Origin of the sequence: Janthinobacterium sp. SUN026, from assembly GCF_030397625.1 — a bacterium.
GTDB lineage: Bacteria > Pseudomonadota > Gammaproteobacteria > Burkholderiales > Burkholderiaceae_D > Janthinobacterium > Janthinobacterium kumbetense.
The window spans coordinates 1,925,786-1,982,450 of sequence record NZ_JAPQNU010000001.1; the positions used below are offsets into that span (position 1 = coordinate 1,925,786).

Genomic DNA, 56,665 nt, shown 5'->3' on the forward strand with positions numbered 1-56,665 from the left:
CGTTGGTACAGGGTGGGCAAGGTAATCCAGGTGAGCATGTCGTCGAAGGCGCCGCCGGGCAGCGCGGCATTGTCGGTGGCGGGGCGGGCGATGAAACTGCGGCTGGCGCGGTCGTTGGCGGCTTCGTCGACATTGCCGCGTGCCGTATTGATCTGCGTCACGCCGCTGGCGGCCGTGCCGTAGTGATTCTTGCCTTGCGAGAACAGCACGACGGGCAGGCATTCGACGCTGACGTCGCACAGTGCCTGGCCCGCGACGAAGGCGAATTCGCCGCGCGCGTCGCGCTCGAGCACGACCCGGTTGGCGACGGCGGAAAACGAGACGATGGGCGCGCGCGCCATTTCCGGCGTGACGCTGTAGCGCAGCAGCTTGCCCCAGGCGTCGCTGCCCGCCACGCCCAGCGCCACCCACGGCAGGAAGCCGCTGCAGGCGGCATCGTCGGCGCAGTCGGCGGCACGTTCGCGCCCGTCGAGGGCGGAGGCGGCCGGACGGGGCAGGCGGCCATTGACCGCCGCAAAGCCCAGCAAGGCTTCGCGCGCCTGCGCCAGGGTGTCCAGCGTGCGCTGCTGGCGTTCGGCCTCGCCCGTCTTGCGGCCAAAGGCGCTGATCAGGAGGCTGGCCGCGCCCAGGCCCAGCACGGCCACCAGCAGCAACAGGGCGGCGCCCCGCTGGCGACGAGGTTGCCAACGAGCTTGCCGATGAGGTTGACAATGAGCTTGCCGTAGCGTCATGGCGGTGTCTCCTGCACTTCGGTGACCGTGCCGCTGGCCGGGTCGTAGCGCTGGCCAGGTTTCAGCAGCACCGCCTGGCCATTCGACAGGCGCAGGGTCAGGGTGCCGGGCTTGTCGCGGGCAAGGCGGTTGTGCGGCTCGTTCTGCGCTTCCTGGTTCAGCCAGACGGTGGAGCGGCCGCTGCTGCGCTGCACCACGCCATTCAATTCCACGGGCGGCGCAGGCGGCGGCGGTGGCGGTGGCGTGGGGGCAGCCAGGGCGGGATCGGGTGGCGGCGGCCCGTAGCGCTGCGCATCGAGCTGGGCGCGCTGCTGGGGCGACAGGAACAAACGTCCCAGCTGCTGTGCCTGCGCCGTGAGTGCGGCGCCGGCCAGCAGCGCGCACAGGATGCGGGCGGACTTCATGGCCGCCCCTGCACGGGCACGCTGTTGACGGTCAGCCACAGCAGTTCGCATTCGGCGCCCAGGGTCGGCACCGCCTCGCCGCCGGCCGCGCCGTGGCGCTTGAGCGTGCAATCCTGCACTGCGAAATAGCCGGCCTGGCGCAAATCGTCAAACAGGTTCAGCAAGTCCATCTCGTGCAGCAAATCCATCTGCAGGCGCATGCGGCTGCCGCGCAGGTGATATTGCCCCATCACCATGGGCAATGGCACGGGCAGCGCTTGCTGCGGGCTGATGTCATAGCTGATCGGCAGCAATTTGCGCTGTTCCTGGCTGCGGCGGATGGCGTCGATCCAGGCCAGGCGGTTTTCTTCGCCGATCAGGCCGCGCTGGCGCAGGGCCAAAAATTGCGGTTCGTAGGCGCGGATTTCCTGCTTTTCCGCTTCCGCGTGGTTGAACAGGGTGGCCGCCGCCGCGCGCGTGTGCTGGGCCAGGTACAACTGTTGCGCTTCGCGCATGCGATAGGCGGCGGTTAGGCTCAGCAGCAGCAGGCTGGCCAGCAAGGTCAGCGCAAAGCACAGCAGGGCGGCGCGCACCAGGTGCAGTTCGCCAAGCCAGGCGGGCAGGGTGCGCATGGGCGTGCCTGCCCGCTGCATGCCGGGCAGGGGCGGCTGCTTCACGGGGCCGCTCATGGCTGCCACTCCAGCAAGAGGGTAAAGCGGGCCTGGCTGTCCTGCGCCGGCGCGGCGCTCTTGCCGGACAGGGCCGCGCTGGGACGCAGGTCGAGCGGCGTTTCCTCGATCGTCACCTGCATGCGCGGCTGGCGCGCCAGCGTTTGCGCGAAGGCCGTGATGGCGGCCAGGGCGGCGCGGTAGTCATTGTTCGGCATGGCCACGTCCGCTTCCAGGCGCAGCGCCTGCGGCGGCGCGACAGGGATGCCGGCCAGGGCGCTGCGGGGCGGCGCAGTCTGCGGCGGCGGCTGGCCGGCGGCCGCGCGCGCGGGCGCCTGGCCCGCGTGCCAGTGCAGCTGGCCCAGCGCGACCTGCGGCGCCTGGTCCAGCGCGGCGCTCAGCATGCCCAGCAGGCGACCCGGCTCCGGCGCCTGGCTGGCGATCATCTGGCCCAGGGTGACGGCCACTTTCATGTTCTGCGTCTTGGCCGGCGCCGGCGGCTGGGTCGACATGACGCTGCGGTAGCGTTCCTGGTAGGACGCCGTTTCCTGCGCCAGCCGCTGCGTGCTGGCCCCGTCGGCGATGCCGCCAAGCAAATTGATCACGCACCACAGGGCGGCCGACGCACCGATCAGGGCGCTGGCGCCGTACAGCGTCTTGCGCGCGCGCTGGAAGTGGTAATAGCGGGCCAGCGCGCCGGGCGGATAGTGGCTGGACGGCGGATGCTTGCCCAGCAAGGTCAGCAGCAATTCGTCGGCCAGCGCCGGCGTCTGGCGCAAGCCCACCCGTTCGCCGGCCAGCTGCAGGTCGATGAAGTGGTAAGCCACTTCGACGCCGTTGTCGCACAGCAGCTCGAGCTTGGCGATCTGCGCGGCCGGCGCCAGGATGACGGTATTCAGGACGTCGCCGCGCGCCAGCATGCGCGTACTGGTGAGAAATTGCCGTGTCTTTTCCGTTTCCAGCGCGATATTCACGGCCACGCCGTCGAGCGCGATGGTCGCCGTCTGGCGCGAAAAGCGCAGCTGCCCCTTTTCATAGTAACTTTGCCGCAAGCCGCCCGATTGCTGCGTCACCAGCAGCAAGTGTTCATGCGCGATCGACAGCTTTTTGACCAGCGCGATACTGAGCAGGCTGGTCGAATAGATGCCGGCCACGGGCACGCGCAAGTGTTCGAGCGCCTCCGTCCACGGTTGCAGCAAGGTGGGATTGGTGAGGGCGAAAAACAGTACCTGGTCGTCGTGGCGGCCCGTGCTTTCGCGCCCCAGCAGGGTGCTGCCCCGGTAGGGCGTGTCGCGGTGTAATTGCTGCTTGCGCCGCTCCAGCAGGGCGCGGCCCGCCTTGCCGCGCACGTGGGGCACGAGCTGATGCTGGAAATCTTCCTCGATCAAGTCCGTCAGCAGGTAGGCGGGCACGTCGAGCCTGCGCTCCTGCGGGTCTTCCAGCCACGCGGCGAAGCCGTCCAGCCCGGCCGCGCTGGCGGGGAAGGCCTGGCCGGGGCCCAGCACGCCGTGGTTCCAGTCGTAGGCGCACAGGGCGTCGCTGGTGAGGTAGAGTAATTGTTTGCGGAACACGGCGGCCTCAGGTTTTGATGGTGCTGATGGTGTCGTAGATCGGCCCCAGCACCGACAGCATGATCCAGCCCAGCAGCAAGCCCAGGATGACCGTCATGGCCGGTTCGATCATGGCTTGCACTTTCTCAATCAACTCCTTCACTTCGCGGTTGTAAAAGTAACTGACATTGCGCAAGGCCGTGTCCAGCGAACCCGTGGACTCGCCCACCTTCAGCATGCGGATCACCAGCGGCGGGAAGATGCCCGTGTGCTGGAAGGCGGCGGTGACGCCGTAACCTTCGCTGATCAGCTGCGCGGCGCGGCGCAGGCCGGCCGCCACCACCTGGTTGCCGGCGATGCCTTCGGACAGGCGGATGCATTCGAGGATGGTGATGCCGGAGGCATACATCAGGGCAAAAAACGTGGCGAAGCGGGCCAGGATGATCTTGTGCAGCACGGGACCGACCAGCCACAACCGCAGTTTCAAGCCATCCCAGGCGTAGCGGGCCGCCCCGCTGCGGCGGATGAGCGCGCGCAGCCCGAAAAACAGCAGCACGGGCAGGGCCAGCAGCAGATACCAGTAATCGATGAAGACATTCGACACGGCAATGAGCACGCGCGTGTGCAGCGGCAGCTCGCCGCCCATGTTGCGGATGAACGCCGTCAGCTGGGGCACCAGGTAAATCATCAGGAAAAACGTCACGGCCGCCACGACGATGGCGACGACGACGGGGTACATGACGATCTTGCGCGTCTGCGAAGCCAGCTCATCTTGCCATTTCAGGCTTTCCGACAGGTTCTTGAAGACGTCGGCGATCCGGCCGCTCTGTTCTCCCGCCAGTATCAGGCTGGTGAACGTGGCGTCGAAGATGTCGCCATGCTGGGCCAGCGCGCCCGAGAGGGGCAGGCCGCCCTCGATGCTTTCGATCAGATCCGTGACGACTTCGCGCAGGCGCGGGTGGTCCGTGCTTTCGCGCAAGTCGTTCAAGCCTTCCAGGATGGGCACGCCCGCGCCCGTCAACTGTTCCATGTGGAAACAGAAATTGATCAGGTCGCGGCGGTGGATGATGCGCTTGCCCAGCAGTACCAGGTACTGGCCCGTGATCTTGCAGTCGATCAAGTCGAGCTGCATGCGGTGCAGGCGCGCTTCCAGGTCCGGCACGTTGGCCGCCTCCATGCTGCCGGGAATCAGGGCGCCGGCCGCATCCATTGCGCGGTAGACATATTGCGCCATCAGGCCAGCCTTTCCGTCAGGTCGACCACGCGGCCCACTTCTTCCAGGGTGGTGACGCCTTCCAGCACGCGGCGCATGCCGTCGTCGACGATGCCCTTGAAGCCGGCCGCGCGCGCCGCGGCCTTGAGCTCGCGCAAACTGGCGCGGCGGGCCGTCAATTCATCGAGTTCGGCCGTCATCTTGAGGATTTCCATGATGGCCAGGCGGCCCTTGTAGCCCTGGTGCGCGCAGCGTTCGCAGCCGGCGGCGCGGCAGATGCTGACGGCGGGCGCTTCGGACGCAAGGCCCAGCAGGCGGCGCTCGATGGCATCGGCGATGACGGTTTCCTTGCAATGCGGACACAAACGGCGCACCAGGCGCTGCGCCACGATGCCGATGATGTTGCCGGCCATGATGTCGGGCAAGATGCCGATGTCGAGCAGGCGCGCCACGGACCCGATGGCCGAGCTCGTATGCAGGGTGGAATACACCTGGTGGCCCGTCATGGCGGCGGCAAACGCCATTTCCGCCGTTTCGCGGTCGCGGATCTCGCCCACGAGGATGATGTCGGGGTCTTGCCGCATCATCGAGCGGATGCCGTCGGCAAAGCCCAGCTTGACGGATTCGTTGACGGAGGTCTGGCGTATCATGCTCATCGGATACTCGACCGGGTCCTCCAGTGTCATGATGTTGACGCTTTCCGTATTGATATGGTTGAGTATCGAATACAGGGTGGTGGTCTTGCCGCTGCCCGTCGGGCCCGTCACGAGGATCACGCCGTCGGGGCGCGCGATCATGAGTTTCAACAAGTTCAATTCCGCCTCGGCCAGGCCCAGGGCGTCCAGCGGCACGATGCCCTTTTGCCGGTCCAGCACGCGCAGCACGACGTTTTCGCCATGCGTGGTGGGCTGCGCCGACGCGCGGAAGTCGATTTGCCGCCCGGAAAACTTGATGCTGATGCGCCCATCCTGCGGCGCGCGCGCCTCGGCGATATTCATGTTCGACATCACCTTCAGGCGCACGGCCATGGCCGGCCAGTACGATTTGTGCAGGCTGCGGATTTGCCGCAGGATGCCGTCGATGCGGTAGCGGATGCGCAGGAACGACTGTTCCGGCTCGAAATGGATGTCCGAGGCGCCGTTCTGCACGGCGTCGGCCAGCAGCGCATCGATCAGGCGCACCATGGGCTGGCTGTATTCGTCCGACGGCGAGGCCATGCTTTGATAGCTGACTTCGCCCGTCTCGATTTCGTGCAGGATGCCGTCGATCGACAGTTCGAAGCCATAGTACTGGTCGATGGCGCGCGAAATGTCCGATTCGTTGACGAGCACGGTGGAAATCGTGATGCCCTTGACCAGCATGGCGCTGATTTGATCGAGCGCAACGATGTTGCTCGTGTCGGCCATGGCCAGGATCAGGTTATCCGCCTGCCGCTCGTAGACGATGGGAAAGACGCGGTAGCGCTTGGCCACGTCCTTCGGTATCAGCTTTAATGCGATGGCGTCGACCACCAGGCTGGACAGGTCCGCGCTGACCTGTTTCAGGTTTTCGCTGAGCGCTTCGCGCACGGTGGCTTCCGTGACAAAACCCAGGGTGATCAGCAGCTTGCCCAGCGGTTCGCTGCTGCGCCGCTGCTCGATCAGGGCGATGCGCAGCTGGTCTTCGCTGATCACGCCTTTCTGGATCAGCAGCTTGCCGAGGGGAAGTTTTGCCTGTTCTGCCATGTGATGCTTATTCCTGACGGGGGGTGATGACGGCCGGCTCGGCCGGGGCCGCAGGGGCCGCCAGTTCGCGCAAGCGCGTTTGCACGACGGCCTGGTCGAAGGCGGCGGGCGTCGTTTGCGCCAGGGTCAAGGCGCGCTGGTAATACGTGGCGGCCAGCCGGGGCTGGTTCAGCCGGTCCAGGCCCACGGCCAGGTTGAAGGCATAGTCGGGGTTGCCGGGCGCGGCGCCGTAGGCGCGGAAAAATTGCTGCTGCGCTTCGTTCCAGCGGCGCTGCTTGGCGTACACATTGCCCAGTGCAAACAGTACGGGGGCGCTGTCGGGGTTGCGCGCCAGGATGGCTTTCAATTTTGCCTCGCTCTGCGCCACGTCGCCCTGGCGCAGCCCGATCAGGCCGGCCAGCGCCTCGCCATCGTCGGGATTGATTTCCAGCAAACGCACGTACAGGGCCGCCGCCTGCGCACCCTGGTTTTCGCGCAGGGCCACGGCCGCCAGGCCCAGCAGCGCGTCGCGGTTGGTGGCATCCTGCCGCAGCACCGTTTCATATTGCTGACGAGCAAGACCCAACTGGCCCCCGTTGAAGGCTTGATAGGCTTGCTGCACGTCGGGGTTGATTTGCGGCGCGGCCACGCTGCGCTGCACCTGGATCTGGCTGTTGTCGGGCGCGGCCACCGGTGGCAGGCTGGGCGCTGCGGGCGGCGCCATGTGCGCCAGCTGCGCCGCTACGGCGGCCTGGGCCGCCGCCTGTATCATCGCTTGCTGGTCCTGTGCTGACTCTGGCTGGCGCGCGTCGCGCGGGTTGTCGGGCGGCAGCGCCGCGGGCGTCATGGCGTCCGGCGGCGCGGCACCCGTCGCCGGCACCACCACGACGGGGCCTGCAACGCCGGCCGTGCCTGGGGCATCCGTCAGCGGCATGGGCACGCCGGGCAAGTTGGCGCCCGCGCCGGGGCTGGTGCTGGCGCGCCAGTACCAGTACGCCATGGAACCGACCACCAGCAGCAGGATCGCCAGCAGCACGGCCAGGCGCACGGTGACCGGGTCGACGCTGATGGGGCCCGTGGGGCCTTTCGGCGGCGGATTGCTGCGGCTGGCGCGTGGCCGGGCGGGCGGCGCTTCCGGACGGGCGCGCGGCGGCTCGGGGGGCGGGCCTGACTGCGCGCCTTGCTGCGACCCTGGCTGTGGCTCCGGCTGGGCGCCGCTGGACGCGGGCTGCGGCGCAGGCGCGTCCGCCAGCGGTTCCAGGCGCAAGGTGCTTGCCGGCTGCACGGGCGCTGGCGTTGGTGCGGGACGGGGCGGCAGGGCGTCGGCCGGCGCCAGTTCCAGCACCTGGTCGTAGGCTTCGGACGGCTTTTCCAGTTCTTCGTCGGAAAGGCTGTTCTGCTTGGCGCGCTCGGCTTTCTTGAGCGCCTGCATCAGCAAGCTCATGGGAAGTCTCCCTGCAAGCGCGCCTGCGGCCGGACGGGCGCCGCTGGCGGGCCATCCGTGTAGGGCTGGGTGTTGAGCGGCGCCTGGCCGGGCAGCAGGTAGCGGTAATCGCGGTAATCGCCCTCGACGCTGGCATCCTTGACGACGACGGGGCGCATGAAGATAACCAGCTCCGTCTTGCTGCTTGCCTCATTGCGGTAGGTAAACAGATTGCCCACCAAGGGCAGGCTGGACAGGCCCGGCACGCCATCCTTGGCATTGTCGATGGAGTCTTGCATCAGGCCGCCCATCACGGCGATCTGGCCATTGCCCACTTTCATGATCGATTCCAGCTCGCGCGCCTGGATCACGGGCACGCGGCTTTGCACGTTGGCCGTGGCCAGGGCCGGATTCGGGTCTTGCACGTAGCCGACGATGCGCGTGATGGTGGGGCGCACGTTGAGGGTCACTTCATCGCTGTCGGAAATCTGCGGCGTGACGCTCATGACGAAGCCGACGGGCACCGTTTCCAGCTTCGATTCATAGGTGGCCGGCGTGGTGATGGTGCCCGTCGAGCTGATCACGGCGGGCGTCACCTTGATGGTAAAGAAGACATTGTTGTCGACCACCTTCAGCATGGCCGTCTGGTTGTTCAGCACGCTGATCTTCGGACTGGACAGCACTTTCACCTTGCCGAACGATTCGAGCAGCTGGATGGTGGTGGAAAAGCTGTCCTTCAGATAATTGAGCAGGAAGATGCCGGGCGTGGCGTTCGGCGTGACGCCGCTGGACAGGCCCGCCGTGCCCACTTGGCCCTGGCGCAATTGCAGGCTGCCCGTCAGGCGCGACCAGTTGATGCCTTGCTGGTATTCATTGCTCAGGCGCACTTCGATGATGGTCGCCTCGATCAGCACTTGCCGCTTGGCACTGTGCAATACCGCGTCGAGGAATTCGGCGATCTTTTCATGCTGGCGCCCCGTGGCGCGCACGGCGATCAGGCCGCCCTCGACGTTGACGACGACGGACGAGGGGCTGCCCTTGTTGGCCAGTTTGAGCAGCGGCATGCCGTTCGCGTCCAGCGGCTGGCCGGGAGCCGCGTTCTGGCCGGGCGCCTGCTGTCCCGGCGCATTCTGGCTCCCGTTCGGGTTGCCATACTGCATCGGCGGCTGGGCGCCGTACTGGCCCGCCGCACCGGCGGCAGGGTAGGTGCCGGCCTGGTTCTGCTGCTGGCCTTGCTGTCCCTGCTGGCCTGGCATGCTCGTCAATTGCTGGTTCAGCTGCGCCAGCGGGTCCACCTGCACGTCGTTGAGCGTGGTCTCGCGCAGCAGGTCGCGGATATTCTTTTCCAGGCTGTACCAGAAATTATTTTCCGAACGATTCACGACGAGGGTGGTCGAATTGTTATTGCCGTTGCCGCCGCTGCCTTGCGTGCTGCCCACGGGGTTGCTGGCGTTGTTCGACCCGCCGCCCGCCGTGGAGATTTGCGTGGCGATATTCACGCTGCTGTTGGTGCTGCGCGCCATGTTGACGTAATCGACCTTGTAAGTGCGCCAGACGGGTGCGTCGGGCAGCACCGTCAGGTTCTTGCCATCGATTTCGTAGCGCATATCGACTTGCTTGCCGATACGCGCCAGCAATTGCGGCAGGGTCTGGTTCAGCGCATTCAGGGTGACGCTGCCTTCGATCTGCGGGTGGATGTCGATATTCATGCCCGCGTCGCGCGCCAGCGCAAACAGCAGCGATTGCACGGGCACCTTGTGTACGGTGACGCTGTAGGTTTCCACCTTGGGCGCGGGCAGGGGCGCGGCCAGCGCGCTGCTTTGCTGCACCGGTTCGGGAATGACGCCGGCGGCGACGGGCGCGGCATTGAGGTGGGCCGGCGACAGCGGCGTTTGATGCGTGGCGCAGCCGGCCAGCATGGTGCTGCAGGCGAGGGCGACCCATGAGGTCAGCACAGGAATAGGGTGTTGAGTCATGAAAAGTTCGCCCTTGAAGTCGTGTTGTGCTTTTGTAATTTTACCCAGCATGATCGCTTAAAAGCAATCGGCTGTGCAGGCTTGGGAGGCAATATGCTGAAATAAAGTCAGGGGGCGCCACGCCCCGGTTTTTCCGGTGTCAGGGCTTTTATTTCTGTGCGGATACTGTCTATGTCGCTCAGCAATATTTTCTGCGGCGACGCCGGGGCCAGCCTGGCCCACAAGGCTTCGGCGCTGGCTTGGTCGGCAAAGCTGCCATAGACGATGAGCAGGCGCGCGGTGGAGGTCGCGGGCGGCGTATTTGCGGGCGCGGACGTGGTTGCGGGCATGGCGCCAGGCAGGCGAAACACGTGGAGGTCGTGCAGGCCGGTGGCTTGCTGCGCCTGCCGCAGGAAGGTTTCCGCCGCAACTGTCTCGGTGGCGGGCAGGCTGGCGATGTGCAGCACCAGTTGCCGCGGCCCTTGTCGCGCCAGCCAGTCGCGCGATTCGGCCAGCTTGCTGTCGAGCAGCGTCGACGGGGCGGGCTGCGGTGCGCGCACAAGCGCTGCCTTGAGCGTGCCTGAGGCCGCGTCGGCGGGCGCGGCGGAGCGTGCCTGGGATGCCTGGCTTGCCGGCGTCGCCATGCTGGCTGTCGCCGCTGTCCGATCCTCGCTGCCTGCCTGCCATTGCCACAGCAGAGCAAAGGCCAGCAACAGCATCAGCGCGCTCAAGGCGCCTGCCAGCAGCTTGCCCGCATGCCAGGGCGGGCGGTAAAAGGGGCTGTCCGCGATGGCCAGGCGCACGTGGCGCGCGCTGATTTCCTGCGCATCGTCCGCAAACGCGGCCAGCAAGGCTTTGTCGGCCAGGATATTGATCCTGCGCACGATGCCCTGCGCCGCGCGCGCCAGCCGGCGCTGTGCGGCCGGCGTGAAAACGAGCGGCGCCTGGCGGCCGGCGGCGGCCAGGCGGCATGCCAGATAGTCGTCCAGCAAGGCTGGCGGCAGGCGCGGCACGCTGAAACTGTGGGTGATGCGTTCCTTCAACTGGCGGAACTGGGGCAAGTCCAGGGTGTGCTGCAATTCCGGCTGGCCAAACAGAACGATCTGCAGCAGCTTGTGGCTGGCCGTTTCCAGGTTCGTCAGCAGGCGCAGCGCTTCCAAGGTGGCGCCCGGCATCGCTTGCGCTTCTTCGGCCAGCAACACCACCTGGCGTCCCGCCGCATGCCTGGCGATCAGCTCGCCGTGCAGGGCGCGCAGCACGGCATCGGCGCGGCAGCCATCCAGTTCCAGGCCCAGTTCGACGGCGATGGCGTGCAAGACTTCGTCCGGTTCCAGGCGGGGATTGAGCAGGTACAGCACGTCGACCCGGGGCGGCAGGCGCTCGGCCAGCATGCGGCACAGCATGGTCTTGCCGCTGCCCACTTCGCCCGTCAGCTTGATGATGCCTTCGCCTTGCGTGACGGCATACAGCAGCGCAGCGAGCAGCTCGCCCCGCGTATTGCCCGTATAAAAGAAGGCCGGGTCCGGCGTGATGCCGAACGGCGCCGTGCGCAAGCCGAAATGGCGCAGATACATGCCGTGCGGCGAGGGCGCATACGGCCGTCCGGGCGGCGTGGCAGGCGGGACGTGCGTGTCGGCGTTCATGTCGCGATGCAATTGAGGAAAGCCTGTTCCAGGCTGGCGTCTTGCGCGCCGCCGTGACGCGCGCGGCATTCGGCGGGCGTGCCCGTAAACACGATGCGGCCCCCATGCAGGATGGCCATGCGGTCGCACAATTCTTCCACGTCGGCCAGCGCATGCGAGGTGAGCAGGGCGCCGCGGCCTTGCGCGCGCGCTTGCCGCAAGACTTGCTTGAATTGCGCGCGCGCCTTCGGGTCGAGTCCGCTCATCGGTTCATCGAGCACCAGGTGCGGCTTGCCTGATAGCAAGCATGCGGCCAGCCCCAGTTTCTGCATCATGCCTTTCGAATACTCGCGCGCGGGGCGCAGCAGGGCGTCCGGCGCCAGGTCCAGCGCGTCCAGGGTTTGCTGCAGCGCTTGCGCATCGGGGCGCACCTTGTGCAGGCGCGCCAGGTAGCGCAGGAAGTCGCCGCCCGTCAGGTAATACGGCGCCTGGAAGCGTTCCGGCAGAAACGACAGGGGCTGGCGCGCCGCGCCATGCCGGTACGGCTGGCCGAAGATGGCGATCTCGCCCCGCTCGGGCGTACAGAAGTCCAGCAGGCATTTCAGCAGGGAAGTCTTGCCCGCGCCATTCACTCCAACCAGGCCGAACAGTTCTCCCGCGCGCACCTGCAGGTCGACGCCGCGCAGCACGGCGCTGCCCGCCAGCTGCAGATGCACGTTGTGGAACTCGATGGCGCAAGCGTTCATAGTGGCAATGGTCGGCAGGCAAGACGGGGTACGAGCGCCATTATTGCCATGGGTGCCGGCGGGCGGCAAGTGTTTACTTGCTGAGTGTTGAAATGCGCAAAAATCAAATGATGGAATGTATTTTCTTTAAGAAACAACAGGTTCTGGAATAAAATACCCCCGCGCGCCGCTGGCGTGCATCGTCTGATGAATCTGTCGAGGAGCAAGCATGGCAAGGCCAGAGAAAGTCCGGCTCGGTGAAATTTTGGTGCAGCAGAAATTGCTGACGGAAGAACAGTTGGGCCAGGCCTTGACGGAACAGAAACGTTCGGGACGCAAGCTGGGCCGCGTTTTTGTCGAGCACGGCTTCGTCACGGAAGAGCAGATTTCGGGCGCCCTGGCGCGCCAGCTCGACATTCCCTACATCAACCTGAAGTTTTTCAACATCAACCCCGAACTGGTGCGGCTGCTGCCGGAAACCCAGGCGCGGCGCTTCCGCGCGCTGGTGCTGGAAGACCGCCGCGAGGGCTTGCTGGTCGGCATGTCCGATCCCACGGACCTGTTTGCGTACGATGAAATCTCGCGCCTGGTCAAGCGCCATATCGAGCTGGCCGTCGTCAACGAGACGGAAGTGCTGGCCGCCATCGACCGCATCTACCGCCGCACGGAAGACATTTCCACCCTGACGCGCGAGCTGGAGCAGGACCTGGGCGACGTTTCCGTCGACTTCGGCGCGCTGGCCGCCAATCCGGGCCTGGAAGAGGCGCCCATCGTCAAGCTGCTGCAATCCGTGTTCGAGGATGCCACCCAGGTGCGCGCCTCGGACATCCACATCGAGCCGCAGGAAGGCCGGCTGCAGATCCGCTTCCGCATCGACGGCGTGCTGCACCTGCAGACGGAAGCGGACAGCAAGATCGCCAGTTCGCTGGCGCTGCGCCTGAAACTGATGTCGGACCTCGATATTTCCGAGAAACGCTTGCCGCAGGATGGACGCTTCGCCATCCGCGTGAAAAACCAGCGCATCGACGTGCGTATTTCCACCATGCCGACGCAATACGGCGAATCGGTGGTGATGCGGCTCCTGAACCAGGGCGGCACGACCTTGCGCCTGGACGCCATCGGCATGCCGCCTGCGCTGGTGGCGCAATTTCGCGCCATCGTCAGCCGCCCGAACGGCCTCGTGCTGGTGACGGGGCCGACCGGCAGCGGCAAGACGACGACCTTGTACTGCGCCTTGTCCGAACTCAACTCCGTGGAAAAAAAGCTCATCACGGTGGAAGACCCCGTCGAGTACCGCTTGCCGGGCATTAACCAGGTGCAAGTAAACGACAAGATCGAGCTGAATTTCGCCAGGGTGCTGCGCTCGGCCCTGCGGCAAGATCCCGACATCGTGCTGGTGGGCGAGATGCGCGACCAGGAAACGGCGCAAATCGGCTTGCGCGCCGCCATGACGGGTCACTTGGTGCTGTCGACCCTGCATACGAACGACGCCATCAGCACGCCGCTGCGCCTGATGGACATGGGCGTGCCCCGCTACATGGTGGGCAGCTCGCTGCAAGCCGTGCTGGCGCAGCGCCTGGTGCGCGTGATCTGCGAAAGCTGCAGCACGCCATACGCGCCCACGCCGAACGAATACGAATGGCTGCGCCTGGAACTGGGCGAGCTGGTCGAACGCAACCAGTATTTCCACGGCAAGGGCTGTTCGCATTGCAACGGCATGGGTTACCGGGGCCGCACGGGCGTGTACGAATTGCTGGAAATCACGCGCGCCGTGGCCGATGCCGCCAACCATGCCGATCCTTCCCACTTCATGAAGGTGGCGACGGCGCAGATGGCGGGCGAAACCCTGCGCCGCCACGCCGTGCAGCTGGTGGTCCAGGGCCGCACGACGGTGATGGAAGCGATGCGCATCAGCAACCAGAGCGAGGATTGAGGTGCCGTTTTTCTCCTACAAGGCGCGCAGCGCCAGCGGCGAACTGTTGACCGGCGTCATGGAAGGCGCCGACAGCGGCGCCGTGGCCGACCAATTGATGGCGGGCGGCAGCACGCCCGTCGACATCAGCGCCACGAAACAGACGGTGACGAAGGCGGGCGCCAACCAACTGGGCTGGTGGGACAAGCTGACCGAGAAAAAGGTCACGCCCATGGACGTGCAATTGTTCAGCCGCCAACTGTACACGCTACTCAAGGCGGGCGTGCCCATCATGCGCGGCCTGGCCGGCTTGCAGGAGTCGGCCATCAGCCCCGCATTCGGGCGCATCATCAAGGATGTGCGCGAATCGCTGGACGCGGGCCGCGAACTGTCGGCCGCCATGGCGCGCCATCCCGCCATCTTCACGCCGTTCTACCTGTCGATGGTGCGCGTGGGCGAAATGACGGGGCGCCTCGATGAAGTGTTCCTGCGCCTGTTCGACCACCTGGAATTCGACCGCGACATGCGCGCGCGCGTGAAAACGGCGACGCGCTACCCGACCTTCGTCGTCTTCGCCATGCTGGCCGCCATGATCGTGGTCAACATCTTCGTCATTCCCCAGTTCGAGAAGGTGTTCGCCAGCTTCCATGCAGAACTGCCCCTGATGACGCGCATCCTGATCGGTATCTCGCGCTTTACGGTGACGTACTGGCCCATCCTGCTGATGCTGGGCGTGGGCGGCTTTTTCGGCTGGCGCGCCTGGCTGCGCACGAAAGAGGGTTTATATAAGTGGGACCGCGCCAAGCTGCGCCTGCCGATCGCCGGCAAGATCATCCTGAAGGGCACGATGGCCCGCTTCGCGCGTAGCTTCGCCCTGTCGAGTACGAGCGGCGTGCCCATCGTGCAGGCGCTGACGGTGGTGTCGCAAACGGTCGACAACACGTATCTGAGCGCGCGCGTGGAACAGATGCGCGACGGCGTCGAGCGGGGCGAGAGCATCTTGCGCACCTCGGTGGCGGCCGGCGTGTTCACGCCCGTGGTGCTGCAGATGATCGCCGTGGGCGAGGAATCCGGTTCGCTCGACGACCTGATGGACGAGATCGCGGACATGTACGAGCGCGAAGTCGATTACGAGCTGAAAACCCTGTCGGCGCAGATCGAGCCGATTTTGATCGTCTTCCTCGGCGCCATGGTGCTGGTGCTGGCGCTGGGCATCTTCCTGCCGATCTGGGACCTGGGCCGGGCGGCCCTGCACTGATGGCAAAACCGTTCCGCCAGCGCGGTTTCACCCTGTTCGAGCTGGCGGTGGTGGCGGGCGTGTTCGCCATCCTGACGGCCGTGTTCCTGAACCGGGTCAGCTATTACCAGCAGCAGGCGCAGCAGGTGGCCGTGGCGCAGATGCTGGGCGTGCTGCGCACCAGCTTGCGGGTGCAGGTGCTGCACCTGTACCTGGCGGATCGGCGCGACCAGTTGCCGGCGCTGGCGCGGCAAAACCCGTTCGACTGGCTGATGGATAAGCCGGCCAACTACCTGGGCGAGTTCGCGCAGCCGGAGCTTGAAAAATTGCCAGCGGGGAATTGGCTGTACGATAAAAAAGAACAAAAAATCATCTATTTGTTTAGTAATGGCAATATTTTTCCCAGTAAAAGGGTTGATTTAGTGAAATTTAAGGTAACCTTGCCACGTGCGGATGCCGATCTTGACAAGCTCGCCCAGGAACCCGATATCGTGGTGTGGCAATCGCCGGACCCGGCGGCAAACTGACGCGCTTCCTGGTCCGGTGCAGCGACGGTGTCATGGCGTTGGTTTTGAAGTTTTTTTATTTGATTTTGGAGAAAGCAAGAATGAACAAGTCTTTACGTAGTATGAAAAGCGGCGCCCAGGCAGGTTTTACCCTGATCGAATTGATCGTCGTCATCGTGATCCTCGGCATCCTGGCCGCCACGGCGATTCCTAAATTCATCGACATGTCGACCGAGGCGCGCGTGGCCAAGATGCAGGCGGCGGCGGGTGCCTTGAAGTCTGGTTCGGCCCTGTTCCACGCACAATGGTTGGTCAAGGGTTCGCCTGCGGACAGCGTTGCCATCACCATGGAAGGCACGGACGTCAAGGGCGTCAGCGGCTATCCGTCTATCGCTTCGCCTGGCATCGCCGCGGCGGCAGGTGGTCTGCTTGACTACGATACCACCACCACTGCTGCAACGGCGACCGTGTTGACTGTATTGCCTGACAGTAAACATCCAAATTGCAAGGTGACCTATACGGCTGCCGTGGCTGTCGCAGGCACCACACCGATCCAGCCGCCGGTGGTTGACGCGACGGCCCTGAACACGCCAGCCAACTGCAGTTAATACAGGCGTGCAGATGCCGTGCCGGCAAACCGGCACGGCCGCGCCATGTTTCCGCCCGCCCAACGCCAGGCTATGCCGGTTGGGCTTTTTTACGGGTATCTCCATTGTCCTTGCCATCGATCATCTTGCCGCAACGTCTGGCGCTACCGCGGGCTAGGCTGCAGTGCCGCCCACGCGGCTTCACCTTGATCGAGCTGGTGGCCGTGCTGGTGCTGGCGGGTTTGCTGGCGACCTTTGCCGTCAACCGGTTTTTCCAGCGCGACACTTTTGACGCGCGCGGTTTTGCCGACCAGGTGACGAATATCGTGCGCTACGGGCAAAAACTTGCGGTGGCGCAAAACCGTGCCGTGTTTGTGCGCATCGATGCCAACAGCGTGGCCCTGTGCTTCGATGCCGTTTGCAGCGCTGACCAGAAAGTGGTGCCGCCCGCGGGCAAGAACAGCGGCAGCAAGGAGACGCAGCAGTATTGCCTGGGGAGTAATTGGCTGTGCGAAGGCCGTCCGTCCGGCGTCAAGCTGTCCACCGATGTGACAGGTGAGCCCAGCTTTTATTTCGACGCGCTGGGCAAACCATATGCGCAGAACGATGTGTTCCCGGCGCCATCGGCTTTCCCGGCGCGGCTGAACATCAGCATCCTGGGTGACGGCACGGAGCGCGTCGTCACGGTCGAGGGGGAGACGGGCTATGTCCATTAGCCAGCGGCGCCAGCGTGAACGCGGCGTGACCCTGATCGAACTGGTGCTGTTCATCGTCATCGTCGGCCTGGCCTCGGCCGCCATCCTGGGCGTGATGAGCCTGACGACGCAACACAGCGCCGATCCGCAGCTGCGCAAGCAGGCGCTGGCGATTGCCGAAGGCATGCTGGAAGAAATCCAGCTGGCGCGGTTTACCTATTGCGATCCGCAAGACCCGGCCGCGGAAACGGCGACCAGCCCGGCCGGCTGCGCCATCCCGGAAGGGCCGGGGGAAGAGGCGAACGGCGCGGGGAGGCCGTTCGACAACGTCAACGATTACGTGAGCGCGTATGGCACGGCCAAGGAGTACACGACGGATGCCCAGGGTAATGCCTGGGCTGCCAGCCCCACCCAGAATTACACTGCCTTGGTGACGATCACCGAGCAAGCACTGAACAACCTGCCTGCGACGGAAAGCCTGCATATCCAGGTGGTCGTGCCGTATGCCGACCAGCAGATCGTGCTCGACGGCTATCGCGTGCGCTATGCGCCGAATAGTATCCCATGAGTATCCCATGAGAAATTTCTATAACGCCAGGCGCCGCCCGCGCGGCTTTACCCTCGTCGAGATGGTCATCGTGATCGTCATCACGGGCATCATCGGCGCCATGGTCGCCGTCTTCATCCGCGTGCCCGTGCAAGGCTATATCGACACCACCGCGCGCGCGGCGCTGGCCGACACGGCCGATACGGCGGCGCGCCGCCTGACGCGCGACGTGCGCCTGGCCCTGCCCAACAGCGTGCGCGTGGGCGGCAATGGCCTGTACCTGGAATTGCTGCTGACCAAGACGGGCGGGCGCTACCTGAGCGACAGCGACCCGGCCGGTCTGGGCAATGTGCTGAGCTTCGAGACCCCTCCCGCCCCCGGCGTTCCGGCGAGCTTCACCGTCGTCGGCGCCATGCCCGCCGATGCGCTGGGCACGCGCCAGGCGATCAGCGTGGGCGATCAGATCGTCGTCTACAACCTGGGCGGGGACGACGCGCCGAACAATGCGTATGCCTGCAGCGCGGCAAATGGCTGCAACCGTGCGCCCGTGACGGCAGTGTCCGGCACTGTCGTCACCTTGGGCAGCTATCCCTTCACGACGGCGCCCGCGCCGCTGCCATCGCCATCGAACCGTTTCCAGGTGGTATCGACGCCCGTTACCTATGCGTGCGATCTGGCGACCGGCACCCTGACCCGTTACGCGGGCTATGTCATCCAGGCTACCCAGCCGGTTGTGGAAAACACGGCGCCGCTGGAGGCGAAGAAGGGAGCACTGCTGGCGCGCCAGGTGACGGCTTGCCGTTTCAGCTATGGCATTTTGGCCAACGTGCAGCGGGGTCTGGTGAATATCGACCTGAGCCTGGGGGCGGCGAACAGCAATACGGGCGTGCTGCGCCTGGTGCAACAGGTACAGGCGAGGAATACGCCATGAGGCGCTTGCTACGCTATCGCGCCGGCCGCATGCGCGGTTTCAGCCTCGTCACGGCCATTTTCCTGCTGGTGGTGCTGGCCGCGCTGGCGGCCGTGATGGTGAATATCTCCACTTTCCAGCAGACGGAATCGGCCATGGACGTGCAGGGCGTGCGCGCCGAACAGGCCGCGCGCGCCGGTCTCGAATGGGGGCTGCAGCAGCAGATCAGCGCCGGCCTGACCGCCGGCGCGGCGTGCATCGGTCCGGCCGATTTCAACTTGCCGGCGGGCACGACGCTGTCGTCGTTCAGCGTCAGCGTGCAATGCAGCACGGCCAAGGGGCCCGGCACCTTGACCAGCTGGACCATTACGGCCACGGCGTGCAACCAGCCGGCTGCGGTCAAGCCGTTCTGTCCTAACGCGGGCAATAACGCCGATTACGTCCAGCGCCGCCTGCAAGCCGTGCTGTCGCAGTAAGGTCAACTGTATGAAAAAAAGATCGCTAATTTATTGTTTTTACACAATAAAGTTGGCTTCATGAATTAAAATTGGCTGGATGCATTAACTGCGCGACAAGATCGGGCAGGCACTTACACTGGATAGGTCGCATGGGTTTATTCGCAAGAGCAAGGAAGTATGAGGGTTGGCTGGCCACGGCGTTTGGCCGGGAAGGCGTCAGCGCTGTCGTTGTCGAACGTCCCGCCGACGGCATGCCGCGCGTGCTGGGCGCCAGTTACCAGGCGGCCGCGCGGCCGGCGCCGGCGGAGGTGCTGGAAAAACTGGGCAAGGACATGCAGGCGGCAGCGCGCCACTGCACCACCGTGCTGGCCGGCGGCGAGTACCAGTTGCTGTCGCTGGAAGCGCCTGCCGTGCCGCGCGAGGAACTGAAGACGGCCGTGGGCTGGCGCCTGAAGGACATGCTGGACTTTCCCCTGGCCGAAGCCACCATCGACGTGTTCGACATCCCCGGCGATCCGAACGGTACCCAGCGGGGCAGCAGCGTGTTTGCCGTCGCCGCGCGCAACAGCGCCGTGTCGCGGCGCCAGGCGCTGTACGCCGAATGCAAGATCGGCCTGTCCGTGATCGATATCCCCGAGATGGCGCAGCGCAATATCGCCACCTTGCTGGAAACGCCGGGACGCGGCATCGCCGTGCTGTATTTCGATGGCGACGGCGGCTTGCTGACCATGAGTTTCAATGGCGAGCTGTACCAGGCGCGCCGCATCGACGTGACCCTGACGCAATTGCAGTCGCCCGGCGCCAGCCAGTATTACGACCGCGTCACCCTGGAACTGCAGCGCTCGTTCGACCACTTCGACCGCCAGTTTCATTTCATTTCGCTGGCCCGCTTGATGCTGATGACGGGCGCGGCCGACGGCTTGCACGCCTATCTGGCCGACAACCTCTACATGCCGGTCGAGCAGCTGGACCTGGCCACGGTGCTGGACTTGTCGCAGGCCGCCGAATTGCGCGACCCCGCCATGCAGGCGCGCTACTTCCTGGCCATCGGCGCCGGCTTGCGCGAGGTTGGTCCGCATTCGGGCAAGCACGAAGGGAAGGGCGCATGAGCCAGCAGATCAATCTGTTCAATCCCCAGTTTGAACTGCAAAAACACCATATGTCGGCGCGCACGGCCGGCTTCGGCCTGGGCGGCCTGGCGCTGGCCCTGCTGGCCGTGGGCGTGTTGGCCCAGCAAGCCTTGAGCGGCCTGGAACGGCGCGAAGCGGGCGTCAAGGCGGCGCTGGCGCAAGGCGAGGCGAAGCGCGACCAGGCTTTGCGCGATTTTCCTCCACGCAAGAAAGATCCGGCCCTGGCGCAGGAACTGGCGGCCGTCGAGGCGCAACGTCAGCTGCTGCAGGATGCGTCGAACGTGCTGGAAAGCGGCAAGCTGGGCAATACCCTCGGCTATGCCGGCTATTTCCGCGCGCTGGCGCAGGCCAGGGTCGAGGGCGTATGGCTGACGGGCGTGGATATCGCCGGCGCCGGCAATGACTTCGGCTTGCAGGGCCGCGCCTTGCACGCGTCGCTGCTGCCCGCGTACATCACGCGCCTGGGCCAGCAGGAGGTGCTGAGAGGCAAGACCTTCGCCAGCCTCGACATTAGCCAGTCCGGGCAGCCGGCCGTGGCCGAGGGCAAGGCGCCTGGCCTGCCGTATGTCGCGTTCAGCCTGCAGTCGGCCGACCGCGCCGCCGGCCCGGCCGGGCCTGCCACGCCGCCGAAACCTGTTACGGAAGGAACACGCTGATGCTGCCCTTGCTGAAGAAATGGGCCGCCGCCTTCGACGCCCTCAGCCTGCGCGAGCGGCTGATGGTGTTCGGCGCCGGTGCGGCCGCCGTCCTGTTCGTGTTTTATTTCATGAGCTTCAATCCCCTGTTGGCGAAACGCGCCGCGCTGGAGGCGAGCATTGCGCAAAAACAAAGCCTCCTGAGCGCCACCGACAAGGAAATCGCGCTGACCATGCTGGCCCATGCCACCGATCCCGACCAGGAAGCGCGCACGCGCCTGGCGGCCTTGCAGGCGGAAACGGCGTCCCTGGCGCAGGCGCTGCGCGAGAAGCAGCATGGCCTGGTGGCGCCGGAGCGCATGGTCACCTTGCTCGAACACTTGCTGCGCCGGCACGCCGGACTGCGCGTGGTGTCGCTGAAAACCCTGCCCGCCAGCGCCGTGGGCGCGCGCCAGGCCGACAGCGCGAACGGCGATGCGGCGGCCAGGGCGCCAGCCCCGGCCCCCTTGCTGCACCAGCATGGCGTGGAAGTGGTGCTGCAAGGCAGTTATGCCGACATGGTGCAATACATGCAGGCGCTGCAAGCGATGCCGACGCGCGTCTTCTGGGGCGCCGCCCACCTCGACGCCGCCAGTTACCCGGGCGCCACCCTGACCCTGACCTTACATACCCTCAGCATGGACGATACATGGATCGCACTCTGACCCTGGGTTCCGCGCTGCTGGCGCCCTTCCTGATCCTGAGCCTGGCATCGCCGGGTGCGCAGGCGCAGGCGCTCGACGACCCGACGCGCCCGCCCGCGGCCCTGTGGGCGCCCGCCGACGCCGCGCCCGTCGTTGCGGCCCGGCCGCAGCTGCAATCGGTGCTCGTTTCCACCCAGCCGGGCGGACGCCGCCTGGCCGTCATCGATGGCCAGACGGTCAAGGTGGGCGGCAAGGTGGGCGACGCCGTGGTGGTGGAAATCCGCGACACGGCCGTATTGTTGCGGCGTGGCAAATCACTGGAAACCTTCAAGCTGTATCCCAGCAGCAAGACCGACAATAAGACCGATCGCAAGACCGACCGCAAGCAGGAGTAGAAGAAGTGGCCAAGCAACTCAATCAACACAAGGCGAGCATGTTCAAGATCAGTACGATGGCGGCTGTCATCAGCGTCAGCCTGGGCCTGGGCGGCTGCAACGTCGCGCCCGTCAAGCGCGACACCTATAATGCGATCACCGATGCCGTCAAGGGCGCGGCAGCCACCACGGCGCCAGCGGCCCAGCCGGACGCCGTGGAAGCGGCGCTGCTGCCGCCCGTGGCGGCCCTGGCCCAGCAATTGCCGAAGGCCCGCGCCGCGCTCGACGAGCGCTTCAACGTGGCGTTCAACAATGTGCCGGCGCGCCAGTTCTTCACTTCCATCGTGGCCGGCACGCGCTACAACATGCTGGTCCATCCCGACATCGGCGGCACGATTTCCGCCAATCTGAAGGACGTGACCCTGTTCCAGGCGCTCGACGCCGTGCGCGAACTGTATGGCTACGATTACAAGGTCGAGGGCACGCAGATCTACATCAAGCCCCTGACCATGCAGACGCGCTTGTTCCACGTCAATTACCTGACGGGCGCGCGCCGCGGCAGTTCCAACTTGCGCGTGTCGTCGACGTCGGTCGGTTCCGTGGGCTCGACCAACTCGGGCGGCTCCGGCAACAGCGGAAATGGCGGCAATAACAATCAGGGCAACAACAACGAGCAGAACCAGCAAACGAATGGCGGCCAGGGCGGCCGTACCCTGGACAGCAGCAACCTGACCACCTCGTCGACGGCCGATTTCTGGCCGGAACTGAAGGCGGCGCTGGAAGCCATCGTCGGCAGCAGCGACGGCGGCCGGCAAGTGGTGCTGAGCCCGCAATCGGGCGTGATCGTCATCCGCGCCATGCCGGAAGAGTTGCGCAATGTCGACATGTATTTGAAGGCCACGCAATTGTCCGTCGACCGCCAGGTGATCCTGGAAGCGAAAATCCTCGAAGTCGAACTCAACGACAACACGCAGACGGGCATCAACTGGGCCTCGTTCGCCTCGATCAAGAGCGGCCACACGAACCGCATCTCGACGGGCTTCATCCAGCCGGGCGGCACCCTGGCGCCGCTGCCCTTCAACGGCGGCCAGCCGCCCAACATGACGAATGGCAGCGGCTTGACGGCCAGCAGCGGCTTTGGCCTCAGCTCGGCGGCGACCTCGGCCGGTTCCATGTTCGGCCTGGCCTTCCAGACGGCCAATTTCGCGGCGATGATTTCCTTTCTGGAATCGCAAGGCTCCGTGCACGTGCTGTCGAGCCCGCGCATCGCCACCATGAACAACCAGAAGGCCGTGCTGAAGATTGGCACGGACGAGTTTTACGTGACGGGCGTGTCGACCACGACGAATACGACGGCCAGCGGCGCGACGACCAGCCCCAACGTGACCTTGCAGCCGTTCTTTTCCGGCGTGGTGCTGGACGTGACGCCGCAGATCGATGCGGATGGCAACATCATCCTGCACGTGCACCCATCCGTCAGCCAGGTGTCGACCATCAGCAAGGAAATCGACCTGGGCAGCGCCGGTTCCCTGAAACTGCCGCTGGCGGCATCGAGCACGTCGGAGATGGACAGCATGGTGCGCAGCCAGGACGGCCGCATCGTCGCCATCGGCGGCCTGATGCGCCAGGCCACGACGTCGGACCGCTCGCAAGTGCCGGGCGCGGGCGATATCCCCGTGCTTGGCGCGCTGTTCCGCAACACGGGGCAGGTGATCCAGAAGCGCGAGCTGGTGGTGCTGATCAAGCCGACCATCGTCGATGGCGCCAATAGCTGGAACGAGGACTTGCTCGATTCGGGCAAGCGCATCGAGGCGCTCGACCCGCGCCGTCCGTCGGAGCGGCGCTAAATGTACCAGGCCCATTTCGGCTTGCGCGAGGCGCCGTTCGGTCTCACGCCCGATACCAGTTTCTTCTTTAACGGCCCGCAGTCGCAAAAGGCGCTCAACACCTTGCTGGTGGCGGCGCGCAATGGCGAGGGCTTCATCAAGATCACTGGCGAAGTGGGCACCGGCAAGACTTTTCTTTGCCGCAAGTTCATGCAATCCTTGGGGCCGGACTTCGTCACGGCCTACATCCCGAATCCGAACTTGTCGCCCCGTTCGCTGATCCTGGCGCTGGCCGAGGACCTCGATGTCTTGCTGGAAAAGGATATTGAGCAGCATCAGTTGCTGCGCGCACTCAACTTGCGCCTGCTCAACCTGGCGGCGCAAGGCAAGCGCGTGCTGCTGTGCCTGGACGAAGCGCAGGCGATTCCCGTCGACAGCCTGGAAGCGCTGCGCCTGCTGACAAATCTGGAAACGGAAAAGCGCAAGCTGCTGCAGATCGTGCTGTTCGGCCAGCCGGAACTGGACGTCAAGCTGGCCCTGCCGGAAATCCGCCAGTTGGCGCAGCGCATCACCTTTCACTATCACCTGGGGCCCTTGTCGCGCGACGACGTGGATTTTTATGTGGCGCACCGCCTGCGCGTGGCTGGTTTCGACGGCGCGCGCCTGTTCAGCCGTGGCGGCGTGGCCAAGCTGTACAAGGCGTCCGGCGGCATCCCGCGCCTGATCAATATCATGGCGCACAAGGCGCTGATGGTGGCGTATGGCGAAGGGCGGCAGCAGGTCGGCGGCCGCCACGTGGCGCTGGCCGCCAGCGACACCCTGGCCAGCAAGCCGCACCGCTTTTGGCGCAGGCCGTGGCCATGGCTGGCCGGCGCCGGCGTGCTGGCCGCCGCCTGCGGCGCGAGCTGGACTTTATTGAACCGATGACGAAGATGAGCCTGTAGATGAGCCTGATTAACAAGATGTTGCAAGACCTCGATGCCCGCGGCACCCCCGATGGACGCGGCGACGCGGCCGGTATCCGCTCCGTGCCCGAACGCGAGCGTGGCGTCTCGCGCGCGCTGGTCTTCGGCGGCGCCGCAGGCTTGACGGCCGCCGCCATCGCCCTGGGCTGGGTCTACCTGAAGCGCCCGGCCGTGCCGCCCGTGCTGGTCAGCGTGGCCAGCACGCCGGTTCCAGTATCGGCACCGGCGCCTGTCGTCATTGCCCCCGCAACCGCACCCGCGCCCGCGCCCGTACCCGTCGTGGCGGCGGAACCCGAACCCGTATTTCAGGCCGAGGAAGCCACACCCGCGCCGGCCAAGCTGCGTGCCGCCGACATGCGCCGCATCACGCAACAAGCCGCCAAGCCTGCCGCTGCGCCCGTGGTGAAGACGGCTGCGTCCGCTGTGAGTGAACGTATCATTGACGGAAAACAAGTCACGCCGCAGCAGCGCGTGGAGAATGAATACCGGCGCGCGCTGGCCCAGTTGCAGGATGGCCGCGTCTCCGACGCCATGCTGGCCTTGCAGCAGACCCTGCAGCTGGATCCGCGCCACCAGGGCGCGCGCGAAACGCTGGTGCGGCTGCTGCTGGAAGCGCAGCGTCCCGACGAGGCGGCGCGCCAGTTACAGCTGAGTTTGGCGCTGGACCCGAAACAGCCGGCGCAAGCGATGATGCTGGCCCGTTTGCAGCTGGACAAGGCCAATGGCGGCGCGGCGGCCCTCGATACCCTCATGCGCAGCCTGCCGTACGCCGCCGACAACGGCGAATACCAGGCCTTCCTGGCCGGCGTGCTGCAGCGCGAGCAGCGCTACCGCGAAGCGGCCGAACACTACCAATTGGCCCTGCAGGCGGCGCCCGACAACAGCGTCTGGTGGATGGGCCTCGGCATCGCCTTGCAAGCCGACAACCACCCGGCCCAGGCGCGCCAGGCGTTCGAGCGGGCCAAGGGCTTGCAAACCCTGTCGCCCCAGCTGCAGGCGTTTGTCGAGCGCAAGCTGGTGCAGCTGACGGCGTCTGCGGCGAAATAACTTTTACCTCACTGAAAGAAACCAGCTTGAAGCCTGTGAATCTGCTCATCGTTCTTTGCTGCCTGGCCAACAGCGCCCTGGCCGCCCCCGCCAGCGCCCCCGCCAGCTACGTTCTTGAAAATACGGAAGTGCGCGACCTCCGCGCGCAAGCCTTGAAGCGCGATTACCAGCTGTATGTCGCCTTGCCCGATTCCTATCGACAGGGCAACAGGCGCTATCCGGTGCTGTTCGTCGTCGATGCCAATTATGCATTTCCCGTCGTGCGCAATATCGCGCAGCGCCTGAACAAGCATGCGGGGATGGAAGAAGTCATCGTGGTCGGCTTGTCGTACGCCAACGGCGATGGCGGCGTGTACAGCCGGCGCCGCGACTACACGCCCACCACGCCGCGCAAGCACGATTACCGCTCGGACATGCCGGGACGGCAGCCCGCGTTCGGCGAAGCGAAGGCGTATGGACAGTTCATCTCGGGCGAGGTGTTTCCCTTCATCGCCAGCAACTATCGCGTCAACATGCAGCGCAAGGTGTTCATCGGCCATTCCTACGGCAGCTTGCTGGGCCTGCAATTCCTGCTGACGGAACCGCGCACCTTCGAGCACTACATCCTCGGCAGCCCGTCGCTGTGGTACGACGCCGGCGTTATGTTCGACCGCGAACAGGCGTATGCGGCCAGCCACAAGGACTTGCCCGCGTCCGTGTTCTTCGGCATCGGCGGCCTGGAAAAGTTGGCGGCGGGCAAGAAGCGTTCGCGTTCGGAAGAGGACGCCGACATGGTGGCCGACTTGCGCGAATTCGATGGAAAGTTGACATCGCGCAAGTTCCCCGGCCTGAAGACGCGCTTGCGCGTCTTCGCGGATGAAGATCACGCGAGCGTGTTTCCTTTCGTGCTCACGCATGGATTGCGGGCGTACTTGACGTCTGCAAAATGAAGGGCGCTTACGGGCGCATCAATGTCGGCAGGATCAGCTTGGTCAGCAATTTTTCGCTGAGGCCATGGGCGTCGCGCACCTGGAAGTTGGTCGTGGTGATGACGACCACGGCATCGAGTTCCGGCAGGACGAGCACTTTATTGCCGCCGGAACCCGCCATGCCATAGCTTTGCACCGTGCGGCCATCGGCCGTGAACGGTTGCAGCCACCACAGGTAGCCGTAGTCCATGCCTTCGCGCGCGTTGGCGTGGGGCGCGATAGAGCGCTTGACCCATTCGGCCGGCATCACCTGCTTGCCATGCCAGCGCCCGCCGTCGAGGTAGAGCTGGCCAAGCTTCATCAGATCCACGCTGCGCAGCTGCAAGCCACCGCCCGTCATGGCGCTGCCCTTGGGCTGGAATTGCCATTTCACCTTGTCGATGCCAAGCGGCTTGAACAGGTTGGCGGCGGCGAAGTCCGGCACGCCCTGGCCGCTCACCTTTTCAAGCAGCGGTCCCAGCAGGGTTACGCCGGCCGTGCAATAGCTCCAGGCGCGGCCGTACGGCGATTGCTCGGGGCGGGGCTGCCATTCGGGAAAGCCGCGGATCGGCAGGTCCGCCACGAAGCGGCTCCAGTCTTCCACCAGATACATGCGCTCTTCGTTGCCGCGCGAATGCTGGTTGTCGTCGTCGCACTCGAGCAGTGAGCTCATGGTCAGGAAATCCTCGACCGTGATCTTGTCCTTGCGCGGGTCGGCATGGGCCAGCGGGCGCAGTTCCGGAAAGTAGGGCAGGACGGGGGTGTCGGCGCGCAAGAGCTTGCGCTCGATGGCCAGGCCGACCAGCATGCCGGCCACCGTCTTGCCCACGGAGCGCGTGTTGCGCAGGCTTTCGGCGCCGTCCTTGTCGAAGTAGTGTTCGTAAAGCAGCTTGCCATGCTGCGCCACCACGACGCTGGTGACCTGCTTGAAGTCGCCCGCTTCGATGGCGGTGGTGACGCCGTCCAGTTCGCCTGCGTGGACGCTGCTGCCGAAGGCGAGAAGAAGGGGGAGGTATCGCAACATGGTGTACTCCTGAGTTGGAAAAGTGCAGTCTAGTCTTGCAAATTGGGCATTGTCTTGGACGTTTGAAACATTTGGCGGCGATAGTTGCTGGGCGTCATACCGTAACGGGCCTGGAAGGCGCGCGTCATGTGGCTCTGGTCGGCAAAGCCCACGCTCAGCGCCACGTCGGCCATGCTCAGTTCCGGGCGGCGCAGCAAGCCGCTGGCCTGGTCGACGCGGCGCCAGCGCAGCAGGTCGCCCGGCGAACAGCCCCAGGCCTGGCGGAACACGCGGGCCAGGTGCACGGGATGCACGCCCAGGGCGGCGGCCACGTCGGCGATGCGCAGATGCGTGTCATTGGCCAGGTCCATCACGGCTTCATACGCCTGGTGGGCCCAGCCCGGCAGGGCGGGGCGCGCCTGCCGGGGCGCCTTGTGCAGGCTGGCCAGCATCTCCCACGCGCCCGCTTCGAGCAAGGCGCCGTCGCCGCCGCGGCCCACTTCGCGCGCGAGCCGGAACGCGGCCGCCGCGCTGGCCGTATCGCGCAACACGGTGGCGCACTCCTGGGCCGCATGCAATTCCTCGGCGCCCGACAGCAGGGCAGGGTCGAGCGATACCGTCATGAAGCTGCCCTTGCCATCGACGAAGCGGTCGCGGTGCGTCGTGCCGGCAGGATTGAAGACGAGGGTGGGCGAAGGCGCGCGCGGCGGGGCGTGCAGGGCGCTGGAAATATACGTGCCGGACAGAACGAAGACGAAGTGGGCATCGTCATGCCGGTGCGTTTCGACTTCATCTTCGCCACGCGTGGCCTTCAGACGGCGGATGTCGAAAATGCTGCCGCGCGCGCCGTGATGCACGTCGCCATAGAATTGGCCGGACTTGAACTGGAGTGGAGTGGTCATATCGGCATGGTATGTGCGGCCGCCCTGACGGGCGAGCGCGGGACGACGAATGGCGCCAGACGCAGGATGAACGGTCGATTCGGGGGAATGCACGGGATGTGGGACGGCGGCTCCGGCCGGTTTCGCGTGGCCGCTGGCAGGCGTGCAGGGGTGCCGGGGCGGGTATGTGTAAAATCAGTGCCAGCGTCCTCATGAACTCTCCGACCGCCGGAAGCGGTCATCGATAAGGTCAGGTGCAATGCGTACATTGAATGAATTACTGGATAGTGAAGACCCGGCGTTTCCGCTGATCCGGCAATGGGCCAGCGAGGCCGACATCCCGGTGGAATTGCTGCCGCCCTCGGCCGGCAGGGAAGATGTGCTGCTGAGCCTGCAGGTCACCACGCGTTTCCCCCTCGGCGCCATCGCCTATGAAACGGGCGGCATCCTGGTGGATGACGGCTGGCTGCGGATATTGGGCTCGGGACATGGCAAGCTGGAGCGGAACATTGCAACGTGGAACGAAGGAAAGGCCGAAGGCTTTCTGTTGGTGGCCGACGACGTGCTCGGCGGCTTTTTTGCCATCAACGGCGGCGCACTCGGGGCCGACCAGGGCAAGATGTATTACCTCGCGCCCGAGACGCTGGCATGGGAAGCGCTGGAGATCGGCTACACGGCGTTCGTCGAGTGGGCTTTTACTCGTCAGTTGCGGCAGTTTTACGGCCGGCAGCCCGGCGATGCGCAGGAGTTTGACGAATTGCCCGAATTGCCCTTGCCCGGCGACCTCTGCCTGAATTTTTATCCATTCCTGTGGACGCAAGAAGGTTCCCTCAAGACCAGTTTGCGGCGCGCCATTCCCGTGGAAGAGCAGTGGGCGCTCAACCTTGATCTGCAACAAAAGTTGCTGGACGCTCCTGCGGGCGCGAACTGAGGCATGGCTTGCGGGCGTCTTTGACGGCATCACCCTGCGCATCCCGGACCGGCGAAATGGCGTTTCAACCCCCGATTCAAGCGCTTTGTCGCAATGGCAGGCGCGAGAAAAGTGCAAGGGGATAGCATACGATGGGCTTTCTCGCGATGCGCCGCCCGCCAGCGAGTGTCCGATACTGCCGCAGCAGGCAACGGATGCTTTTCAATGACCTCGATCAGGATGAATACGCATGAAATTGACCCTTCCACATGTCCTTGCCACTTGTCTGCTGGGCGCCTTCGGTGCTATCGGCAGCGCGCACGCGGCTCCCGCCGATGCCGAACTGGTCGCCTTGGTGCAGCGCCATGCGCAGGCGCAGAGCAACTTTGATCAAGTGGCCTTGAACGCCATCACGGCGGAGAATTATGTGGAAATATCGCCGGTCGGCGAGGTGGACGGGCGTGCAAAAATGCTCGCCTTCTATGCGCCGGAGCAGAAGCGGCCGAGTCCCCAACTGCAGGTCGATGAACCGGTGGTGCGTCAGTTTGGCGATACGGCGCTCATCTCGGCGCGGCTGTCCTACCGTCTCAACCAGGACGGGGTAGCCCGCAATTTCGCCCTGCGCGCCGGCTATGTCGCTCGGCTTGTCGACAAGCAATGGCTGCTGGTCAGCGCACAGTACACGGGCATCCGCCCGCCGAAACCGTGAAGTGAGCCGTGGCTGGCGCCCGGCGTTGCCCGGCCAGCCTACAGCCGCGCCTCGTCGCCCCACACGTGCCGCATGCTGAAATGCATGCCGGCATCGTCTTCGTGCAGCGACGAAACGATGGCGAACTGGCTGTCGCCCGTGTCGCGCGGTGTCATCTGCGATAGCTCGGCGGCGGCCAGCGGCGCGCCCAGCGGGTCGCTGAGCGGATGCACGTGGCCGGCGCCCCGTTGCGTCACCACTCCCAGTTCGCCGCTGCGCAGGCGTACCAGGGTGCCGGGCGGATACTTGCCCAGCAGATTGACGAATTGCTCGCCCAGCAGCGGGTCGATGGGCACGCCCTGGTCGAGGAAGATGTGCTGCAGCGCCTGGTCGGGGACGATGGAGCGGCGGTAGTTGCGCGCAGAAACGCGGGCGCAATAGCGGTCGGCCAGGCCGATCAGCTTGGCATTTTGCAGGATTTCATCGGCCGTGCGCCCCTGCGGGTAGCCGCTGCCGTCGTCGTTTTCATGGTGCAAGAGTACACAGCTCAGCCATTCCTCGTCATCGACGCCGGCGCAGCGCAGCAATTCCGTGCTTTCCTGCGGATGCTGGCGCACGATGCGCATTTCGTCGTCGTTCAGGGGGCCGCGCCGGTCCTGGAAGCTGTCGTGGTGGCGCAGCATGCCCACGTTCATCGTCAGCGCGGCCGCGCCGATCAGCAGCAGTTCATCGTGCGACTTGTGCATGCCGCGGCCCACCAGCATGGCCAGCAAGGCTGTTTCGATGCAGTGGCGCACGGCGTAGCTGCCGGCGATCTGGTTGAGCAGAATGCTGGCCAGGGCGATATCGGCATCGTGTTCGAGCGCGCGCAGCAGTTCGCGGGCGATGTCGCGCACGTCGCGCTCGGCATTGCTTTCGCTGCGCAAGTCCAGCAGCAGCCGTTCCAGGCGCTGCGCCGCCTCATTGAGCAAGCGCAAGACGGATGGCTGGTCCGGCGCGCCCACGTACAGGCCCAGCTGCAGCAAACGGCCCAGCTGCGTGCCATCCGTGATGATCTGCCCCTTGCGCAGTTGCGGGCCGGCACTATGGTCAGCCAAAAACAGATCCCAGGGCAGGGGTTCGCCGGGAACCAGGTCGGCCGGGCCGATGCGACGCTGTACCATCTGTCATCCTTTGCCCCGCCGCAGCGAAGCCATGTTCAGTGCTCGGTTATATGCTGCGCAGGCGCTCCAGCGCCAGGCGCAAGGTCTCGTCTTTCTTGGCAAAGCAGAAGCGCACGATGCCCGACTCCTTGCCCTGCACGTAAAACGCGGAGACGGGAATGGCCGCCACCTTGATTTCCGTCGTCAGCCATTCGGCGAACTGCGCTTCGGTCTCTTGCGAAATCGCATCGTAGCGCACGCACTGGAAATACGTGCCGTCGGCCGGCAGCAGGGTAAAGCGGCTGCCCGCCAGGCCGTCGCGGAACAGGTCGCGCTTGCGCTGGTAAAACGCGGGCAAGTCCAGGTAGGGCTGCGGGTCTGCCATGTAGCCGGCGATGCCGTGCTGCATCGGCGTGTTGACGGTAAACACGTTGTACTGGTGCACCTTGCGAAATTCCGCCGTCAGGGCTGCTGGCGCCGCCACGTAGCCGACTTTCCAGCCCGTCACGTGATACGTCTTGCCGAAGCTGGAGACGATGAAGCTGCGCGCCGCCAGTTCCGGGTTGCGCGAAAGCGAGGCGTGCGGCACGCCGTCGTACACCATGTGCTCGTACACTTCGTCGGACAATATCAATATTTGCGTGCCGCGCACGATGTCGGCCAGCGCGGCGATATCGGCCGGGCGCAAGATCGTGCCCGTCGGATTGTGCGGCGTATTGATGATGATCAAGCGCGTCTTGCTGCTGACGGCGGCGGCCAGCTTGTCCCATGGCACGCTGTAGCCGGACTCGCCCACTTGCATGGACACCAGCACAGGCACGCCGCCGGCCAGTGCGATGGCGGGCAGGTAGCTGTCGTAGGCCGGTTCGATGACGATGACTTCGTCGCCCGGGTGCACGCAGCACAGGATGGCGGTGGTGAGCGCCTGCGTGGCGCCGGCCGTGACGGTGATTTCCGTGCCCGCATCATAGCCGTGGCCGTACAAGCTGGCGATTTTCGCGGCGATGGCCTCGCGCAGGGGCGCGGCACCCGTCATCATCGGATACTGGTTGTGGCCGGCGCGCATGGCGTCGCTGACGAGGTCGACCAGGGCCGGGTCGCAATCGAAGTCGGGAAAACCCTGGCCCAGGTTGACGGCGCCATGCTGGGCCGCCAGGCTGGACATGCGGGTAAACACGGTGGTGCCCACGAGAGGCAAGCGGGTGGTCAAGGTGGGAGTCGTGCAGGGCAGGGACGGGCTGTTCATGAGCGGTAGGGGCGCGGTGCGGAAAGTGGAATCGTTTCCCATTCTAGCGCAGCGCGCCCCGTTGCGTGCGGGGCTTTGGCGCCTCAGCCGGGCAAGGCCCAGCCTTCCGGCACCATGATCTTGAACATGCCGGCCTTGGCCGTCTTGCGGGCCAGTTTCAGCAGGGCCTTGTCCTTGGTGATGAGGATGTCGGCGTTGGCGTCGCGCGCCAGTTCGAGGAATTTCTGGTCATCCTTGTCCGTGCAGACGGGCAGGCGCACGCCGGAGACGGGCGGCGCCACCACGCTGATGTGCGCGTCGAAGCGGGCGGCGGCGACGGCGCGGCTGGCTTCGTCGAGCGGCAAATGTTTGTAATGCAACACGACCAGATATTCCGCACGGCAATCTTCGCGCGTGATGGCATGCACGGCGCCGCTTTCCATGGCCGCCAGCAGGGGCGCCCAGCGCGGGTCGTTGAAGACGAACAGGTCGAGGCAAACGTTGGTGTCGAGGACGAGTTTTTGTGGAGCAGGTATCATGTCGGCAATTCTATTCTGTAGTGATAATTTATGTTGATCGTGCTTTCGCCCGCCAAGAGTCTCGACCTGGAGACGCCGCCAACAACCTCGTTGCACAGCACCCCCGATTTTCTCGACCATTCCGCCCAGCTGATCGACCGCATGCGCCAGTTTTCGCCCGCCGAAGTGGGCAGCCTGATGGGCATTTCCGATGCCTTGTCGGCCCTCAACGTGGCCCGCTACGCTTCCTGGACGCCCAAGCTGGCGGAAGCGCGCCAGGCCATCATGGCCTTCAATGGCGACGTGTATGCCGGTTTCGAGGCGCGCAGCCTGCTGCCGGCCCAGCTCGACTATGCCCAGTCGCGCGTGCGCATCCTGTCGGGCCTGTACGGCTTGCTGCGCCCGCTGGACTTGATCCACCCGCACCGCCTGGAAATGGGCACGCGGCTGTCGACCACGCGCGGCAAGGATCTGTACGCATTCTGGGGCGACACCATCACCAACGGCCTGAACCGCACGGCAAAAGAGCAGGGCGCCAAGGTGCTGGTCAATCTTGCTTCCGAGGAATATTTCAAATCCGTCAAGCCGCGCCAGCTGGACGTGCCCGTCATCGCGCCCGTGTTCGAGGACTGGAAGAACGGCAAATATAAAATCATCTCGTTCTACGCCAAGCGCGCGCGCGGCATGCTGGCCCGCTATGCGACCGTCAACGCCATCCGCGACCCGCAGCAGCTGAAAGAGTTCGACGTCGACGGCTACGGTTTCGTGCCGGAAGCCTCGAACGATACCAGCTGGGTGTTTCGTCGCAAAGTGGGTGTATAAGTAAAAAAACCGGGCTAGCCCGGTTTTTTCTTATCTTACTGCCAGAATTTCCACCACTTGCGCTCCCTGTTCACCCCTTCCGGGCTGAGGAATGCCGTGTTCGGGTAGTTCTTGGTCAGCACGCGCAAGGCATCGTCGCGCAAGTCGGTCAAGCCCAGCTTGTCATACGAGCGATACATGATGAACAGCGCTTCTTCGATGGCCGGCGAAGCGGCAAAGTCGCTGACCGTCGTTTGCGCGCGGTTGGCGGCGGCCAGGTAGGCGCCGCGGCGGTAGTAATAGCGCGCCACGTGCACTTCGTATTTCGCCATGGCATCGATCAAATAGTTCATGCGGGCCAGCGAATCGGGCGCGTATTTGCTATTTGGAAACTTGTCGACCAGTTGCTTGAAGGCGGCAAACGCTTCGCGCGTGGCTTTCGGATCGCGCTCGGTCGGATCTTGCTCGTACAGGAAGTTCAGGAAGCTGATCTGGTCGTTAAAGCTGATCAGGCCCCGCAAGTAGTACATATAATCCACATTGGCGTGGTTCGGATGCAACTTGATGAAGCGTTCGACGGCAGCCAGTGCCTGAGCCTGGTCTCCCGACTTATAATACGCGTAAGCGATCTCCATCTGCGCTTGCAGAGCATAGTTGCCGAAAGGATAGTTAGCCTCCAGCTTCTGGAACAGGCCGATTGCAGCTTCATAGTGCTGCCCGGCCATTTCTTCACGCGCCTCCGAGTATAATTTCGTAACGGACCAGTTTTTGGTCTCATCCACTTTTTCAGGCAACAAGCTGCAAGCGGACATGCCGAGCAGAACGACTGAAGCGACTACCAACGATAATTTTTTTTGCATGACGTTTTGCAAGAAGGTTTTAACCAAGATTTTACAATAGGCTGATTATAGCCGATGGGAATGCTGTGATATTAACTCCGAAGCCTAATTTGGCTGACCCCGCGTTTGACTCCCTTTCTGACCATGTTGCCGAAGAGGCGTTTGACGGCGATTTTGCCGCCGACGACGTCTTCGAGGAAATGGCCCCGATTACATTGGAACTGACGCCGGACGCCTGCGGCCACCGCCTCGATAAAGTCATCGCCCAGCTGGTGCCGCAATACTCGCGCAGCCGCTTGCAATTGTGGCTGGAAGCCGGTTTCGTGACCGTCGATGGAAAAGTTGCCAAACGCAACATGACCGCCTACGGCGACGAGAAGATCGTCATTCTGCCGCAAAGCGCGCCGGAAGACGAGGCTTTTAAGCCGGAAGCGATGGAATTGAACATCGTGCACGAAGATGAGCATATCATCGTCATCAACAAACCGGCCGGACTGGTCGTGCATCCGGGCCCCGGCAACTGGTCGGGCACCCTGCTCAACGGCCTGCTGCACCACTGCCCGCAACTGGCGGGCGTGCCGCGCGCCGGCATCGTGCACCGCCTGGACAAGGATACGAGCGGCCTGATGGTGGTCGGCAAGACCCTCGCTTCGCAAACGGACCTGGTGCGCCAGTTGCAGGCGCGCACCGTCAAGCGCGAATATTTCGCGCTCGTGTGGGGCACGCCGAAGGCGGCGGGCACCATCGATGCGTCCATCGCGCGCCACCCGCGCGACCGGGTCAAGATGGCCGTCTCGGAAAACTTTACGGCCAAGCCCGCCATCACGCACTATGAATTGATCGGCAGCGGCGAACTCGACCGCCGTCCCGTGAGCCTGATGCAATGCCGCCTGGAAACAGGCCGCACGCACCAGATCCGCGTGCACATGCAGCATCTGGGCTTTGCGCTGGTCGGTGATTATGTGTATGGCAAGCAGCACCTGGTGTCCGTCTTCTCGCGCCAGGCGCTGCAGGCGCGCCGCCTGGGTCTCGTGCATCCGGGCACCCTGGAAGCGTGCGAGTGGATCGTGCCGCTGGCCGACGATTTCGCCCAACTGATCGCCACGGCCGGCATTCCCGAGCCGGAACAGGTCTGATGACGGCTGCCTTGCCTTATATCACTCCCCATTGGCCCGGCCTGCCCGCGAACGTGGGCGCGCTGGCGACCGTGCGCGCGGGCGGCGTCAGCCAGGACCCGTATGGTGACGGGCAGGGCGGCGGTGGCTTGAACCTGGGTACGCACGTGGGCGACGAGGCCGCGCACGTGGCGGCCAACCGCGCGCGGCTGGCTGGCGTCTTGCCTGCCGAGCCCGCCTGGCTGTCGCAGGTGCACGGCGTGGCCGTCGCCGATGCTGCCAGCCTGGACGGTTGCGTGCCCGATGCCGACGCCAGCATCGCCACGCAGGCGGGCGCCGTGTGCGTGGTGATGACGGCCGATTGCCTGCCGGTATTGTTTTGTTCGACGGATGGCCGCGTCGTCGGCGCGGCCCACGCGGGCTGGCGCGGCCTGGCCAACGGCGTCTTGCAGCGCACGGTGGACAGCATGCGCGCGCAGGGCGCGACGGACATCCTCGCCTGGCTGGGGCCGGCCATTGGTCCACAGCAATTCGAAGTGGGGCACGATGTGCTGCAAGCGTTTCAAGACGGCGCGCGCGATGATGCTGAACGGCAAGTATTGAGCGCTTCCTTCATCGCCATCGATGGCAAGCCGGGCAAGTACCTGGCCGACATCTATGCGCTGGCGCGCACCATGCTGCTGCGCGATGGCGTGGCGCAAGTGGCAGGCGGGGAATATTGCACCGTCAGCGATGCGGCGCAGTTTTACTCGTACCGGCGCGATGGCGTCACGGGAAGACAGGCCAGCTTGATCTGGCGCAAATAATCTGCACGGCAGACACTTATGTGTCTGCCGTTTTTGTTTTATCGTCTGCTGAGGCCAGCGCGCGGGCCTGCAGTTCCGCGATGCGCGCGGCCTTGCGTTTGCGTCTCCTTGAGCCCGTCAGATAGAATAGGATGGACAGCGGGATGACGCAGTACAGCACGAAGGTCATCACCCCGGCGACGATGGACGGTTCCGTCAGCGCCATGAGGCCGACGACATAGATCCAGGCAACAGCGGTCATGAGCATCATTGGTATTGGCAGTCAGTAAGAGTTTGCATGCAGGTGGCCCGGAAGTAATTATTTATCAATTCTTGAATGGATTTATATAGCTATGAACATGCCCGATCCTCAAATGATGACCAAGGAATGGATGGCGCAGATCAGCAATCCTGAACAGTGGAAGACGTGGTTCAACATGGTACCGCAGCCGGCCGGCAATCCGATTGCCGGCATTTTGCAGGATGCGGGTGCCAGCATCAAGCCGGAAGCGATCGAGCAACTGAAAAATGCCTACGTGGCCAAGCTGACGGGCTTGTGGGCAGACTTTATGGCCGGCAAGGCGCCGGAATTGAAAGACCGCCGTTTCTCCGCGCCCGCCTGGCACGCCAGCCCCCTGTCTGCCTTCAATGCGGCGGCCTACCTGCTGAACGCCGAATTTCTCAGCGCCATGGCCGAAGCCGTGGAAGCGACGCCGCACCAGAAGCAAAAGATTGCGTTTGCCGTGCAGCAAATCGTCGACGCCATGTCGCCCGCCAATTTTCTTGCCACCAATCCCGACGCGCAGCAAACCCTGATCGAGACCAAGGGCGAAAGCCTGGCCAAGGGCTTGAGCAACATGCTGGCCGACATGGGCAAGGGCCGCATTTCGCAGTCCGACGAATCGGCCTTCGAAGTGGGGCGCAACGTGGCCACCACGCCGGGCACGGTGGTGTTCGAGAACGCGCTGTTCCAGCTGATCCAGTACACGCCGACGACGGCCACGGTACACCAGCGGCCGCTGCTGATGGTGCCGCCGTGCATCAATAAATTCTATATCCTTGACTTGCAGCCAGAAAACTCGCTCGTGCGCTATGCGGTGGAGCAGGGCAATACCGTGTTCCTGATGTCCTGGCGCAATCCGGACCTGAGCATGCAGCACCTGACGTGGGACGATTACGTCGAGCAAGGCGTGATCGAAGCCATTCGGGTCACGCAGGACATTTCCGGCCAGGACAAGCTCAATATGTTCGGCTTTTGCGTGGGCGGCACCATCGTCTCGACGGCGCTGGCCGTGCTCAAGGCGCGGGGCGAGAATCCGGCCGCCAGCCTGACTTTGCTGACCACTTTCCTCGATTTCTGCGACACGGGCGCGCTCGACGTCTTTATCGACGAGCCGCAAGTGGCGCTGCGCGAGCAGACGCTGGCCAAGGGCGGCCTGATGTCGGGCCGCGACCTGGGCAGCACGTTCTCCAGCCTGCGGCCGAACGACCTCGTGTGGAACTACGTGCAGTCGAATTACCTGAAGGGCAAGGAGCCGCCCGCGTTCGACTTGTTGTACTGGAATGGCGACGGCACGGGCTTGCCGGGTCCCATGTTTTGCTGGTATCTGCGCAACACTTACCTGGAAAACAGCCTGAAAGTGCCGGGCAAGCTGACGGTGGCGGGGGAAAAGGTCGACTTGAGCGGCATCGACGCGCCCGCCTTCATCTACGGTTCGCGCGAAGACCATATCGTGCCCTGGGGCGCGGCGTACGCCAGCACGGCCGTGCTGAACCCGCAAAAGCCGAAAGCCAACCGCTTCATCCTCGGCGCCTCGGGCCATATCGCCGGCGTGATCAATCCTGCCTCGAAGAAAAAGCGCAGTTACTGGAGCAATGACGCGGGCAAAGGCGCACGCACGGCGAAAGCCAAGCCCTTGACGGCCGAACAGTGGATGGAAGGCGCGACCGAGCACGTGGGCAGCTGGTGGCCCGAATGGGCGGCTTTCCTGGCTGAACACGGCGGCGCGCAGGTGAAGGCGCCGGGCAAGCCGGGCAACAAACGCCACGCGGCAATCGAGCCGGCGCCGGGGCGGTATGTTAAAGTCAGGGCGGACTAGTTTACAAAAGCTTCTGGCCCGGCAAGACCGGCGTAATCTCCGGTCTTGTCAGGAATCTACTTTTAGTTGCGTTGCAATAAATGCGGGAATCTACTACCCTGATGTGCAATGGAGCCGTTTTCCACTCTATAATGGAAAACGTAGGCAGGTGCGAAAGCGGACCCACGTTCGCTTTTTTTTCGGATTAACTCAGTATGCGCTGCGGCGCAATAAGTGGAACTTGTGATGAGTAGTGCAAAAAAAAGTATAGACCGCCTGATTAAAAAATATCCCAACCGCCGTCTGTATGACACGCAAACCAGTTCCTACATCACCTTGACGGACGTCAAGCAGCTGGTGTTGGACAATGAGGTGTTTACCGTCGTCGATGCCAAATCCAATGAAGATTTGACGCGCAGCATCTTGCTGCAAATCATTTTGGAAGAGGAAGCGAATGGCGCGCCCATGTTCTCGAGCAGCGTGTTGTCGCAGATCATCCGCTACTATGGCCACGCCATGCAGGGCATGATGGGATCCTACCTGGAAAAGAACGTGCAAGCGTTCACCGATATCCAGCACAAATTCACGGGCACGTCGGCCGGCAGTTTCGAAGGCAAGCCCTTCAGCCCTGAAATGTGGACCCAGTTCATGAATGTCCAGGGCCCGATGATGCAAGGCATGATGAACAACTACATCGACCAGAGCAAGAGCCTGTTCGTGCAGATGCAGGAACAGATGCAGAGCCAGAGCAAGAATCTGTTCGGCACCTTCCCGTTCGTGCCGCCGGTGCCGCCAACCGACAAAAAGTAATCGATCCGACACACTCACCGGGCGATTCGCTTGCCCGGGAGTTGTATTGGCGTCATCAAAACAGCATAGTTCTGCCAGCAAGGGGCGGCTCGGGGTACAATAGCCGATTCGCCTCACCATTTTACTAGCTGCCAACTATGTCTGAAATTCACCGTATTCCCGTTCCTACCGCCCAGCCCGAGGCCATGCTGGCCATGCCAGGTGCGGCGCCGAAAGTGGGCTTTGTCTCGCTCGGCTGCCCGAAAGCGCTGGTCGACTCCGAACAAATCCTGACCCAACTGCGCGCCGAAGGCTACGAAACGGCGAAATCCTACGCTGGCGCCGATCTGGTGATCGTCAATACCTGCGGTTTTATCGATGCTGCCGTGCAAGAGTCGCTCGACGCCATCGGCGAAGCGCTGGCTGAAAACGGCAAAGTCATCGTGACGGGTTGCCTGGGCGCCAAGAAAGATGCTGCCGGCGACGACATCATCATGAAGGTGCACCCGAAAGTGCTGTCCGTCACGGGTCCGCACGCGCTGGCCGAAGTGATGGATTCCGTCCACTTCCACCTGCCGAAACCGCATGCGCCATTCCTCGACCTGGTGCCGCCGCAAGGCGTCAAGCTGACGCCGAAGCATTACGCCTACCTGAAAATTTCCGAAGGCTGCAACCACCGCTGCAGCTTCTGCATCATCCCGTCCATGCGCGGCGACCTCGTCTCGCGCCCGATCGGCGAATTGATGATCGAAGCGGAAAACCTGTTCAAGGCCGGCGTCAAGGAATTGCTGGTCATTTCGCAAGATACCTCGGCGTATGGCGTGGACGTGAAATTCCGTTCCGGCTTCTGGAATGGCCGTCCCGTGAAAACCCACATGACGCAACTGACGGAAGCGCTGGGCGAACTGGCCAAGTCCTACGGCGCCTGGGTGCGCTTGCACTATGTGTATCCATACCCGCACGTGGACCAGATCATCCCGATGATGAGCGGCGGCCACATCCTGCCATACCTGGACATTCCGATGCAGCATGCGCATCCTGACGTGCTGAAACGCATGAAGCGTCCGGCCAGCGGCGAGAAAAATCTGGACCGCATCCAGGCCTGGCGCGCGATCAACCCGGACTTGACCATCCGCTCGACCTTCATCGCCGGTTTCCCTGGTGAAACGGAAGCGGAATTCGAGTACTTGCTGGACTTCCTCAAGGAAGCGCAGATCGACCGCCTCGGCTGCTTCGCGTATTCGCCTGTCGAAGGCGCGACCGCCAACGCCATCGACAATCCCGTGCCGGAAGAGCTGCGCGAAGAGCGCCGCGGCCGCGTCATGCTGCTGCAGGAAGAAATTTCCAAGAAACGCCTGCAAGCCAAGGTCGGCAAGACCGTGCGCGTGCTGATCGATGAAGTCACCCGCTCCGGCGGCGTGGGCCGCTCGTCTGCCGACGCGCCGGAAATCGATGGCGTCGTGTATGTGAAGCCGCCATTCGAGCCGCACCGCAAGCTGGCTGTCGGCCAGTTCGTCGACGTGACCATCACCTCGGCCGACGCGCACGACCTGTGGGGCGCTGCCGAGTAAAAAACGTCCATGCCGGCGTTGCGCTGCCTTGCCGTACAGTAAGGTACTGTTTGCGGCAGCGCGCCTTGGCCTGAACGTTTTTACGCGGTGAAGATGATATTTGACAAGGTGTAACACTCTGTCATACGTACGGCGTACAGGGCGTAAAGCCCTTACAATCAAGGCGGACCAGCACAGACTGGCCCGCCTTTTTATTTGCCGACGATGCCATGACCACACCCAAATCCCCCCAGACGGCGCTGATCCACAGCGATTACCAGGCGCCGCAAGGCTTTGCCGCGTTTCCCAACGCCATCCATCACGCATCGACCGTGCTGTTCAAGGACGTGGCGGCCATGCGTTCGGGTGACTGGAAAGAAAAGAATGCCTATACCTACGGCTTGCACGGCACGCCCACCACCTTCACCCTGGAAGCGCGGCTGGCCGAGATCGAAGGGGGCAAATACTGTCTGCTGGCGCCGTCGGGCCTGGCGGCCATCGCCATGGCGGACTTTGCCCTGCTGAAAACGGGTGATGACGTTTTATTGCCGGAAAACATCTACAACCCGAACCGCGAACTGGGACGCTGGCTGGCGCAGGATTTCGGCATCACGGCCCGCTATTACGATCCGCTCATCGGCGCCGGCATCGCGGGCTTGATCCAGCACAATACCAAGCTGATCTGGACGGAAGCGCCTGGCTCCGTGACGATGGAAGTGCCGGATTTGCCCGCCATTTGCGCGGCCGCCCATGCGCGCGGCGTGCTCGTCGCCCTGGACAATACCTGGTCGGCGGGCCTGGCCTTGCGCGGCTTTGACCTGGGCGTGGACATCATCATGCAGGCGCTGACGAAATACCAGTCGGGAGGCTCGGACGTGCTGATGGGCGCGCTGATCACGCGCGAGCGGGCGCTGCACGACCGCCTGGCGCAGGCGCACATGCGTCTGGGCATGGGCGTGGGGGCGGACGACGCCTACCTGGTGCTGCGCGGCTTGCCCACGATGAAATTGCGCTTCGATGCCCACGACCAGGGCGCACGCACGGTGGCCGCCTGGCTCAAGGGGCGCAGCGAGATCGCCACGGTGCTGCATCCGGCATTCGAAGATTGCCCGGGCCACGCCATCTGGCAGCGCGATTTCACGGGCGCGGGCGGCCTGTTTTCCGTGCTGTTCGATGCCCGCTACACGGAGGCGCAGACGGACCGCTTCGTCGATGCCTTGCAGTTGTTCAAGATTGGCTACAGCTGGGGTGGCGCGAACAGCCTGGTGATGCCGTACCGCATCGCCGCCATGCGCAAGGGCTGGCAATTGCCGGGCCAGCTGGTGCGTCTGAACGTGGGACTGGAAGATCCGCAGGATCTGATCGCCGATATCGAACGGGCGTTCGCGGCGATGTAGCGGCAAGCGGGCAAGCACGATGGCTTGCCCACAAGTAATTTACAGGGGCACGGGCTTGTTGTTGTTCAAGTCGAGGAAGCCGCGCAGCAAGCGGTAGGCTTTCCACAGCCAGGCCACGCCCCATACGAGGAAGGCCAGCGGAATGCCGATCAGCGTGATCCACAGGATGGCGCCGACGACGATCCAGGCCACGTACCACCAGAAGGAACGGATCATCCAGCTGTGATGGCTGTACACGAAGGTCCCGGCCGCCTCGTCCCGCTTCACATAATTGATGATGAGCGGAATGAAGGAAAACGCGCCCAGCGAAAACACGAAGCTGGCGCCATGTATCAGGTACAACCACCAGGCCAGGTTCTTGGTCTGCTGGAGTTGGGTATCCAAAATAATATCTTGTGACATGAAGGCTCCCGTCGTTGCTCAATTTTTAATTGTAACAAGCAAAGCGGCGCAGGAGCGCAGTCCATGGAAAAAGGCAGAATACATTGTTGAAACGAAATCGCTATCCCACCCTGGCCGCGCGCGCCAGGTCATGGCTGCGCCAGGCTTTGCCGGCCTTGCTGCTGTGCGCCTCGGTGGCCCACGCCACCGGCGCCCCGCTGGAGACGGAGTTTGCCGCCGGCTTGAAGGAAGAGGGCCTGGCGGGCGCCGTCTGGAGTGAAGTCTTGCCTGACGGAACAGTCAAAGTCGGCGCGTCCGGCCTGCGCGATGCCGCCAGGCGCATGCCCATGCAGGCGGACACGCGCATGCAGGTGGGTTCCGTGGGCAAGGTGGCGCTGGCGCTGGGCGTCTTGCGCCTGGTCAGCGAAGACCGGCTCACGCTCGACACGCCCCTGCAGCAGGTGCTGCCGGAACTGGCGCTGAAAAACCCGTGGCAAGCGAGCGACCCCGTGCGCATCCGCCACCTGCTGGCGCATACGTCCGGCCTCGACAACGTGCGCTTCTGGCAGGCGTTCAGCCTGAACCCGGCGCCGCAGACGCCGCTGGCCGACGCTTTTGACGGCGACCGCAACCTGCTGCGCGTGCGCGCCCGGCCCGGCAGCCGCTATGCGTATTCGAACATGGGCTATGGCTTGCTGGGCATGGTGATCGAGAAAATCACGGGCCAGCCGTATGAGCGCTATCTCGACGCGCAGCTGCTGCAGCCGCTGGGCATGGCGGACAGCACGTTCGCCTTCGTTACGCAAGTGAGCACGCAAATGAGCACGCAGGCGGGTGCGCAGGCTGATCCGCGCCTGGCCATGGGCTACTTCGAGCATGGCGTGGCGCAGCCGGCCGTGCCCCAGTATTTGCGTCCGGCCGCGCAATTTACCACCACGGCGGCCGACATGGGCAAGCTGGCGCAATTCCTGATGGGCGACGGCAAGCTGCAGGGCAAGCGCTTCATCGACCTGGCGCTGATGGGCGCCTTGTCCGAGCCGTCCGGCACGGATGCGGCGCAGGCGGGCCTGGCAACGGGCCACGGCCTGGCGCTGGCCGTGCGCGACCGCTACAATGTGGTGGGCGCCTGCCATCCGGGCACGGCCGTGGGTTTCCGCGCCATGCTGTGCCTGTATCCGGAGCAGGACAGGGCCTTCTTCGTGGCCTTCAACACGGATGCGGAGCAGGCCGACTATGAACGCTTCAACCGCCTGCTGCTGCGCGACCTGGAACTGCCGCTGCGCGCGCCGGCCCCGCGCGGCACGCCCGCGCCCACGGTGGAAAACTGGCAGGGCGTCTACGTGCCGTCGCCTAGCCCCATGGCCAGCATGGCCTGGGTCGATGCCGTCTTCGGCTTTACGCGCCTGAAATGGGATGGCGAATCGCTGTTCCTGATCCCGTTCCAGGGCGAGCCGAAGGAGCTGGAACCGGTGGGCGGCTTGCTGTTCCGCGCCAGCGACCGCAGCACGCCGTCGCACGTGCTGATGCAGGAGGATGGCAAGCATGTGCTCAGCGACGGCTTGCGCAGCTATGAGCGCGCGTCGATGCTGCGCATGCTGGTGCTGTGGGGCAGCCTGGCCCTGGGAGCGGCGGGCTTGCTGTATGTGCTGGTGGTGGGCGTCTGGCGCGCCGCGTTGCGCAGCCTGGGGCGGGGCGACCACCTGTTCGCACCCTTGCTATCGCTGCTGGCGCTGCTCCTGCCGCTGCCGTTCTTCTATTTCCAGTCCTACCTGCGCCTGGGCGACGTCACCATCGCCAGCGTGCTGCTGGCGCTGACGACGGGCGCGCTGCCGCTGGCGACGGCGTTCGGTCTGGCGCGCTGCTGGCGCAGCCGCGGCACGGCGGCCGAGGCGGGTTCGTGGGCAAAATGGGATTGGGTGGCCTTGCTGGCGGCCTTGCAACTGCTGCTGGTGCTGGCCTGGTGGGGACTGCTGCCGCTGCGCCTGTGGCACCTGTAGTCGGCGCTCAGCGCCAGGCGTGCAGCAGCCGGCGCCACCAGCGTTGCGCTGGCCTGGACTGGCTGCCATGCCCGGCGCGCCCGGCCCGCTTGGCGCGATAGCTGGCCGCCGCCATCTGCAGGCCGATGCGGTCCATCGCCGCCATCGCGTCCGCCTCCTGCGGCGACAAGCCATGCCGCAACGCTTGCGCACGGGGTTCCAGCAGGAAGGCGGCACGCAGGGCGTCGTCCGTGTACAGCCTTGCCAGGTAGGTTTCCAGTGCGGGGGAACTCATGCGTTTCGCCCCGCGCGCAAGGCCGCGCGCGCCAGCTCCAGCTGGTCCAGCACATGCCCGAACGACGGGTAATTGCCGTCGCGCTCGACGATCACCGTCAAGGGTTGCGGCGCCTGGCGCGCCAGCACGGTCAACAGGGCGAAGACGGCGGGCGGCACGTCGTGCAGATGGTCGTCCAGCAGGCGCTGGCCGCCGCCAGGCGCGTCGATCCAGTGGCCGCCGCTCAGGTGCACGGCGCCGACCCGGGCCAGCGGCAGGCGCAGCAGCAGTTGCTCCGGGTCATGCCCGAAATTGACGGCGTTCGCATACAGATTATGCAGGTCCAGCAGCAGCGGCACTTGCGCGCCGTCAAGGATGTGCGTCAGCCACCCGGCTTCGTCCAGCGTGCTGGCGGGCGGCTGGACCAGGGTGGCGATGTTTTCCATCAGCGGCGCGCTGCCGACGATGCGCGTGGCCAGCGCGATATTGGCGATGGTGCCGGCGGCGCTGTGCGGCGTGCGCGGCGGCGCCGCCAGGTGGCCGATTTCCACGCCGCCGGCGCGCACGAAACTCAGGTGCTCGGACCACGATTCCGCTTGCACTTCCTTCATCAGGCGCGCCATCGCATGCAGGCGGCGCGGGTCGGCGGGAATCGTCGACGCCAGCCCCATGCCCACGCCGTGCAGGCTGACGGGCACCTGGCGCGCCAGGCTGCGCAAGGCGGCGATGCCGGCGCGCGCGGCGTGGTAATAATCGTCGGCGATCACTTCCAGCACGTCGATGTGCGCCAGGTTGGACAGGATGCCGGTCGCCAGTTCGCCGCGCCAGCCCAGGCCGACGCGGTCGCGCGCGGTCCCCTGGCTAGCTGCCACAGCCGCCGCCACCGCCGCAACCGCCACAGCCGCTGCCGCAGGAAGAACCGTCGCCGCCGCCCGACGAGCCGCCGCCGGAGTCGCCCGAGCTGCCGGACGAGGAGTCGCCACCGCCGTTTTGCCGCGGCACGGGGTACAGCTGGGCGACATACGCGTACACCGACGGAGGCAGGGCGCCGAGGCCGAAGATGGCCGCCAGCAGGGCCATGTCGGCGCTGCTGCTGCCCGCCTGCAGGCGCGATGAATGCATGTTCAGCCGGCCAAACAGCATGCGCAGGTCGGTCAGCAGCCGCTGCGCGCTCCAGCTGGTCGGCTGGGTGCGCAAGCCGCGCAGCATGAGCAGGAAGATCGCCAGCAGCAGCGCCAGGAACAGCAGGTTGTAGTGCTGGCGGCTGATGGCGATGACGGCCTTGACGGCGGCCACCGTCAGCAGCAGCCAGTGCGCCGTCCAGGTGATGCGTTCGCGCCGGCGCAGCAGCGGCGGGCCGACCAGCAATTGCTGCTGCGTCAAGGTTTCCAGGTAGGCGCGGCACGAGGGCAGCATTTCGGCTTGCACGGCCAGTTCCTTGCTGTGTCCCTGGCGGCCCAGGTACAGCTGCAGCACGTCGCGTTCGATGTCATGGCTGGCGAAGCGCAGGCTGTCGGCGCTGGCCGTTTCCAGCAGCGGGCCGTCGGCGCGCAGCAAGCCGCGGTCGACCAGCACGATGGTGGCGACTTTCACGGCTTCGAGGGCGCCGCCGCGCAGGAAGGCGATGCGGTAGGGATCGTCGGCCAGCGACAGCTGGGCGTGCGGATTGCGCAATTCCATGCGTATCAGCAGCTCGCGCGCGAGGTAGTACACGAGCATGCCAAAGACCAGGTAGGCGAGCAGGAACCAGGGCCCGCTCCAGTCGAACGGATTGGCGCCGTTCACCGCATCTGCTCCGCGTGTTCGCGCAAGTGTTCGGTAATCGTCATCAGGCTTGTGAAGGCGGGCAAGGCCTGCCCCGGCGCCAGGCGCGCCGTTTCGCGCGCCGCCGACATGGCTTGCAGGGCCGCGTGCAGGGCAGGCTCGCCCAGCTGGTCGACAAACGCTTCGAGCGCCTGCTTGCCGGACAGCCCGGACTTGCCTTCCAGCTGCGCCAGCGACGCCGCGGACGAGCGCAGGGGGCCGGCTGCGTCGGCGATGGCGCCGGCCAGCTGTTCTTCATTCAGGCTCAATAGCAGATACCGTTCGCGCATGCGCACCTGCTGGTTCAGCAGCACTTGCCGCAAGCGCCGCAGCACGGCGTCGCGGTTCGTGCGCAGGCTGGCGAAAGGGTCGACGCCATGCAGCACCTGGTGGCGCGCGATGATGTCGGCGAACTTGACGGCAAAGGCGTCGGCGGCCTGCGTCAATTCGCCCTCGAGCAGGAACATCACCTGCAAATCGATGGCGGCGTGCGCCAGGCGCAAGGGCCCGCGCAGCGCATCGGCCGCCTGCGGCGCAAAGCGCTTGAGCAGCAACAGCAGGTTGACGTCGGAGGTGGCGCGCACCTGGCCATCGGCGGCCGAGCCAAACAGCACGGCGGCGGCAAGGTCGTCACCAAAGGTGTTTTGCGCGGCGGCGACAAACACATCCAGGTGGCGTTGTATCTCTTCTGGCAGCGGTGGCGGCATGCGGTGTTCTTTCACGATGGGTTGGCAGGATGCGCATAAGTTTGCAATATAGCAAACTTATGCCATCGTGCGCGCACCGTCCGCCAGATGGCGCCGACTCAGGTCAATACGTTGAGCAAGCCATCGAGTCCCACGAAGTTCAGCGCCACGTCGGCCTGCGAGCGCACCACGGGCTTGGCGCGGAAGGCCACGGACAGGCCGGCGATGCCCATCATTTTCAAGTCGTTGGCGCCGTCGCCCATGACGATGGCTTCGGACGGGGAAATGCCCAGCTCCGCGCAGACTCTTTCCACCGTGCGCTGCTTTTCCTCGGCGTCGACGATGCCGCCTAACACCTTGCCCGTCAGCTTGCCGTCGACGATTTCCAGTTCGTTCGCATGCGTGTAGTCGAGGCCCAGGCGCTCTTTCAGGCGCTCCGTGAAGAAGGTGAAGCCGCCCGACACCAGCAGGGTTTTCAGGCCCGCCTTCTGCACGGCCGCCAGCATGGTTTCCGCACCCGGCGACAGTTTTAACCGTTCATCGTAGACGCGCTGCAGGGCCGACGCGTCGAGGCCTTCGAGCAGGGCCACGCGCTGTTTCAGGCTGGAGCTGAAATCGAGTTCGCCCCGCATGGCCGCTTCCGTGATGGCCGCCACCTGCGGTTTCAAGCCCTGCATGTCGGCGATTTCATCGATGCACTCGATGGTGATCAGGGTCGAATCCATGTCCATCGCCACCAGCTTGAATTCGCTGAGCTCGCGCTGGCCCATCATGTAGGTGGCGTCCAGCTGCGCCGCCTGGGCCGCCACTTCGATGGTGGGGCGCAGCGCGGGCGAGTAGGCGATCTGCTCGCAGCGCACGGCGTTCGGGCCCAGGCGCGTGATGGACGTGGGCGCGGCCAGCGCGGCGATGCGCTCGAGGCGGGCGCTATCGCCGTCCAGACCCTGCAGGATCAGATTCATGGTGATGGTCTTGGTATTGGTCATGGGTCAGCCCTGCATAAATGATAGGAATAGTCTAAACCGTCAATTGCTTGATGGTGGTCTTGATCTGCGTCACGCGCGCGGCCAGGTCCGGCATGGCGGCCGTGATTTTCAGCTTGTCCTGGCCATGCAGCTTGATATGGCGGTTCTTCTGGATCAAGTCGATGATGCGCATCGGGTCGATGGGCGGCTTGGCCATGAATTGCAGGGTGGCCGCCTCGCCATGCACGTCGATCTTGACGATGCCCACGGTTTTCGCGGCGATGCGCAGGCGGTGCGTCTCGACCAGGGCCTTGACGGCGTCGGGCAGCTTGCCGAAGCGGTCGATCAGCTCTTCCTGGATATCGTCGATCTTGTCCTGCGTGGCGCAGTTGGCCAGGCGCTTGTAGATCGACAGGCGCTCGTGCACATCGCCGCAGAAGTCGGCTGGCAGCAGGGCCGGCACGTGCAGGTTGATCTCCGTCGTCGACGCCAGCGGCGCGGCCAGGTCCGGCTCCTTGCCCGCTTTCAGCGAGCGCACGGCTTCGTTGAGCATGTCCGAATACAGCTGGAAGCCGATTTCCGTCATCTCGCCGGACTGGCTCTCGCCCAGCACTTCGCCGGCGCCGCGGATTTCCAGGTCGTGCATGGCCAGGTAAAAGCCGCTGCCCAGTTCTTCCATCTGCTGGATGGCGTCCAGGCGGCGCTGCGCCAGCTTGGTCAGGCCCTGCACGTCGTGCACCAGCAGGTAGGCGTAGGCCTGGTGGTGCGAACGGCCGACCCGGCCGCGCAGCTGGTGCAGCTGCGCCAGGCCGAACTTGTCGGCGCGGTGCATGATGATGGTGTTCGCCGTCGGCACGTCGATGCCCGTCTCGATGATCGTCGTGCACAGCAGGATGTTGAAACGCTGGGCGACGAAGTCGCGCATGACTTTTTCCAGATCGCGCTCGTGCATCTGGCCGTGCGCCACGGCGATGCGCGCCTCGGGCAGCAATTCCGTCAGCATGGCCAGGCGGTTCTGGATGGTTTCCACCTCGTTGTGCAGGAAGTAGATCTGGCCGCCCCGTTTGAGTTCGCGCAAACACGCTTCGCGGATGATGGCTTCGCCTTCGCTGCGCACGAACGTCTTGATGGCCAGGCGCTTTTGCGGCGCCGTGGCGATGATGGAAAAGTCGCGCAAGCCTTCCAGCGCCATGCCCAAGGTGCGCGGGATCGGCGTGGCCGTCAGGGTCAGCACGTCCACTTCCGCGCGCAGGGCTTTCAAGGCTTCCTTCTGGCGCACGCCGAACCTGTGTTCTTCGTCAATGATGACCAGGCCCAAACGGGTAAACTTCACGTCGTCGGACAGCAGTTTGTGCGTGCCGATGACGATGTCGATGGTGCCGTCGGCCATGCCCTTGAACGCTTGCGTGATCTCCTTTCCGCTGCGGAAGCGCGACAATTCCGCGATGCGCACGGGCCAGTCGGCGAAGCGGTCGGCGAAGGTTTGTGCATGCTGCTCCGCCAGCAGGGTGGTGGGCGCCAGGATGGCCACCTGCTTGCCGCCCATGACGGCGATGAAGGCGGCGCGCAGCGCCACTTCCGTCTTGCCGAAGCCGACGTCACCGCACACGAGGCGGTCCATCGGTTTGCCGGAAGTCATGTCCTTGATGACGTTGTGGATGGCTTCGGCCTGGTCCGGCGTCTCGTCGAAGCCGAAGCTGTCGGCGAAGCGCTGGTAGTCGTGCGACGAGAATTCGAACGAATGGCCCTGGCGCAGCGCGCGCCGGGCGTACAGGTTGAGCAGCTCGGCGGCCGTGTCGCGCACCTGTTCGGCCGCGCGTTTTTTCGCTTTTTCCCACTGGCCCGAACCGAGCGAGTGCAAGGGCGCGTCTTCCGGCGACGCGCCCGAATAGCGGGAAATGACGTGCAGCTGCGATACGGGCACGTACAGCTTGGTGTCCTTCGCGTATTCGAGGTGCAGGAATTCCGTCTCGCCTTCGCCCAGGTCCATGCTGGTCAGGCCCATGTAGCGCCCGATGCCGTGGTTGATGTGCACGACGGGGTCGCCGATCTTCAGCTCCGACAGGTCGCGCACCATCGATTCGACCTGCGTCACGCCTTCCTGTTTCTTGGTGCCGACGCGGCGGCCGGAACCGGCATACAGCTCCGTCTCCGTGATGAAGGATAAATGACCTTCCGGCGTAAACAGTTCGAAGCCCGCATGCAGCGGTGCCACGCCCAGCATCAGCTTGGCGTCGGATTGCAGGAAGCCGTCGCTGCCTTCCACGGGCGTCAGGTGCAGGTCGTATTCGGTGAAGTACTGCTGCAGGGTTTCGCGGCGGCCGTTCGATTCGGCGCAGATCATCACGCGGCGGCCCGCTTGCAGCAAATAGCTGCGCAGGTTCGCCAGCGGGTCGTCGGCGCGGCGGTTGACGGCGATGTTCGGCACGGGGGCCGACAGTTCGGACGCCAGGGCATCGTTCGATTTGGCGATCGCCAGGCGCGGATACGGTTTGGCCAGGCCGAAGAACTGCTCGTCCGACAGGAACAGCGATTCCGGCGGCAGGATCGGCCGCTCGCGGTCGGCTTTTAAGAAGCGGTAGCGCGACTGCGTATCGGTCCAGAAGCGTCCGATGGCCGCATCGATCTCGCCCACCAGGGCCAGCGAGGCGTCGGGCGGCAGGTAATCGAACAGGGTGGCCGTCTGTTCGAAGAACAGGGGCAGGTAGTATTCGATGCCGGCCGAGGCGATGCCGCTGCTGATGTCCTTGTAGACCACGGAGCGCGATGGGTCGCCCTCGAACTGTTCGCGCCAGCGGTTGCGGAAGGTGGTGCGCGCCGCTTCATCCATGGGGAATTCGCGCCCCGGCAGCAAGCGTACCTCGTGCACGGGGTACAGCGAGCGCTGGGTGTCGGCGTCAAAAGTGCGGATGGTTTCGATGGTGTCGCCGAACAGGTCCAGGCGGTAGGGCAGGGCGGAACCCATGGGGAACAGGTCGAGCAGGCCGCCGCGCACCGAGTATTCGCCGGGCGACATCACTTGCGAGACATGGCTGTAGCCGGCCAGGGTCAGCTGCGACTTCAATCGCGCTTCGTCGAGCTTTTCGCCCTTCTTGAAGAAGAAGGTGTAGGCGGCCAGGAAGGATGGCGGCGCCAGGCGCACCAGCGCCGTGGTGGCCGGCACGATCAGCACGTCGCACTGGCGCGTCTGGATTTCGTGCAGGGTGGCCAGGCGCTCGGAGACCAGGTCCTGGTGCGGCGAAAAGGCGTCGTAGGGCAGGGTTTCCCAGTCCGGCAGCAGGTGGCAGCGCAGTTCCTTGCCGCCAAACCACGGGATTTCATCGAGCAGGCGCTGGCCGTCGCTGGCCTGCGCCACCACCACGGCCAGCATCTGGCCCCGCGCTTTTAATTCCAGCGCGGCCAGCGCCAGGGCATAGGCGTCGGATGAACCATACAGGGCGGGCAGCGCGTAGCGGTTGCCGGGCTTGGGGAGGGCTTTTGTTAAGTCTAAGGACATGCAGGCGATGACACTAGTGGCAGAGGCAGTTGAGTGGGACAGCTGTGGTGCGCGCAGCGCCGCCAGTGACGGCGCTGACAGGCGAGATTATAGACCATCACTTATATCTCCGCGCTTGAGAAAACCGTCGCGAGCGGCAGTGATTTGTGGCTAAGAAGCGCAACCGTACTTTAGTACGGTGAGCATCGCAGGCCGCAAAGCACGACGCGCAGCAGGTTTTATCCTGCGCGGACATTCGCGATGCCGAACGGTACATGCACCATCGGGATGGTGCCGCCCGCCGATTTGAGGTGGCTCAATTGATCGTCGAAGAAGATATGCGGCTTGAATACGGCCAGCACGCGCGATTTGTCCATGCCGCCGAGGAAAAACGTCTCGTCGGCCGCCACGCCCCAGCTTTTCAGGGTCGTCACGACGCGCTCGTGCGAGGGCGCGTTGCGCGCCGTGATGATGGCGATGCGCAGGATCTTTTTATAGCCGGGGTCGCGCCGCTGGGCCCTTTCCTCCAGGCGTTGCATGGTGGCCAGCTTCTGGAACAGGCCGGCCAGCGGGCCGGGGCGGTGCGGCGTGCCCACGTTCAGGGTTTCATGGGCGTGGAATTCATCGACGTCATTGTTGCGCTTGAAGACGGTTTCCGCTTCGTCGTCGGCGATCACGCCGTCGAAATCGAAGGCCACGCGCAATTCCTCGTCGTTTTCGTCGTCTTCCGTGCGCGACGGCAGCACCAGGCCGGCCGGATAGTCGCAGGCCAGGGCGCTGCGCACGTCGCCTTCGTTCGCGCTGAGGAACAGCGAGGCATTGAAGGCGGGCAGGTAGGGATACGGCGACTTGCCCGTCATGAAGGCGGCGCGCGAAATGTCCAGGCCGTAGTGAGCGATGCTGTGCATGACGCGCAAGCCCGTTTCCGGCGAATTGCGCGAAAACAGCACCACTTCCACGGGCGACTGGCGCGGGTAGTGCTTGTTGATGTTCAGGAAGCGGCGGATGAAGGGGAAGGCCACGCCGCGCGGCAGAACCGTGTCGATATGCGTCTCCTGGTACTTGCGGTATTCCTCGGGGCCGTTGTCGAGGTAGATCTGGTGCGATTCGGCCAGGTCGAACAGGGCGCTGGAAGCGACCCCGATCACCAGTTTGTGTTCGATAGGATAAGCCATGCTGTACCTGTGGTGTGCGTGTTGACCATCTTATACGACTATTAACTGCGTAGCCAATAGCGGCGCGCGGGGATTTTTTGCACCAAAGCAGGGCATCGAATGGCTTTTCGATGCCACTGTGCAAGGCGCGCCACAGTCAGGAAATAAATATTGATTTGTATCAAGTATGTAGCAGTCAGCGTCTCCGTTTTCCACTATGCTCCTATTATCAAATCTCGCCAATTGTAACGAAGCGTACGCCCCATCCCCGCCACCTTTATACAAGTGTCAGCTGTTTTACTCGAACATGCCAGCCTCAACCTCGCCAGCAAAAATCGTGATTATATAAAGGGCCTAGCCATGTTTAAGAATTTACTGATCAAATGGAAGTTGGCGACGCTCGTCGCCGTGATGATGGCGGCCTTGCTGGTGGTGGGCATCAGCGGTTACACGGGCATCGCCACCGTCGGCCGCGCCGTCAATGAAATCGGCGTCGTGCGCCTGCCGTCGATCCAGGGTTTGATGATGATCAGCGAAGGCCAGACGGCCGTCGCCGCCGCCACCCTGACGGCCGCCATCTATGAAAACAATTATCAGGCACAGGACAAGTTCGCGGAAGCGCTGCAGCTGCGCACGCGCGCCTGGAACAACATCGAGGCGGGCCGCAAGCTGTACGAACCGCTGCCGCAAACGCCTGAGGAAGCCGTGCTGTGGCAGCGCTTCCAGGGCGAGTGGACGGCCTGGAAGGCGGACGACGACAAGGTGCGCGCCATCCTGCGCCAGCTGGCAGATAACCGCGACGAAGCGCGGCAGAAAGAGCTGTTCGTGGGCTTTTACAAGCAGTACCAGGATTCGCGCGCGCTGTTCGGCAAGGCCGAAGGCACGCTCAACGACATCATCAAGCTCAATAACGGCGTGGCCGACGCCAGCGTCAAGGACGGCAGCGCGGCCGTGATTCGCTCGGAAAGCCTGATGGTCATCCTCGGCTTGCTGGCCTCCGCACTGGGCATCGGCTGCGCCGCCTACATCACGCGCGCCATCACGCAGCCGATTAATTCGGCCGTGAAAGTGGCGCAGACGGTGGCCTCGGGCGACCTGACGAGCCAGATCGAGGTGCACACGACGGAAGAAACGGGCCAGCTGCTGCAGGCGCTGAAGGACATGAATTCCAGCCTGGTCAGCATCGTCGGCCAGGTGCGCAGCGGCACGGAGACCATCGCCACGGCGTCGTCGCAGATTGCCAGCGGCAACCTGGACCTGTCCTCGCGCACGGAAGAGCAAGCCAGCTCGCTGGAAGAGACGGCGTCGTCGATGGAAGAGCTGACGTCGACCGTGCGGCAGAACGCCGACAATGCCCAGCAAGCCAACCAGCTGGCGCTGAGCGCCTCGGGCGTGGCCGTCAAAGGCGGCGAAGTGGTGGGCAAGGTGGTCGAGACCATGGACGCCATCAACGATTCGTCGCGCAAGATCGTCGACATCATTTCCGTCATCGACGGCATCGCCTTCCAGACGAATATCCTGGCGCTGAACGCTGCCGTGGAGGCGGCGCGCGCGGGCGAGCAGGGACGCGGTTTCGCCGTAGTGGCGACGGAAGTGCGCAATCTGGCCCAACGATCGGCCGGCGCGGCGAAAGAAATCAAGACCCTGATCGGCGACTCCGTGGTGGCCGTCGACGCGGGCAGCAAGCTGGTGGCCGAGGCGGGCAGCACGATGGCTGAAATCGTCTCCAGCGTGCAGCGCGTGACGGACATCATGGCGGAAATCAGCCTGGCCACGCAGGAGCAAAGCTCGGGCATCGACCAGATCAACCAGGCCATCGGCCAGATGGACCAGGTGACGCAGCAAAACGCGGCCCTGGTGGAAGAGGCGGCCGCCGCGGCCGAATCGCTGCAGGAGCAATCGGGCCAGCTGGCCGAGGTGGTCAGCGTCTTCAAGCTCGATGGCGCCCAGGCGCCTGCCGCGCGCGCAAACGCGAACGCAAAGCCTGCCGCGACGCGCGCCGCGGTGACCGGCGCGGCGCCGAAGCGTCCCGCACCGCGTCCGGTTTCCCGTCCCGCCACGGGCCGCCCGGCCTTGCACGCCGTGCCGTCCCAGCGCCAGAGCGCGCCGCGCGACGACGAGTGGGAAGTGTTCTGATGGCTTGACGGCGCCAGCATGCGCTAACGGACGGCCGCCTTGCGCGGCCGTTTTTACAGGCGCGCACCGGCGCGCGCTGCGGTTTGAACTGCGGTTACTACTTACTAAAAAAACAGCGTTATAAAAATAGCTGTTTTGCCATCTAAGCAAATCTTTTCAAAACTTAACGCGACATTGCTTGTGAGATAACTCACACTGCCTGCCGTACCACCCTTGTTCCCGCCTCGGCCACATCCCGGCTGACCCCTCCGCCTGCTGCGTCCAGCCATTCGTGGCAGGCGGCAGCCATTGCCGTCAGCCTTGCATGCGAGTCCGGCGCGATGACCGATGCACCACACTGAAGGATGCGAAAAAGATGGCAAATATGAAAATCGGCACGCGCCTGCGCTGCTCCTTTGCATTGTTGACCTTGCTGCTGCTGGCCACTGCCGCGCTGGGCATGCTGCGCCTGTCCAGCCTGGAGCTGCGCATGCGCGACGTGATCGACGATAAATATCCGAAGACCGTGCTGGCCAATGACATCATCAAGAATGTCAACATCATCGCGCGTTCCTCGCGCAACCTGCTGCTGATGACGGAGCCGCAGCAGCTGGCGCAGGAACGCGCCACCATCGCCAGGGCGGGCGGCGAGACGGAAAAAGGACTGGCCCAGCTGGACACGGTGGTGCTGTCGCCGCAGGGCCGCACGCTGATGGCGGCCGTGACGCAGGCGCGCGCCACGTTCAACGGCGGGCGCGACAAGGTGCTGGCCCTGCTGGACGAGGGCGCACGCGACGAGGCGACCAGTTTGCTGCTCGGCACGGTGCGCGGCGACCAGCTGCGCTACATGGCGGCGCTGGAAAGCCTCATCGCGCACCAGCACGACCTGATGGAGGAGGCGGGCGCCCAGGTGCGCGCGGAATACGCGACGGCGCGCAACATGATGCTGGCGCTGAGCGCGCTGGCCGTGCTGTTTTCGCTCGTCACCGCCTGGCTGGTCACGCGCAGCATCGTCCATCCGCTGCACCACGCATTGACGGTGGCGCAGACCGTGGCAGCCGGCGACCTGACGTCGACCTTCGGCCGCCATGGCGGCGATGAAACGGGCAAGCTGCTCGACGCGCTGTGTATCATGAACGGCAACCTGCTCGACATCGTGCAGCGGGTGCGCAGCGGCACCGATACCATCGCCACGGCGTCGTCGCAGATCGCGGCCGGCAATATCGACCTGTCGTCGCGCACCGAGGAGCAGGCCAGCTCGCTCGAACAGACCGCGTCGGCCATGGAGGAGCTCAGTTCGACGGTGCAGCAGAACGCGGACAATGCCCGCCATGCCAGCGTGCTGGCCGTCGAGGCGGCGAATATCGCCGGCGCCGGCGGGCAAGCCGTGGGACAGGTGATCCATACGATGGACGCCATCAGCGCGTCATCGGCGCAGATCGCCGACATCATCGGCGTGATCGACATGCTGGCATTCCAGACGAATATCCTGGTCCTGAACGCGGCCGTGGAAGCGGCGCGCGCGGGCGAGCAGGGGCGCGGCTTTGCCGTCGTGGCGACGGAAGTGCGCAACCTGGCGCAGCGCAGCGCGGCGGCGGCGCGCGATATCCGCGCCCTGATCGCCAATTCCACGCAGCAGGTGGACGCGGGCGCGGCCCTCGTCGCGCAGGCCGGCGCCACGAT

53 protein-coding genes (2 of these 53 cut by a window edge) are annotated in these 56,665 nt (G+C 64.5%); 28 read left to right on the forward strand and 25 right to left on the reverse strand.

The window, feature by feature from the left end:
- The 10 genes from OX459_RS08810 to OX459_RS08855 form a co-directional block, all read right to left on the reverse strand.
- Positions 1-731: the 5' portion of a hypothetical protein gene (locus OX459_RS08810; RefSeq protein ID WP_289904662.1), read on the reverse strand. 28 nt of this gene lie to the left of the window's left edge; 731 of the gene's 759 nt are visible here — the first part of the coding sequence; it begins with the start codon at positions 729-731; the stop codon falls past the left edge of the window.
- A complete protein-coding gene (locus OX459_RS08815) occupies positions 728-1,135 on the reverse strand; it encodes a hypothetical protein (protein ID WP_289904663.1) in 408 nt (135 codons plus the stop codon). Before OX459_RS08815 ends, OX459_RS08810 begins: the two co-directional genes overlap by 4 nt.
- Complete coding sequence (locus OX459_RS08820; RefSeq protein ID WP_289904664.1) at positions 1,132-1,803, reverse strand: hypothetical protein; 672 nt, start codon at positions 1,801-1,803, stop codon at positions 1,132-1,134. Before OX459_RS08820 ends, OX459_RS08815 begins: the two co-directional genes overlap by 4 nt.
- Entirely contained in the window at positions 1,800-3,353 is a 1,554-nt protein-coding gene (locus OX459_RS08825; protein WP_289904665.1) for a hypothetical protein, read from the reverse strand. The genes OX459_RS08820 and OX459_RS08825 overlap by 4 nt, the downstream gene beginning before the upstream one ends.
- 7 nt (positions 3,354-3,360) lie before the next feature.
- Complete coding sequence (locus OX459_RS08830; RefSeq protein WP_251348303.1) at positions 3,361-4,566, reverse strand: type II secretion system F family protein; 1,206 nt, start codon at positions 4,564-4,566, stop codon at positions 3,361-3,363.
- Positions 4,566-6,269: an ATPase, T2SS/T4P/T4SS family gene (locus OX459_RS08835; protein WP_289904666.1), complete on the reverse strand. Its 1,704-nt coding sequence runs from the start codon at positions 6,267-6,269 to the stop codon at positions 4,566-4,568. Before OX459_RS08835 ends, OX459_RS08830 begins: the two co-directional genes overlap by 1 nt.
- A 7-nt stretch (positions 6,270-6,276) precedes the next feature.
- Positions 6,277-7,692: a tetratricopeptide repeat protein gene (locus tag OX459_RS08840; protein WP_289904667.1), complete on the reverse strand. Its 1,416-nt coding sequence runs from the start codon at positions 7,690-7,692 to the stop codon at positions 6,277-6,279.
- A complete protein-coding gene (gene mshL, locus OX459_RS08845) occupies positions 7,689-9,647 on the reverse strand; it encodes a pilus (MSHA type) biogenesis protein MshL (RefSeq protein WP_289904668.1) in 1,959 nt (652 codons plus the stop codon). Before mshL (OX459_RS08845) ends, OX459_RS08840 begins: the two co-directional genes overlap by 4 nt.
- Before the next feature lie 107 nt (positions 9,648-9,754).
- On the reverse strand, positions 9,755-11,269 hold the full coding sequence (locus OX459_RS08850) for an AAA family ATPase (protein WP_289904669.1): 1,515 nt from the start codon (positions 11,267-11,269) through the stop codon (positions 9,755-9,757).
- Positions 11,266-11,994 carry an ABC transporter ATP-binding protein gene (locus OX459_RS08855; RefSeq protein ID WP_289904671.1) on the reverse strand — a complete coding sequence of 243 codons (729 nt, stop codon included), beginning with the start codon at positions 11,992-11,994 and terminating at the stop codon, positions 11,266-11,268. The genes OX459_RS08850 and OX459_RS08855 overlap by 4 nt, the downstream gene beginning before the upstream one ends.
- A gap of 208 nt (positions 11,995-12,202) precedes the next feature.
- On the opposite strand from OX459_RS08855, the gene OX459_RS08860 reads away from it, so the two are divergent.
- From OX459_RS08860 to OX459_RS08935, 16 genes are all read left to right on the forward strand, one after another.
- A complete protein-coding gene (locus OX459_RS08860) occupies positions 12,203-13,906 on the forward strand; it encodes a GspE/PulE family protein (protein ID WP_034781098.1) in 1,704 nt (567 codons plus the stop codon).
- 1 nt (position 13,907) lies between these two features.
- A complete protein-coding gene (locus OX459_RS08865; protein ID WP_289904674.1) occupies positions 13,908-15,143 on the forward strand; it encodes a type II secretion system F family protein in 1,236 nt (411 codons plus the stop codon).
- Positions 15,143-15,649, forward strand: a complete 507-nt coding sequence (locus OX459_RS08870) for a type II secretion system protein (protein WP_289904675.1) — start codon at positions 15,143-15,145, stop codon at positions 15,647-15,649. Before OX459_RS08865 ends, OX459_RS08870 begins: the two co-directional genes overlap by 1 nt.
- Before the next feature lie 32 nt (positions 15,650-15,681).
- Entirely contained in the window at positions 15,682-16,236 is a 555-nt protein-coding gene (locus OX459_RS08875) for a type II secretion system protein (RefSeq protein WP_289904677.1), read from the forward strand.
- A 110-nt stretch (positions 16,237-16,346) separates the two neighbouring features.
- Positions 16,347-16,931 (forward strand): type II secretion system protein, encoded by a 585-nt coding sequence (locus OX459_RS08880; RefSeq protein WP_289904678.1) that lies wholly within the window; start codon positions 16,347-16,349, stop codon positions 16,929-16,931.
- The gene (locus OX459_RS08885) at positions 16,921-17,478 is read left to right on the forward strand and encodes a type II secretion system protein (protein WP_289904679.1); all 558 of its coding nucleotides are present in this window, start codon (positions 16,921-16,923) and stop codon (positions 17,476-17,478) included. Before OX459_RS08880 ends, OX459_RS08885 begins: the two co-directional genes overlap by 11 nt.
- A gap of 7 nt (positions 17,479-17,485) precedes the next feature.
- The gene (locus OX459_RS08890; RefSeq protein WP_289904681.1) at positions 17,486-18,388 is read left to right on the forward strand and encodes a prepilin-type N-terminal cleavage/methylation domain-containing protein; all 903 of its coding nucleotides are present in this window, start codon (positions 17,486-17,488) and stop codon (positions 18,386-18,388) included.
- Positions 18,385-18,843: an agglutinin biogenesis protein MshP gene (locus OX459_RS08895; protein WP_289904684.1), complete on the forward strand. Its 459-nt coding sequence runs from the start codon at positions 18,385-18,387 to the stop codon at positions 18,841-18,843. The genes OX459_RS08890 and OX459_RS08895 overlap by 4 nt, the downstream gene beginning before the upstream one ends.
- A 131-nt stretch (positions 18,844-18,974) precedes the next feature.
- Positions 18,975-19,934, forward strand: a complete 960-nt coding sequence (locus OX459_RS08900) for an agglutinin biogenesis protein MshI (RefSeq protein WP_289904685.1) — start codon at positions 18,975-18,977, stop codon at positions 19,932-19,934.
- On the forward strand, positions 19,931-20,611 hold the full coding sequence (locus OX459_RS08905) for an MSHA biogenesis protein MshA (protein WP_289904686.1): 681 nt from the start codon (positions 19,931-19,933) through the stop codon (positions 20,609-20,611). The genes OX459_RS08900 and OX459_RS08905 overlap by 4 nt, the downstream gene beginning before the upstream one ends.
- Positions 20,611-21,294 carry a type II secretion system protein GspM gene (gene gspM, locus OX459_RS08910; protein WP_289904687.1) on the forward strand — a complete coding sequence of 228 codons (684 nt, stop codon included), beginning with the start codon at positions 20,611-20,613 and terminating at the stop codon, positions 21,292-21,294. Before OX459_RS08905 ends, gspM begins: the two co-directional genes overlap by 1 nt.
- Complete coding sequence (locus tag OX459_RS08915; RefSeq protein ID WP_289904688.1) at positions 21,279-21,668, forward strand: MSHA biogenesis protein MshK; 390 nt, start codon at positions 21,279-21,281, stop codon at positions 21,666-21,668. The genes gspM and OX459_RS08915 overlap by 16 nt, the downstream gene beginning before the upstream one ends.
- Positions 21,669-21,706: 38 nt before the next feature.
- Positions 21,707-23,494, forward strand: a complete 1,788-nt coding sequence (mshL, locus tag OX459_RS08920; protein WP_289897537.1) for a pilus (MSHA type) biogenesis protein MshL — start codon at positions 21,707-21,709, stop codon at positions 23,492-23,494.
- A complete protein-coding gene (locus tag OX459_RS08925; protein ID WP_289904689.1) occupies positions 23,495-24,400 on the forward strand; it encodes an AAA family ATPase in 906 nt (301 codons plus the stop codon). It begins immediately after the preceding gene.
- Positions 24,401-24,417: 17 nt separating this feature from the next.
- On the forward strand, positions 24,418-25,485 hold the full coding sequence (locus OX459_RS08930; protein ID WP_289904690.1) for a tetratricopeptide repeat protein: 1,068 nt from the start codon (positions 24,418-24,420) through the stop codon (positions 25,483-25,485).
- A 35-nt stretch (positions 25,486-25,520) separates the two neighbouring features.
- A complete protein-coding gene (locus OX459_RS08935; RefSeq protein WP_289904837.1) occupies positions 25,521-26,414 on the forward strand; it encodes an alpha/beta hydrolase-fold protein in 894 nt (297 codons plus the stop codon).
- 7 nt (positions 26,415-26,421) lie between these two features.
- On the opposite strand, the gene OX459_RS08940 is transcribed toward OX459_RS08935, so the two are convergent.
- A complete protein-coding gene (locus tag OX459_RS08940; protein ID WP_289904691.1) occupies positions 26,422-27,456 on the reverse strand; it encodes a serine hydrolase in 1,035 nt (344 codons plus the stop codon).
- A gap of 29 nt (positions 27,457-27,485) precedes the next feature.
- Positions 27,486-28,337 (reverse strand): helix-turn-helix transcriptional regulator, encoded by an 852-nt coding sequence (locus tag OX459_RS08945; RefSeq protein WP_289904692.1) that lies wholly within the window; start codon positions 28,335-28,337, stop codon positions 27,486-27,488.
- 238 nt (positions 28,338-28,575) lie between these two features.
- Between OX459_RS08945 and OX459_RS08950 the strand changes: the two genes are divergently transcribed.
- Positions 28,576-29,247: a DUF2625 family protein gene (locus OX459_RS08950; protein WP_289904693.1), complete on the forward strand. Its 672-nt coding sequence runs from the start codon at positions 28,576-28,578 to the stop codon at positions 29,245-29,247.
- A gap of 229 nt (positions 29,248-29,476) precedes the next feature.
- Complete coding sequence (locus OX459_RS08955) at positions 29,477-29,935, forward strand: nuclear transport factor 2 family protein (protein WP_289904694.1); 459 nt, start codon at positions 29,477-29,479, stop codon at positions 29,933-29,935.
- A gap of 38 nt (positions 29,936-29,973) precedes the next feature.
- Here the strand turns inward: OX459_RS08955 and OX459_RS08960 are convergent, their stop codons facing one another.
- The 3 genes from OX459_RS08960 to OX459_RS08970 all read right to left on the reverse strand — a co-directional run bounded on the left by OX459_RS08960 (position 29,974) and on the right by OX459_RS08970 (position 32,820).
- A complete protein-coding gene (locus OX459_RS08960; RefSeq protein ID WP_099667534.1) occupies positions 29,974-31,077 on the reverse strand; it encodes an HD domain-containing phosphohydrolase in 1,104 nt (367 codons plus the stop codon).
- 46 nt (positions 31,078-31,123) lie between these two features.
- Positions 31,124-32,302, reverse strand: coding sequence for a pyridoxal phosphate-dependent aminotransferase (locus OX459_RS08965; protein WP_289904695.1), 1,179 nt, complete (start codon positions 32,300-32,302; stop codon positions 31,124-31,126).
- A gap of 83 nt (positions 32,303-32,385) precedes the next feature.
- A complete protein-coding gene (locus OX459_RS08970; RefSeq protein ID WP_034781135.1) occupies positions 32,386-32,820 on the reverse strand; it encodes a putative toxin-antitoxin system toxin component, PIN family in 435 nt (144 codons plus the stop codon).
- Positions 32,821-32,850: 30 nt separating this feature from the next.
- Between OX459_RS08970 and yaaA the strand changes: the two genes are divergently transcribed.
- Positions 32,851-33,621 (forward strand): peroxide stress protein YaaA, encoded by a 771-nt coding sequence (gene yaaA, locus OX459_RS08975; RefSeq protein ID WP_289904696.1) that lies wholly within the window; start codon positions 32,851-32,853, stop codon positions 33,619-33,621.
- 35 nt (positions 33,622-33,656) lie between these two features.
- Here the strand turns inward: yaaA and OX459_RS08980 are convergent, their stop codons facing one another.
- Positions 33,657-34,460, reverse strand: coding sequence for an outer membrane protein assembly factor BamD (locus OX459_RS08980; protein ID WP_289904697.1), 804 nt, complete (start codon positions 34,458-34,460; stop codon positions 33,657-33,659).
- Between the two features lie 89 nt (positions 34,461-34,549).
- Here OX459_RS08980 and OX459_RS08985 point away from each other — a divergent pair, with 89 nt between their 5' ends.
- Complete coding sequence (locus OX459_RS08985; protein ID WP_099667537.1) at positions 34,550-35,575, forward strand: RluA family pseudouridine synthase; 1,026 nt, start codon at positions 34,550-34,552, stop codon at positions 35,573-35,575.
- Entirely contained in the window at positions 35,575-36,360 is a 786-nt protein-coding gene (pgeF, locus tag OX459_RS08990) for a peptidoglycan editing factor PgeF (protein ID WP_289904698.1), read from the forward strand. The genes OX459_RS08985 and pgeF overlap by 1 nt, the downstream gene beginning before the upstream one ends.
- 16 nt (positions 36,361-36,376) lie before the next feature.
- Here the strand turns inward: pgeF and OX459_RS08995 are convergent, their stop codons facing one another.
- On the reverse strand, positions 36,377-36,601 hold the full coding sequence (locus OX459_RS08995; protein ID WP_306508607.1) for a hypothetical protein: 225 nt from the start codon (positions 36,599-36,601) through the stop codon (positions 36,377-36,379).
- Between the two features lie 91 nt (positions 36,602-36,692).
- Between OX459_RS08995 and phaC the strand changes: the two genes are divergently transcribed.
- The 4 genes from phaC to OX459_RS09015 all read left to right on the forward strand — a co-directional run bounded on the left by phaC (position 36,693) and on the right by OX459_RS09015 (position 42,153).
- Complete coding sequence (gene phaC / locus OX459_RS09000) at positions 36,693-38,438, forward strand: class I poly(R)-hydroxyalkanoic acid synthase (protein ID WP_289904699.1); 1,746 nt, start codon at positions 36,693-36,695, stop codon at positions 38,436-38,438.
- A 225-nt stretch (positions 38,439-38,663) separates the two neighbouring features.
- Positions 38,664-39,227 carry a polyhydroxyalkanoate synthesis repressor PhaR gene (gene phaR / locus OX459_RS09005; RefSeq protein ID WP_010399000.1) on the forward strand — a complete coding sequence of 188 codons (564 nt, stop codon included), beginning with the start codon at positions 38,664-38,666 and terminating at the stop codon, positions 39,225-39,227.
- Between the two features lie 194 nt (positions 39,228-39,421).
- The gene (gene rimO / locus OX459_RS09010) at positions 39,422-40,777 is read left to right on the forward strand and encodes a 30S ribosomal protein S12 methylthiotransferase RimO (protein WP_251349207.1); all 1,356 of its coding nucleotides are present in this window, start codon (positions 39,422-39,424) and stop codon (positions 40,775-40,777) included.
- Between the two features lie 209 nt (positions 40,778-40,986).
- A complete protein-coding gene (locus OX459_RS09015; RefSeq protein WP_289904700.1) occupies positions 40,987-42,153 on the forward strand; it encodes a cystathionine beta-lyase in 1,167 nt (388 codons plus the stop codon).
- 39 nt (positions 42,154-42,192) lie between these two features.
- On the opposite strand, the gene OX459_RS09020 is transcribed toward OX459_RS09015, so the two are convergent.
- Positions 42,193-42,555 carry a hypothetical protein gene (locus OX459_RS09020; protein WP_289897546.1) on the reverse strand — a complete coding sequence of 121 codons (363 nt, stop codon included), beginning with the start codon at positions 42,553-42,555 and terminating at the stop codon, positions 42,193-42,195.
- 86 nt (positions 42,556-42,641) lie between these two features.
- Here OX459_RS09020 and OX459_RS09025 point away from each other — a divergent pair, with 86 nt between their 5' ends.
- Positions 42,642-44,531, forward strand: a complete 1,890-nt coding sequence (locus OX459_RS09025; protein ID WP_289904701.1) for a serine hydrolase domain-containing protein — start codon at positions 42,642-42,644, stop codon at positions 44,529-44,531.
- 7 nt (positions 44,532-44,538) lie between these two features.
- Here the strand turns inward: OX459_RS09025 and OX459_RS09030 are convergent, their stop codons facing one another.
- From OX459_RS09030 to OX459_RS09060, 7 genes are all read right to left on the reverse strand, one after another.
- Positions 44,539-44,805 carry a hypothetical protein gene (locus OX459_RS09030; protein WP_289904702.1) on the reverse strand — a complete coding sequence of 89 codons (267 nt, stop codon included), beginning with the start codon at positions 44,803-44,805 and terminating at the stop codon, positions 44,539-44,541.
- On the reverse strand, positions 44,802-45,656 hold the full coding sequence (locus OX459_RS09035) for a DUF692 family multinuclear iron-containing protein (protein ID WP_289904703.1): 855 nt from the start codon (positions 45,654-45,656) through the stop codon (positions 44,802-44,804). The genes OX459_RS09030 and OX459_RS09035 overlap by 4 nt, the downstream gene beginning before the upstream one ends.
- Complete coding sequence (locus tag OX459_RS09040; protein WP_289904704.1) at positions 45,646-46,569, reverse strand: TIGR04222 domain-containing membrane protein; 924 nt, start codon at positions 46,567-46,569, stop codon at positions 45,646-45,648. The genes OX459_RS09035 and OX459_RS09040 overlap by 11 nt, the downstream gene beginning before the upstream one ends.
- Positions 46,566-47,294 (reverse strand): nucleotidyltransferase domain-containing protein, encoded by a 729-nt coding sequence (locus OX459_RS09045; RefSeq protein WP_289904705.1) that lies wholly within the window; start codon positions 47,292-47,294, stop codon positions 46,566-46,568. The genes OX459_RS09040 and OX459_RS09045 overlap by 4 nt, the downstream gene beginning before the upstream one ends.
- 98 nt (positions 47,295-47,392) lie before the next feature.
- A complete protein-coding gene (gene serB, locus OX459_RS09050) occupies positions 47,393-48,235 on the reverse strand; it encodes a phosphoserine phosphatase SerB (RefSeq protein ID WP_289904838.1) in 843 nt (280 codons plus the stop codon).
- A 55-nt stretch (positions 48,236-48,290) separates the two neighbouring features.
- Entirely contained in the window at positions 48,291-51,734 is a 3,444-nt protein-coding gene (gene mfd, locus OX459_RS09055; RefSeq protein WP_289904706.1) for a transcription-repair coupling factor, read from the reverse strand.
- Between the two features lie 218 nt (positions 51,735-51,952).
- Positions 51,953-52,888: a 5'-nucleotidase gene (locus tag OX459_RS09060; protein WP_077405756.1), complete on the reverse strand. Its 936-nt coding sequence runs from the start codon at positions 52,886-52,888 to the stop codon at positions 51,953-51,955.
- Between the two features lie 339 nt (positions 52,889-53,227).
- On the opposite strand from OX459_RS09060, the gene OX459_RS09065 reads away from it, so the two are divergent.
- Together OX459_RS09065 and OX459_RS09070 are read left to right on the forward strand one after the other, a co-directional pair.
- Entirely contained in the window at positions 53,228-55,003 is a 1,776-nt protein-coding gene (locus OX459_RS09065; RefSeq protein WP_289904707.1) for a methyl-accepting chemotaxis protein, read from the forward strand.
- A 355-nt stretch (positions 55,004-55,358) separates the two neighbouring features.
- Positions 55,359-56,665, forward strand: partial view of a methyl-accepting chemotaxis protein gene (locus OX459_RS09070; protein ID WP_289904708.1) — the 5' portion only. It continues 292 nt past the right edge of the window; 1,307 of the gene's 1,599 nt are visible here — the first part of the coding sequence; its start codon is at positions 55,359-55,361; the stop codon falls past the right edge of the window.

Excerpts from the sequence above, each read along its gene's own strand:
- OX459_RS09060 (WP_077405756.1), bottom strand. The coding sequence starts at position 52,888 with ATGGCTTATCCTATCGAACACAAACTGGTGATCGGGGTCGCTTCCAGC.
- OX459_RS09020 (WP_289897546.1), bottom strand. The coding sequence starts at position 42,555 with ATGTCACAAGATATTATTTTGGATACCCAACTCCAGCAGACCAAGAAC.
- OX459_RS08850 (WP_289904669.1), bottom strand. The coding sequence starts at position 11,269 with ATGAACGCCGACACGCACGTCCCGCCTGCCACGCCGCCCGGACGGCCG.
- rimO (WP_251349207.1), top strand. The coding sequence starts at position 39,422 with ATGCCAGGTGCGGCGCCGAAAGTGGGCTTTGTCTCGCTCGGCTGCCCG.
- OX459_RS09065 (WP_289904707.1), top strand. The coding sequence starts at position 53,228 with ATGTTTAAGAATTTACTGATCAAATGGAAGTTGGCGACGCTCGTCGCC.
- OX459_RS08895 (WP_289904684.1), top strand. The coding sequence starts at position 18,385 with ATGAGGCGCTTGCTACGCTATCGCGCCGGCCGCATGCGCGGTTTCAGC.
- mshL (WP_289904668.1), bottom strand. The coding sequence starts at position 9,647 with ATGACTCAACACCCTATTCCTGTGCTGACCTCATGGGTCGCCCTCGCC.
- OX459_RS08875 (WP_289904677.1), top strand. The coding sequence starts at position 15,682 with ATGGCGTTGGTTTTGAAGTTTTTTTATTTGATTTTGGAGAAAGCAAGA.
- OX459_RS08900 (WP_289904685.1), top strand. The coding sequence starts at position 18,975 with ATGGGTTTATTCGCAAGAGCAAGGAAGTATGAGGGTTGGCTGGCCACG.
- OX459_RS08980 (WP_289904697.1), bottom strand. The coding sequence starts at position 34,460 with ATGCAAAAAAAATTATCGTTGGTAGTCGCTTCAGTCGTTCTGCTCGGC.
- OX459_RS08885 (WP_289904679.1), top strand. The coding sequence starts at position 16,921 with ATGTCCATTAGCCAGCGGCGCCAGCGTGAACGCGGCGTGACCCTGATC.
- OX459_RS08890 (WP_289904681.1), top strand. The coding sequence starts at position 17,486 with ATGAGAAATTTCTATAACGCCAGGCGCCGCCCGCGCGGCTTTACCCTC.
- OX459_RS08905 (WP_289904686.1), top strand. The coding sequence starts at position 19,931 with ATGAGCCAGCAGATCAATCTGTTCAATCCCCAGTTTGAACTGCAAAAA.
- phaC (WP_289904699.1), top strand. The coding sequence starts at position 36,693 with ATGAACATGCCCGATCCTCAAATGATGACCAAGGAATGGATGGCGCAG.
- mfd (WP_289904706.1), bottom strand. The coding sequence starts at position 51,734 with ATGTCCTTAGACTTAACAAAAGCCCTCCCCAAGCCCGGCAACCGCTAC.
- mshL (WP_289897537.1), top strand. The coding sequence starts at position 21,707 with ATGTTCAAGATCAGTACGATGGCGGCTGTCATCAGCGTCAGCCTGGGC.
- gspM (WP_289904687.1), top strand. The coding sequence starts at position 20,611 with ATGCTGCCCTTGCTGAAGAAATGGGCCGCCGCCTTCGACGCCCTCAGC.
- OX459_RS08940 (WP_289904691.1), bottom strand. The coding sequence starts at position 27,456 with ATGTTGCGATACCTCCCCCTTCTTCTCGCCTTCGGCAGCAGCGTCCAC.
- OX459_RS08855 (WP_289904671.1), bottom strand. The coding sequence starts at position 11,994 with ATGAACGCTTGCGCCATCGAGTTCCACAACGTGCATCTGCAGCTGGCG.
- OX459_RS09015 (WP_289904700.1), top strand. The coding sequence starts at position 40,987 with ATGACCACACCCAAATCCCCCCAGACGGCGCTGATCCACAGCGATTAC.
- pgeF (WP_289904698.1), top strand. The coding sequence starts at position 35,575 with ATGACGGCTGCCTTGCCTTATATCACTCCCCATTGGCCCGGCCTGCCC.
- OX459_RS08915 (WP_289904688.1), top strand. The coding sequence starts at position 21,279 with ATGGATCGCACTCTGACCCTGGGTTCCGCGCTGCTGGCGCCCTTCCTG.
- OX459_RS08970 (WP_034781135.1), bottom strand. The coding sequence starts at position 32,820 with ATGATACCTGCTCCACAAAAACTCGTCCTCGACACCAACGTTTGCCTC.
- OX459_RS08960 (WP_099667534.1), bottom strand. The coding sequence starts at position 31,077 with ATGGTACAGCGTCGCATCGGCCCGGCCGACCTGGTTCCCGGCGAACCC.
- OX459_RS08820 (WP_289904664.1), bottom strand. The coding sequence starts at position 1,803 with ATGAGCGGCCCCGTGAAGCAGCCGCCCCTGCCCGGCATGCAGCGGGCA.
- OX459_RS08835 (WP_289904666.1), bottom strand. The coding sequence starts at position 6,269 with ATGGCAGAACAGGCAAAACTTCCCCTCGGCAAGCTGCTGATCCAGAAA.
- OX459_RS08930 (WP_289904690.1), top strand. The coding sequence starts at position 24,418 with ATGAGCCTGATTAACAAGATGTTGCAAGACCTCGATGCCCGCGGCACC.
- OX459_RS08945 (WP_289904692.1), bottom strand. The coding sequence starts at position 28,337 with ATGACCACTCCACTCCAGTTCAAGTCCGGCCAATTCTATGGCGACGTG.
- serB (WP_289904838.1), bottom strand. The coding sequence starts at position 48,235 with ATGAATCTGATCCTGCAGGGTCTGGACGGCGATAGCGCCCGCCTCGAG.
- OX459_RS09030 (WP_289904702.1), bottom strand. The coding sequence starts at position 44,805 with ATGAGTTCCCCCGCACTGGAAACCTACCTGGCAAGGCTGTACACGGAC.
- OX459_RS08830 (WP_251348303.1), bottom strand. The coding sequence starts at position 4,566 with ATGGCGCAATATGTCTACCGCGCAATGGATGCGGCCGGCGCCCTGATT.
- OX459_RS08870 (WP_289904675.1), top strand. The coding sequence starts at position 15,143 with ATGGCAAAACCGTTCCGCCAGCGCGGTTTCACCCTGTTCGAGCTGGCG.
- OX459_RS08860 (WP_034781098.1), top strand. The coding sequence starts at position 12,203 with ATGGCAAGGCCAGAGAAAGTCCGGCTCGGTGAAATTTTGGTGCAGCAG.
- phaR (WP_010399000.1), top strand. The coding sequence starts at position 38,664 with ATGAGTAGTGCAAAAAAAAGTATAGACCGCCTGATTAAAAAATATCCC.
- OX459_RS08950 (WP_289904693.1), top strand. The coding sequence starts at position 28,576 with ATGCGTACATTGAATGAATTACTGGATAGTGAAGACCCGGCGTTTCCG.
- OX459_RS08840 (WP_289904667.1), bottom strand. The coding sequence starts at position 7,692 with ATGAGCTTGCTGATGCAGGCGCTCAAGAAAGCCGAGCGCGCCAAGCAG.
- yaaA (WP_289904696.1), top strand. The coding sequence starts at position 32,851 with ATGTTGATCGTGCTTTCGCCCGCCAAGAGTCTCGACCTGGAGACGCCG.
- OX459_RS08925 (WP_289904689.1), top strand. The coding sequence starts at position 23,495 with ATGTACCAGGCCCATTTCGGCTTGCGCGAGGCGCCGTTCGGTCTCACG.
- OX459_RS08815 (WP_289904663.1), bottom strand. The coding sequence starts at position 1,135 with ATGAAGTCCGCCCGCATCCTGTGCGCGCTGCTGGCCGGCGCCGCACTC.
- OX459_RS08955 (WP_289904694.1), top strand. The coding sequence starts at position 29,477 with ATGAAATTGACCCTTCCACATGTCCTTGCCACTTGTCTGCTGGGCGCC.
- OX459_RS08965 (WP_289904695.1), bottom strand. The coding sequence starts at position 32,302 with ATGAACAGCCCGTCCCTGCCCTGCACGACTCCCACCTTGACCACCCGC.
- OX459_RS08995 (WP_306508607.1), bottom strand. The coding sequence starts at position 36,601 with ATGACCGCTGTTGCCTGGATCTATGTCGTCGGCCTCATGGCGCTGACG.
- OX459_RS09045 (WP_289904705.1), bottom strand. The coding sequence starts at position 47,294 with ATGCCGCCACCGCTGCCAGAAGAGATACAACGCCACCTGGATGTGTTT.